Origin of the sequence: Haemophilus haemolyticus M19501 (assembly GCF_000222025.1) — a bacterium.
GTDB classification, from domain to species: Bacteria; Pseudomonadota; Gammaproteobacteria; order Enterobacterales; family Pasteurellaceae; genus Haemophilus; species Haemophilus haemolyticus_G.
On record NZ_AFQO01000002.1, the window covers coordinates 1 to 57,671 of the forward strand.

Below are 57,671 nucleotides of genomic sequence, written 5' to 3' on the forward strand. Positions count from 1 at the left end.
AATGATGGCCAGGCTGTCTCCACCCGAGACTCAGTGAAATTGAAATCGCCGTGAAGATGCGGTGTACCCGCGGCTAGACGGAAAGACCCCGTGAACCTTTACTATAGCTTGACACTGAACATTGAATTTTGATGTGTAGGATAGGTGGGAGACTTAGAAGTAGTCACGCCAGTGATTATGGAGTCGACCTTGAAATACCACCCTTTAACGTTTGATGTTCTAACGAAGATTACGAAACGTGGTCTCGGACAGTGTCTGGTGGGTAGTTTGACTGGGGCGGTCTCCTCCCAAAGCGTAACGGAGGAGCACGAAGGTTTGCTAATCACGGTCGGACATCGTGAGGTTAGTGCAATGGTATAAGCAAGCTTAACTGCGAGACAGACAAGTCGAGCAGGTACGAAAGTAGGTCATAGTGATCCGGTGGTTCTGAATGGAAGGGCCATCGCTCAACGGATAAAAGGTACTCCGGGGATAACAGGCTGATACCGCCCAAGAGTTCATATCGACGGCGGTGTTTGGCACCTCGATGTCGGCTCATCACATCCTGGGGCTGAAGTAGGTCCCAAGGGTATGGCTGTTCGCCATTTAAAGTGGTACGCGAGCTGGGTTTAGAACGTCGTGAGACAGTTCGGTCCCTATCTGCCGTGGGCGTTGGAGAATTGATTGGGGCTGCTCCTAGTACGAGAGGACCGGAGTGGACGCACCACTGGTGTTCCGGTTGTGTCGCCAGACGCATTGCCGGGTAGCTAAGTGCGGAAGAGATAAGTGCTGAAAGCATCTAAGCACGAAACTTGCCAAGAGATGAGTTCTCCCTGTCTTTAAGACAGTAAGGGTTGTTTAAGACGAAGACGTAGATAGGTCTGGTGTGTAAGTGATGTGAGTCATTGAGCTAACAGATACTAATTGCCCGAGAGGCTTAACTATACAACGCTCAAGTGTTTTTGGAAAACAGAGTGAGAGAAGAGAAATTAACTAAACTAACTATTCAGCTTGTTGCCGATAAGAACAAGAGAAACGAAAAACGAAAAAAAGTGAAGTAGTAAAAGATAAAAAACAAACAGAGCAAGTTATCAATGAATTATCCCGGCGGCGATAGTGCGGTGGAACCACCTGAGACCATACCGAACTCAGAAGTGAAACGCTGTAATGCCGATGGTAGTGTGGGGCTTCCCCATGTGAGAGTAGGGCACCGCCGGGTTACTAAATAAAAATCTAAATTACATAAAAACAGAAGAACCCCAGTTGAAGGACTGGGGTTTTTGTTTTTTTGGAAGTTTATACTTTAGCAAAATAAGTATAGATAAAGTTTGTATTTATTAGTGAGAAAATCCCCCACCAATGATACAATCCACCAAATTTTTTCAAAAGGATAACCTTAAATGGCTCGTAAGAAAAAAACGCGCAAAATTAGTGATATTATGCCAATCCGCAAAGCGGATAAAAAACCGGAAATGCCGAAATCGCGTTCGGGTAAAAAACTCACACGTTATGAATTAGATGCGAAAGCTCGTGAAGATAAGAAAAAACGTAAGCATAAAGGTTTAGCTTCAGGATCTCGTCATAGTGTGGTTGAAGAAAAAGCGAATAAACTTCAAAATGAAATTAAAGATCCAAAAATTGGTAGTAAGAAAAAGATACCGTTGGTTGTTGAATTTATTAATAAGCCTGAAAAAGGTCAATTAATTCCTGTAATAAAACAGGCGAAAAAACAAGATCCAATGAAAGAACTTGAAAATCTGGAAAATAATGAAATTCTTAATGAATTATTGGATGCTTTAGATACAGGTAAAGCTATTAGTAAAGCAGATCAACAATTTGTAGATGAATGCTTAGATAGAATTTCTGAATTAATGGAAGAACTTGGCATTAAAGACGAAGATGAAAGCGAAGATGATTTATACCGCACTTTCGAGCGTATCGATATTAATCAATTTAGGTAATCTATGATTTGGATATTTTTTGTCATTGCACTTTTCTTGGTAACTGGATTGACTCTATATGCAATCCGTTTATTAAAGCAGTTAAAAGTTCAAAAGGAATTGATTGCTAAAGCTAAGAATAATCGGGTTATACGATTAAAAGAGAGTATTGATATTATTGCTCGTGCAATGCAGTCTGGAGAATGTAATCTTTCTGAAGGCGTAATTCGTCTTACAATGCTATTAATGCCTTTTGGTAAGAATTTATCTACTTATCCTGCGATGGCCAACTTATATGAAGTTGTGCGTGATATGCCTACACATGATGATCGTAAATTGCTTGAAAAAAGAGAAAGAATGCGTCTGGATTTAGAGCGAGAAAGTGCAGAAGTACAGTTTGAAAAAGATATTAAACAAGAATTGTATATTTTATTAGAAGATATTAAATCTATTCGGATAATTTAAATATTGTAATTTAAAAAATGCGCTAACTTTTCTTAGCGCACTTTTTATGATTATTTTTAACGATTTTGTTCAAAAAATAACACGGTTGCGGCAACACGAGAATGTACATTTAATTTGCGTAATAAATTACGGATATGTACTTTTACGGTTTCTTCTGAAATAAACAGTTGTGCTGCAATTTGTTTGTTTGATAAGCCAGTTGCAATTTGACGAAGTACGCCCATTTCGCGATCTGTTAAGCTGTCTAACGGATTATCTTCGTGAGTACGTTCTAATAATAAATTTTTAATAGAATCACTCAGAATGACTTCGCCTTGTGCTATACGCTTGATTTGCTCTAGCAATGTATCTGGTTCCGTATCTTTTAACAAATAACCATCTGCACCAGCATCAATTAAAGTGTAAATATCATTTTTTGCATCAGACACTGTTAAAATTAAGATTCGTGCATCAATGCCTTCTGCGCGTAATCCTTTAAGTGTATCTAACCCAGAAAGTCCTTTCATGTTGAGATCTAAAATGATCACATCTGGTGATGTTTGTAATGCCACAGAAATCCCTTCTGTGCCGCTGCTTACGTCAGCCACCACTTCAAAGTTATCGTCTAATTCTACAAGTTGTTTAATGCCACGACGCATTAACGGATGGTCGTCAATCAATAAAACTTTTAGTTTATCTTGCATAATTTCTCCTTTAGTGGTTAGAAGTCCACTTTAAAAAGCATGACATTTTATAAAGAATTCAATTCTATGCCAATCTAGAATAGAAAAAAATTTGATTTATCTCACAAACTTACTATTTGAGGTAGGTTTATTGATGGATAAAAATAGAAAAAGTGCGGTAGAAAAATAGATAATTTTTTACCGCTCTTTTTTAAGATAAGAAATATTAAATGGTCGATTCTAATGCCCAAAGTTCCTGTAAGGTTTCTCGGCGACGAATTAGATAGGATTGATCGCCATCTACTAAAACTTCTGCAGTGCGGGGTCTTGAGTTATAGTTTGATGACATACTTGCTCCATAGGCACCAGCAGAACATTGAGCAATATAATCCCCTTCGGCAATTGAAAGCTCACGTTGTTTTCCTAAGAAATCTGATGTTTCACAAACAGGTCCTACAACATCATAAATGGCTTTTTCTCTTGCTAAAGTGCGGTCAATTTCTATGATGTTCATATAGGCTTCATACAATGCTGGGCGAATCATATCATTCATTCCTGTATCGGTAATGGCAAAATTACGGCTTTCATTGCTTTTTAAGTATTGTACTTTTGCTACTAGAATCCCTGCATTTGCAGAAATTGCTCTACCTGGTTCAAGAATAATTTCAAGTTCAGGATAATTTTTTAGTTTTTCTAATAACGCATTTGCGTAATCGCTTGGATGCGGTGGCGTTTCATCGGTATAAGTTACGCCTAAACCACCGCCCAGATCGAGATGTTTTAATTTAATGCCATCCTCTTTTAATTGTTCCATTAGGATAATTAAGCGATCTGTGGCATCTAAAAATGGTTGTAATTCAGTGAGCTGTGAGCCTATGTGGCAATCCATCCCTGTTATTTTTATGTTTGGCAGCGTTGAGGCTAATTTATACACTTCTCGGGCTTCATCTACACTTACGCCAAATTTATTTTCTTTTAATCCTGTTGAAATATAAGGGTGTGTATGTGCATCAACATCTGGATTTACACGTAAAGAAATAGGGGCAATTTTACCCATTTCTCCCGCGATTTGGTTAATGTGCTTGAGTTCAGAAACTGATTCCACATTAAAGCAACGGATTCCAACTTCTAATGCGCGCATAATTTCTTCTCGGGATTTAGCAACGCCAGAAAAGACCACTTTTGATGCATCGCCACCCGCTGCTAGTACACGCTCAAGTTCGCCTTGCGAGACAATATCGAAGCCTGAACCAAGTTTTGCCATAATATTTAACACGCCAATATTTGAGCAAGATTTCACGGCAAAACAAATTAAGTGAGAGTGCTTACCGAAAGCAGAGTCAAAAGCATGCCAATGGCGTTCAAGTGTTGCACGAGAATATACATAGAGGGGCGTACCGAATTGTTCAGCAAGTTGTTGAACTGGAATATCTTCGGCATAAAGTTTGTTGTGTTTATATTGGAAAAAATTCATGTTGTGTGCCTGTTTTAGTTATTTTTGGAATTATCATTGGATAATAGATTATTGAGTTTGTTGAGCTTGATCTTTTTCAGGAAAATATAAAGAACCTTTTACGCCACATCCTGTAGCGAATATGCAAACTGAACTAAGTACTAAAATTAATAGTAATTTTTTCATTTTTTCTTTCTCACTTATCGGTAAATCCGCCTTTCACAAGCTTGAGAAAGGCTTTATAATTTGTCGCATTCTATCAGATTTAAACAGGAAAATTTTATGAATATTGCAGAATTTCACCAAAATATAGAACAAATTTGGCAAAAAATTGAAGAAGAATTGGAAAATCAAGGCGCAGATGTAGATTGCGAAACGCAAGGTTCTGTATTTACAATCACTTTTGATAATCACACTAAAATAGTGATTAACAAACAAGAGCCACTGCTTGAGCTTTGGATTGCAAGTAAATTAGGCGGTTTCCATTTTGCGTTTAAAAATGGCGACTGGGTGTCTAATGATGGAAAACGTTTTTGGGATTGTTTCGTTGAGGCCTGTGCTGCACATGGCGAGAACGTGCAGTTCTAAAATGCAGGATTCTCCTTTACCATCAAAAACAATAGAAAAACCGACCGCACTTTCTGTTTTGAAATCGGTTTTTGGTTATCAATCTTTTCGTAAAGGGCAGGAAGAAGTCATCAATGCCGCTTTAAACGGACAAGATGCTTTGGTGGTAATGGCAACCGGGAATGGCAAATCGCTTTGTTACCAAATTCCCGCCCTTTGTTTTGAGGGTTTAACGTTAGTGATTTCTCCGCTGATTTCCTTGATGAAAGATCAAGTGGATCAGCTGCAAGCTAATGGCATTGAGGCAGATTTTCTTAATTCTAGTCAGACTTTAGAACAGCAGCAACAAGTACAAAATAAGCTTATTTCTGGACAACTTAAACTGCTTTATGTGTCGCCAGAAAAAGTGATGACGAACAGTTTCTTTCAACTTATTTCTTATAGTAAAGTCAGCTTTATTGCAATTGATGAAGCACACTGTATTTCTCAATGGGGGCATGATTTTCGTCCTGAATATACCCAGCTTGGTGGTTTAAAAGCGAGTTTCCCTGATGCTCCGATTATGGCACTTACTGCAACGGCAGATTACGCAACTCGACAAGATATTTTGAGTCATCTTAATCTGGAAAATCCGCATAAATATATTGGTAGTTTTGATCGACCAAACATTCGTTATACCTTGGAAGAAAAATATAAACCAATGGAGCAATTGACACGTTTTGTGTTGGCTCAAAAGGGCAAGAGTGGGATTATTTATTGCAACAGTCGAAACAAGGTTGAACGAATTGCGGAAAGTTTATGCAATAAAGGTGTCTCTGCCGCAGCTTATCACGCGGGAATGGAAACGGCACGGCGTGATCGTGTGCAACAGGATTTTCAGCGTGATAATGTGCAAGTAGTAGTCGCAACCATTGCTTTTGGAATGGGGATTAATAAATCCAATGTGCGATTTGTTGCTCATTTTGATTTGCCTCGTAGCATTGAATCTTATTATCAAGAAACAGGTCGGGCAGGACGTGATGATTTGCCTGCTGAGGCGGTTTTGTTTTATGAACCAGCGGATTACGCTTGGTTACAAAAAATTCTTTTAGAAAAACCAGAAACGCCACAGCGTCAGATTGAGCAGCATAAATTAGAAGCTATTGGCGAATTTGCAGAAAGCCAGACTTGTCGCCGTTTAGTTCTTCTCAATTATTTTGGCGAGCATCGACAAACAGTATGTAATAACTGTGATATATGCCTTGACCCTCCTAAAAAATATGATGGACTAGTCGATGCGCAAAAAGTAATGTCTGCTATTTATCGAGTGGGGCAATGTTTCGGTGCTCATTATGTGATAGCGGTGTTGCGTGGAATGCAAAATCAGAAAATTATTGAACGCCAACACGATAAACTTTCAGTGTATGGTATCGGAAAAGATAAAAGCAAAGAGCATTGGCAGTCTGTCATTCGTCAGCTTATTCATTTGGGTTTTGTGCAACAGGTCATCAGTGAACTAAATCCAACGTTGCAGCTTACCGAAAGTGCGAAAGTGATTTTGAAAGGCGAAGAAGAGTTAGAATTGGCAATGCCTCGTATTTCTTCAATCAGTAAAATTGTCCATAATCCACAACGTCAAGGTGTTGCAAATTATGATAAGGATTTATTTGCACGCCTGCGTTTCTTACGCAAACAAATTGCCGATAAAGAAAATATTCCGCCATACATTGTCTTTAATGATGCGACGTTGCAAGAAATGGCACAATATATGCCAACGAACAATATTGAAATGTTGCAAATTAATGGCGTGGGTTCAATTAAATTAGAACGCTTTGGGCAGCCTTTTATTAAACTTATTCAAGAACATAAGGCAATTTTGTCGAAGGGGTAGAATAATAGTGGCAAATTGTATTTGTTTATTTTATTAAGTTAAATTTATTTATCCGAGAAAAAGATAATAAACCAGATAACAACTTAAAATGACCACTTAAAAGCAAAAAGCGAGCAAACCTTTCTATCTCTATTTCAACAGATCCTCACTCTTTTTGTAAATCCACTTACTGTGTGGCTTGTCGATATATTGGAAGTATTCGTTGGTAAATGTGCCTTGAGCGCACGTGACTTTATCCCGACGAGTATTTATCATTTTAGGGTTAATTACTGTATTTAATGTTTCAGGGCCTGTCATTGCAAAAACGCCTCCGTCTATACGGCGGTTTTCGATATTCTCTACAATTAAATCTAGTGTGGCTTTCATAATTGGGTGTCCCGCTTCGCACGCAAGGAAGAAGTTGGTATATTTATCGTGGCGTTTGATCAGCACTTCTGAATCTTGCTCGGTAATAATTTGTGAGAGTGGGAAAACCAAATGTCCGTCGATGTCAATGTAAATTCCACCTTCACGCCAGAGAATAAATACACGCCAGAAATCCGCTTGCGCAGCACCGTCAGTAAGTTGGTTGTAAGCGTTAAAAACGTGTGGCTCTGCGTAGGCTTTAATGTATTCCTCACGCTCTTCTGTGCTGACATAGCGGTAATCGTAGCTCAAAGACATTAAGCGGTTAAACAAATAGTTGCAATACATTGGCAGAGTTACTTTATTTGAATAATTGGTTTGCCAAATGGTACGGTTGATTTTATCTTGGCGATTTGTACTTAACTTTGCAGAGCTGAATTCGGGGATAGTAAAACGTTTTTTGGGAAAAAGGGCGTGAAATGGATAACTCAGGATTTTTACAATGTTTCCCAGTAAACGGAAAAGACCGTTGCATAGGACAATAAAATTTTTATATTTGACTGACTGACTGACTGACTGACTGACTGACTGACTGACTGACACATTATTACCTCTGAATTTACTATCTAGTTAGAAGAAATAAAAAGTATTTCCTAAAGAAAATAGATATAATTTGTTCACACTTTCCAAATCGTATTAAATCATATCACTTTACCAAAATCTATATAGATCCTAACTTAAATTATTCAAGAACATAAGGCAATTTTGGCGAAGGGGTAAAATAATGACTAAGTGTTAAAAGTGCGGTTAAAAATGACCGCACTTTTTGTTATACTTGCGCCAATTTTTTCAGTTCTTAGAATCTAAGGTTAAACAATGCGTACAAGTCAATATTTATTCTCCACCCTTAAAGAAACGCCAAATGATGCTCAGGTCGTGAGCCACCAATTAATGTTGCGTGCAGGTATGATTCGCCCAATGGCATCAGGTTTATATAACTGGTTGCCGACGGGTATTCGCGTATTGAAAAAAGTGGAAAAGATTATTCGCGAAGAAATGAACAAAGGCGGGGCAATTGAAGTGTTAATGCCTGTGGTGCAACCTGCGGAATTATGGGAAGAGTCTGGTCGTTGGGATCAATATGGCCCAGAGCTTCTTCGTTTTGAAGATCGTGGAAACCGTAACTTTGTACTTGGGCCAACTCACGAAGAAGTGATTACAGATTTAATACGCCGTGAAGTTTCTTCATACAAACAACTTCCACTTAATTTATACCAAATTCAAACAAAATTCCGTGATGAAGTACGCCCTCGTTTTGGTGTAATGCGTTCGCGTGAATTTATTATGAAAGATGCGTACTCTTTCCATACTACCCAAGAAAGTTTGCAAGCAACCTATGATGTGATGTATCAAGTGTACAGTAACATTTTTAACCGTTTAGGCTTAGATTTCCGTGCGGTACAAGCGGATACTGGGTCTATTGGTGGTTCAGCTTCTCACGAATTCCAAGTGTTAGCTTCAAGCGGGGAAGATGATGTTGTGTTCTCAACAGAATCGGATTTTGCGGCAAATATCGAATTGGCAGAAGCAATTGCTGTAGGCGAACGCCAAGCACCAACGGCGGAAATGACATTGGTGGATACACCAAATGCGAAAACCATTGCGGAGTTAGTAGAACAATTCAATCTGCCGATTGAAAAAACCGTGAAAACCTTAATTGTGAAAGGTGCTGACGAAAATCAACCGCTTGTTGCCTTGATTATTCGCGGCGACCACGAATTAAACGAGATCAAAGCACAAAAACATCCGTTAGTGGCAGATCCCCTTGAGTTTGCGGACGAAACTGAAATTAAAGCAAAAATTGGTGCGAGCGTGGGATCATTAGGCGCGGTAAATCTTAATATTCCTGCAATTATTGACCGCACTGTGGCGTTAATGTCTGATTTTAGTTGTGGCGCGAATATCGATGGAAAACATTATTTCAATGTGAATTGGGAACGCGATGTAGCAATGCCAGAAGTATTTGATTTACGTAATGTAGTGGAAGGTGACCCAAGTCCGGATGGTAAAGGCACTCTTCAAATCAAACGTGGTATTGAAGTAGGACATATTTTCCAACTGGGTAAAAAATACTCTGAAGCAATGAAAGCGACCGTGCAAGGCGAAGATGGTAAACCTCTTGTGATGACAATGGGTTGCTACGGTATCGGCGTAACTCGCGTGGTGGCTTCAGCGATTGAACAGCATCATGACGATCGCGGTATTATTTGGCCTTCAGATGAAATTGCTCCATTCACTGTGGCGATTGTACCAATGAATATGTACAAATCTGAAACCGTGCAAAAATATGCTGAAGAACTTTACCGCACTTTACAATCACAAGGCATAGATGTGATTTTTGATGATCGTAAAGAACGCCCAGGCGTAATGTTTGCCGATATGGAACTTATCGGCGTACCGCATATGGTGGTAATTGGCGAGAAAAACCTAGACAATGGCGAAATTGAATATAAGAACCGTCGTTCTGGTGAAAAAGAAATGATTAGTAAAGATAAACTGCTCAGTGTTTTAAACGAAAAGTTAGGTAATCTCTAATAAGCATTTTATTTTGTATATTGTGATAAAAGAGCGGCTAAAAATAGCCGCTCTTTTTGTTGATCTAACATTTATATTGAACAATGTTTAATCCAAACTAAATGCTCGAATATAAGGTAGTTTTCCTTTTTCTAGCATTTCTTGAATACCGCTTTGATGGTCATTGCTGCCTAAACCTCTTAATTCTAAGGTTACGCCAATACTATTATCATAAACAATTTCATTGCTTGTTTGGTTTTGGTGGCTTGTGACATTGCGTTTTACACCAACACCTGTAGCCCAACAGCAACTGTTATATTGAACGCCTAGATATTGTTCTACAGGTTTGTTTAAAGCCAAATCTTGATAATAGCGTCCTACTACAGCCCAATTATTCGCAATTTCCCATCCTACAACCAATCCCACTTGTTGGATATCTTGTTGATAGGCATTAGCTGATTTACCCAAGTTTTGGTCAATATATTCTTGGTTCGCATATCGATAATTTAACTGAATTAAATTATTTTTTTCAGGATTATATTCCAATGATGTATTCGCTAATGATGTTGAATTGGTATGGGTATCAAATTGATAGCTGCCACGCCAATGCCATTTATTACTTATTTTCCAATTAGATTCTAATGCCCAAGCTGATGATGAAGTAGGGGTTTTATTTGCTGGATTTTCATCAATACGAGAATTACTTAAGTAATAAATTTGACCTGCAGATAAATTAAAGCGTTCTTCGCCACCAATATCATAAAAACGAGTTGTGCCACCCAAGGTAACTTGATTAGCCGATGAAATTCGGTCTAAACCACTATAACGGCGATCGCGGAATAGCGAATAGTAATCTTGCTGTACTAATGCTGAATCGTAACCAAATCCTAAATATTCATTATTAAGTGTTGAACCAATATTGCTTTGATTTCGGTAAGGACGATATAAATACTGTACGTGCGGTTCAAAGGTTTGTGTATAGTCTTTTAAGAATGTTGTATCGCGTGCTAATACGCTTTGTAAATCAACTTTAAATTGTGGAATAACTCGATTTACCGTTTTTTGCACGTCTTCTGCATTTTTTCCTGAACCTTTTTTCTGCTCGTAGCGAGTAGCATAAAGTTTAGTTTCAATATTCAAACTGCCGTATTTATTTGACATTAAAGAATTTAGGCTAGGCTCTACATGGAAACGCCATGCAGTTGGCATTAATTCACTGTCATTATCAAAACGAACAGCTTGTGAATGTAATTTGAAATTTAACCATCCATTAGCCAAATCATGTTTGTAATAATTGAAATCTAATTGTGGCATTGCACGATAAGGGCCGATGTTTACAATATCATCAAAAATTTGGAACTGACGTGCAGAAAGAGAAAAATTATAATTTGGTTGATAATAAGCTACGCGAGCATATTGGTTTGCGTAGCCGTCAGTACTTCGACCATAAACGGACTCAAAATCGCTGAAATAACGTTTATCGCTTACTCGGGTATAGTCAATATTTAAGCGCCAATTTTGTAAAAAGCTAGAATTGTGATTCCAATAGAACAAATGGCGTTTTCGATTATCACTAGAATATTCAGAGTAACGATCCTTACCTAGATATTCTCCTGCTACTTTACCTTCGCCAATAGGGGTTAAATAGCGAAATTCCCCATTTGCTTGCCAACCACGGCGAGACATATATTTCGGGGTAAAAGTAAGATCGTAATTAGGTGCGATATTCCAATAAATGGGTTGTGCATACCAAAGACCATCTCGGCTAGATGTTCCCACACTTGGAATCAATAAGCCAGAACGACGACGATCTCCAATGGGTAATTGTAAGTAAGGGGTATAAAAGACAGGAACACCATGTACTTTAAAGCGAGCATGCCACATTTCTGCATATTCTTCTTTCACGTATTGACGGATTTCTGATGCATCCACAGCCCAAGCATTGTCACCTTGCAAACATGAAGTAAAGGTGGCGTTTTTCATTACGCGATAATTATTACTTAATGTTATATCATCGGCCTTACCGCGACCTTGACGACCGACAAACTCATATTCTGAATTTGTTAAATTACCATCGTGACTATCTAAATTAAACTCTGCATCTTTACCCAACATATTGATCTGATTATCTTTATAATCAAACCCATTGCGGACATAAGCCATGCGTAAAGGCGTTGGCTGGTTTCCTGATTGTTTGACCTGCACAGATTGTGCTAACAAATGACGATTACCTTGTTTCAAATCCACATTACCTTGATAGGTCGCATCATTTGGCTGATTAATTTCTGCATTATCCGCTTCAATATATACAGGCAGAGAATTCACATCACCCGTCACGACTTCACCACTAAATTTTGGCACGCCCATTAAACATTGTTCATGCAAATCCGCCAAACTTTGTTGGCTATAAAGTGCGGTCAAAATAGCAAGTGAAATTAAAGTGTGTTTTTTATTCATCGTCTTGTTTTAATTTGTCAGAAAATTGGTCAGATTATACTGGAAAAAGCTCAAGGCTAGTAATATTTTTCAATAAACTGTTGATGGGATGTATCTAGAGTTTTCTATAATTTTGATCTGCACCCCAAAAGTTGGACTAAACAACCAACTGATTAAGGTGTAGATTTTTTATGACTAAATTCAACCAATCTTTCAAACAACGAGTGATCAATTTTTATCTTCAACATGGTAAAAATCGTTCTCTCACCAGACAGCATTTCCAACTTGCAGAACAAACATTAAATCGTTGTATTAAACAATTCAATCACAATGGAAACAATGGGTTAGAAGTCAGAGGCAAGAAACAAACGTATTCTCCTGAATTTAAACTCTCAGTTGTTCAAGCGGTTAAACAAGGAAAATGTTCTGCAGAATCTGCTTGTCTGCATTTCGGTATTGCCAATTTATGGATAATCAGTCAATGGTTGCAAGCCTTTGAAAGACAAGGTATAAACGGTTTAATGCCAAAACCTAAAGGTCGTCCTAGTATAAAACCACAATATCCCAAAATGCCACCTAAACCCAAAACTGAAGATTAAGGGAAAGGGGAAAAATAAGAGAAAAAAATACCGCACTTACCAAGGTGAAAGAGGTCGTATTGCTGATAGTTTATTAGCTCGTAACTTTACCGCAAGCCGACCAAACGAAAAGAGGGTAACAGACCTCACTGAGTTGAAATGTGCAGAAGGTAAGCTGTATTTGTCGCCTATTAAAGACTTATTTAACCATGAAATCATTGCCTATGATTTATCAAGAAGCCCGAATTTTGAGCAAATCACTCGAATGATGGCGCAAGCGGTAACAAGGCTTAATGGGGAAACGCCCATTTTACATTCAGACCAAGGATGGCAATATCAAATGAGAGGGTATCAAGCAATCCTCTTAAAATACGGTATTCAACAAAGTATGCCGAGAAAAGGAAATTGTTTAGATAATGCGGCGATGGAGAGTTTCTTTGGGCGATTAAAAACGGAATGCTTTTATGGTCGGGAATTTAACAGTAGAGAGGAAATAGTTGATGCCGTCAGGGATTATTTGGATTACTATAACCACCGACGAATTCAACTAAAATTAAAAGGACTGAGTCCGATACAATATCGAAAACAATCCTTTAAATGATAGTCTAACTTTTTGGCGTCAGATCAAAATTCACCGCACTTTTGTTGTTATTCTAATTAACTAAAAATTAATTTTTAGCTGCTGCTGCCGCTTTTACAATTACTGCAAATGCTGGGGCCTTTAATGATGCGCCACCCACTAATGCACCGTCGATGTCTGGCTGAGTAAATAATTCAGCGGCATTTGCATCATTTACAGAACCGCCGTATTGGATAATTACTTGGTCTGCCACGGCTTGAGATTTCGCAGCGATGTGACCGCGGATAAATGCATGAACTGCTTGTGCTTGTGCAGGAGTCGCAGATTTACCAGTACCGATCGCCCAGATTGGTTCGTATGCGATCACTGCACCATTGAATGCTTCTACGCCTAATGCGTTGATCACCGCATCAATTTGACGTGCACACACTTCTTCAGTTTTGCCAGCTTCATTTTCAGCTTCAGTTTCACCAATACATAATACTGGCACTAAGCCTGCTTCTTTAAGTGCAGCGAATTTTTTCGCCACAAATTCGTCGCTTTCCTTATGATAAGTGCGGCGTTCAGAGTGGCCAATAATGATATATTTTGCACCGAAATCTTTTAACATTTCGCTAGAAATATCACCAGTAAATGCACCTTTCACATTGATATCTACGTTTTGTGCACCTAATTGAACCACACTTTTACCGCCACAGCTGCAACCACAACCAGAAAGTGCTGTTTCAGCCGTACCTAAATACATAACGGGGGGAGCAATTGCTACATCACAACCTGTTACATCATGTAATTCTGCTTTTAATCCCTCGATTAATTCTTTGGTGAACGCTTTGGAACCGTTTAATTTCCAGTTACCCATAACTAAAGGACGACGTGCCATTTTTGTTTCTCCATAGTTGATAAAATTAACTCGCTTACTATACCAAAATTTCGCCACGATTCTTTGCAGAAGATCATAAAATTAAAAAAATTCTCATAGAAAGATGATTATCTTGTGCTAAAAAGCTACAATTACCTGTATGGAACCAATAAAAAATAACCAATTATGAAACTTTTCAAAGCTGAACAATGGAATATTGACGTGCTTCTTCCTCTTTTTGAAGCCTATCGCCAAGCCTATGGACAAGCAGAGAATCCAGAACGCACCTTGGCTTTTTTAACTAATCGCATGCGTTTTAATGAAAGCCTGTTTTTTATTGCGGTGGACGAAAATGAAAAGGCTATCGGCTTTGTGCAGCTTTTCCCTCGCCTTTCTTCTTTACAATTACAACGCTATTGGCAAATCACCGATATTTTTGTGTTAGAACATGCTCAACAAACGGAGATTTATGCGGCGTTGATTTCTAAAGCAAAAGACTTTGTGCATTTCACGCAATCCAATCGTTTAGTAGCAGAATTAGCGCAAAATCAATATTCAATGTTGGAATCGGAAGGGTTTAAATTGAACCCGAAAGAACGTTTATTTGAATTGAGTTTGTCATGCTAACAGCGTTAAATCGTTATTGGGATTATTTGCGGATTGAACGCCAAATGAGCCCTCACACAATCACTAATTATCAACATCAGCTTGATGCCTCCATCAAAATCTTAGCGCAACAAGATATTCACGCTTGGACACAAGTGACACCCAGCGTGGTGCGCTTTATTTTAGCGGAAAGCAAAAAACAAGGCTTAAAAGAAAAAAGCTTGGCTTTACGTTTATCCGCATTGCGGCGATTTCTCAGTTTTTTGGTGCAACAAGGCGAATTAAAAGTAAATCCCGCCACAGGCATTTCCGCACCTAAACAAGGCAAGCATTTACCGAAAAATATGGATGGCGAGCAAGTTCAACAGTTGCTTGCCAACGATAGCAAAGAGCCGATTGATATTCGTGATCGTGCGATTTTGGAATTAATGTATAGTTCGGGTTTACGTTTATCGGAATTACAAGGCTTAGATTTAAACAGCATTAATACCCGAGTGCGGGAAGTGCGTGTTATCGGGAAAGGTAACAAAGAGCGTGTAGTGCCGTTTGGGCGTTATGCTTCGCATGCCATTCAAGAATGGTTAAAAGTGCGGGCATTATTTAACCCAAAAGATGAGGCATTATTTGTTAGCCAGCTTGGAAATCGTATTTCTCATCGCGCCATTCAAAAACGTTTGGAAACTTGGGGTATTCGCCAAGGCTTAAATAGCCATCTTAATCCACATAAATTGCGTCATTCCTTTGCGACGCATATGTTGGAAGCCAGTTCTGATTTACGCGCTGTGCAAGAATTGCTTGGGCATAGCAACCTTTCCACCACACAAATTTATACTCACTTAAATTTTCAACATCTGGCGGAAGTGTACGATCAGGCTCATCCAAGAGCGAAACGTAAAAAGTAAAAATGCGGTGAAATTTCACCGCACTTTTGTAAGATGTTACCCCACCATTTTCTTTAACTGATACAAATACGCCAAGGCTTGTTTAGGGCTTAAATCATCGGGATCCAGTTTTTCGATTGCCTCTCTTAGTGCATCCGTTTCTTGTTCAAACAATAATTCACCTTGAGTGTGATTGGCTTCACGCAATGCTTGAATTTGCTGATCAGCTGAATGGTCTGATGTTTTTTCTAATTGTGTCAATTTCTGTTTTGCTAGTTTAATAACGGATTGTGGCACACCAGCCAAAGCTGCCACCGCCAAACCATAACTTTTACTTGCAGCACCATCTTGTACGGCGTGCATAAAGGCAATGGTGTTGTTATGCTCAAGAGCATCTAAATGAATATTGGCGATGCCTTCTAGCTGTTCCGGCAACACGGTTAATTCAAAATAATGGGTGGCAAATAATGTAAGCGAGCGGATTTTTTTGGCTAACCATTCTGCACAAGCCCAAGCTAAGGATAAGCCATCATAAGTGGATGTGCCGCGACCGATTTCATCAATAAGCACGAGACTTTGCGCAGTGGCTTGGTGAAGAATATTTGCCATTTCAGTCATTTCCACCATAAAGGTTGAACGCCCTGAGGCTAAATCATCAGACGCACCAATTCGAGTAAAAATACGATCAATCGGTCCAATTCGCGCGCTGTCTGCCGGCACAAAGCTGCCGATATACGCCAGCAATGTAATTAATGCGGTTTGGCGCATATAAGTACTTTTACCGCCCATATTTGGCCCGGTGATAACTAATAAATGACGATTATGATTGAGTTCCACTGGGTTGGCGATAAAAGGATCTTTCAACACTTGTTCCACAACAGGATGACGACCATTTTCAATTTTCACACTTACTTCATCACAGAATGTTGGCATCACGTAATTGAGGGTATCAGCGCGCTCGGCGAGATTGACCAATCCATCTAATTCAGAAAGTGCGAGGCTCGCCAGTTGCAATGAACCTAAGTGCGGTAATAATAAATCAAACAATTCATCGTAAAGTTGCTTTTCTAATGCTAACGCTGCGCCTTTTGATTTTAGTACTTTGTCTTCATATTCTTTGAGTTCAGGAATAATGTAACGCTCTGCATTTTTCAGGGTTTGGCGACGAACATAATGAATAGGCGCTTTATGCGCTTGCCCTTGGCTAATTTGAATGTAATAACCATGCACTGCATTAAAACCGATTTTTAAGGTGTCAATGCCCGTGCTTTCGCGCTCACGTTTTTCTAAGTTTTCCAAATATTGGGTTGCACCATCAGACAGCATACGCCATTCGTCCAACTCGGCGTGGTAACCTTCAGCAATCACGCCACCATCCCGAATTAAAAGCGGAGGTGTTTCAATCAATGCACGTTGCAATAAATCGCATTGCTCGCTGAAATCGGCAATTTGGCTGAAAAGAGCGGTTAAAAATGGCGGTGTTTTTTGTTGAACAATTGTGCGTAATTCTGGAATTTGTTCTAACGCCGTGCGCAAGCGAGTGAGATCGCGTGGACGCGCTGAACGTAGCGCCACACGCGCTAAAATACGCTCCATATCGCCGACTAATTGCAAATAAGGCTGAAGTTCATCAACCAAATCAAAATTCAGAATTTCCGCAATCGCTTGTTGGCGTTGTTTTAATTTTTCCACATCACGAATAGGCTGATGAATCCAACGTTTCAATAAGCGGCTACCCATTGGCGTGACGCATTTATCCAAGACAAACGATAGTGTATTTTCTGTGCCACCCGCAAGGTTTTGCGTCAATTCAAGATTTCTGCGAGTGGCGGCATCTAACTGAATGCAGTCTTGATTTTGAATCAAGCTAATGCTTTGAATATGGGGTAATGCAGTACGTTGGGTTTCTTTTGCATATTGCAATAAACAACCTGCTGCACTTAAGCCGAGCGGAGATTTTTCCACACCAAAGGCACGTAAATCTTTTGTGCCAAATTGATGATTTAATAACGTAATGGCTGTGCTAAGTTCAAATTCCCAAATCGGGCGACGGCGTAATCCCTTGCAATGTTCAATCGCAGCCATTTCGTTAAATTCTTCACAATACAGCAATTCCACAGGGGCAATACGTTGCAATTCCGCACGTAATGTTTCTTTATCCGCAGGTTCACAAAGCTGAAAACGGCCAGAGGTCATATCCAACGTTGCTAAGCCAAATTTTTCTTTTTCTTGATATACCGCAGCAATCAGATTGTCTTGGCGCTCTGGCAAAAGTGCTTCATCACTTACCGTACCGGGTGTAACTATTCGCACAATTTGGCGCTCCACTGGCCCTTTACTTGTGGCTGGATCACCAATTTGTTCGCAAATCGCCACAGATTCACCCAACTGAACCAATTTTGCTAAATAACCTTCCACCGCATGATAAGGCACCCCAGCCATTGGAATTGGTTGCCCTGCAGATTGACCTCGTTTCGTCAAAGAAATATCCAACAATGCCGCCGCTTTTTTCGCATCGTCATAAAACAACTCGTAAAAATCCCCCATGCGATAAAACAACAAAATATCTGGATTCTCTGCTTTGAGTTTTAGATATTGTTGCATCATTGGAGTATGTTGTTGGAAATTTTCTTCGGAAATCATCTAATTACCTGCTTTTGAAACTGAATAAAGATAGGTTTTGTTGCGGTTATTTTAGGTGCCGAAAGGGGAAAAAGCTAGATAAAAAAGAGCGGTGAAAATTTGTTGAGATTTTTCACCGCTCTTTGTTAGAAGAAGATTAACGTCTTGGGAGGTAACGTACTGGATCCACTGATTTACCTTTATAGCGAATTTCAAAGTGGAGTTTTACGGTATTTGTACCAGAGCTACCCATTTTTGCGATTTCTTGACCAGCTTTGACTTCTTGTTGATCGGTTACAAGAATTTTGTCGTTATGCGCATAAGCACTTAAGAAATCATCATTATGTTTGATGATGATTAAATTACCGTAACCACGTAAAGCATTGCCAGCATACACTACGCGACCTGATGCAGCTGCTTTTACCGCTTGTCCACGAGAGCCACTAATATCAATCCCTTTATTTCCACCATCAGTATTGGAGAAACCTTGAATGATATTACCTGAAGTCGGCCATTGCCATGCAATATTCGATGCGATTGGCGCAACAACATTGGCATTAATCGGTGTGCTATTGGTGTTCTCTACTGGTGTAGTTGGTACTGATGGTGTTGTCGCTGGGGTAACAGGAGTTGTCGCAACTGGTACCATTGCTGGTGCGCTATTTGCTACACCTGCGCCAGATTTAATTGGTCCAATGATTGTGCCATCAGATCCCATTTGCGTACCATTTGCACCTGGCGTATAGGTGACTGCTGGTTCTGCAGGTGCAGCCACAGTAGTTGTTGTCGTTGCTACCGCAGGTTGTTTTACTGGAACCGTTGTTGTCACTGTTTTTGTGCCACAATTAGAGATTTTTAAAGTTTGACCTAGGCTCAAGCTATAAGGCTCGGTCATGTTATTCAATGCGGCTAACTCTTTTACATCAATCCCCGCCAAGTAAGCGATTAAGAACATCGTATCGCCTTTGTTCACTTTATAGGTATTGCCTTTGTAAGATCCTTTTTCAATTTGGCTATAATCTGGTGCATTAGTATTTGGATTGCGTGGAACATTAATATGTTGCGAACCTACACAATCAGAAACAGTTTTAGTGATGGTTTTTGTTTGTACAGCTGGCGCAGGAGTAGCTGATTTTTGAGTAGGCTGAAATGCTGGCTGCGCAGGTTTGAATGCCGGTTGAGCAGGCGCTGCTGGCATGGCAGGCTGTTGATAGGTTGGTTGGAAATTTGGCTGTGGCGTTTGCACGCCTGTTGGTACACCGCCCATCGCTGGTACCGTGTTTTTTTGAATTTCAGGCTGCCAAGAACCGCCCGTGCTCTCGCCATTTACAGGTTGCATAATACCAGGTGAAAGGGTGTTATCTGCATTGGTAATTGGCGCAGGAGAATTAGAGGTACAAGCTGATAATACAACAATACTTAAAGGGAGTAAGAGAAACGATTTTTTCATAGTAATTCCTTATTGTTCCGTTATTATTTCACTTGCGCTGGCATCGTATTTTTTTGAATTTCTGGCATAAAGCTACCGCCAGCAACAGCGCCAGTGCCTTCTACTGGTTGCATGATGCCGTTTGGCAACGCATCTGGATCTTTGACTGGTTCTGAAGCACATCCAACTAATACGAATCCAACCATTAAAATAAGACCTAATTTATTCATTTTTTATCCTAGTTTTTCAATATAAAGTAAGCTATGACAGCCAGTGCCACCACTGACCAACCAATAATTTCAATAGATTTTCGCAATTTTGCTGCGAATTTTTCACCGCCCCATGCGGCTAATTTTGCCACTAGCAAGAAGCGCGCTAAGCGTGAAACAAATGCGGTGATAACAAAAGGGAAAAACGCCATTTGCATTACGCCAGAGCAGAGTGTGAACACCTTGTAGGGAATTGGGCTAAAACCCGCTACAAACACAACTAATACGCCCCATTGCTCAAACCAATTTATGGCTTTTGCCCAATGCGCACCATATCCCCATTGTTGCACAATGTTTTCTACCCAATCCGTTGCATAATAACCAATTGCGTAACCAATCACCCCACCGATGACAGACGCAATTGCCGTATAAAATGCAAATTTCACTGCACTTTTTGGCTTTGACATAGACATTGGGATCAACATCACATCAGGTGGAATAGGAAAAAATATCGCCTCGATAAAACTAACAAAAGAGAGCCAGAAAGTCGCAAAACGGTGCGTTGACCATTGCATAGTTTTATCGTACATCGTGCCGAAAATTTTCATATCTCTTCTTTATTTGGTAAAACGCGCCATTATTCCTGCTCTAACCAATCTTGTAAAGTCGAAAGTGAATGATGAGCAGTAAGATCTACCTGAATTGGCGTGATAGACACATAACCATTTTTCACCGCATGGAAATCTGTTCCCTCGCTTTCATCCTCAGGTAATGCTGAAGGGCCAATCCAATAAATGGTTTCATCACGAGGATCCCTTTGTTTAATAACTTCTGCAGACGACGCACGGTAACCCAAGCGACACACCTTGTAACCCTTTAATTCTTCAAAAGGCAAATCCGGCACATTAATATTAATAATTTCACGAGGATTTAATAATTGATGACGTAATTTTGGAATGAGATCACACACCACTCGCGCTGCAGTTTCATAATGTTGACGACCATCTAACGAAACCGCAATAGCAGGCAAGCCTAAATGACGTCCTTCAAGGGCTGCGGCTAATGTGCCTGAATAAATCGTATCATCGCCCATATTACAACCCGCATTAATGCCTGATACCACTAAATCTACTTGGCCAGATAAAAATCCGTTTAACGCTAAATGTACACAATCTGCAGGTGTGCCATTTACACAATAATCGCCATTATCTAAATGGCGTGGGCGCAATGGCTCCACTAATGTGAGCGAGCTTGATGCCGCACTTCGATTACGATCAGGTGCAACAACAATAACTTCTGCAATTTTTCTTAATTCTGTTGCTAAAACTTGAATGCCTTCCGCGTGAAAACCATCATCATTACTGACTAAAATTCGCATTATATTTCCTTATTCTTCTGTATAATTTACTAACTCACGAACTAATGCCGTGGCATAACTGCCTGCTGGCAAATAAAATTTTAAACGCAAGCCTTCTGGCTCAAATGCCCAAGAAAACCCTTTTGCTTTCATCAATAATGGGCGACGCGCAGCCTTCATTCTTTCTTGTTTCATTAAAGGATCGAAAACTGAATGTTGATTTACGATTTCATTTTCAATCTCACTCGCCACCAAAATATCTTCGCCAATTAAAGGGGCGGTGAGTAAAATATCTTGATTTTCTAACCGCACTTGAAAGGCAGTTAAGTCTTCTTTTTCATCCGCTTTGAACCAACTATGCGAACCTGCTAATTGCACAATATCATTTGGTAAAACTTGATTTGTTGCGCCCTTTGCAATACGCGCAGCCACAACCAGATTAAAAATTTCACTGCGTGCGGCGGAAAGATAAAAACTGCGTTTTTTGCGATCTTTTACCTTGATTTCCCCTTGAGCCCAACGCAAGGCTTGCGTGAGGTTATGACCATCCCGACCAAAACGTTGTTCCGTAAAATAATTTGGGAAACCAAAATTTGCTACAAAATCCAACCGCGCTTTAAGCTCATCAGATTCTTCTGCACCGCGTAATAAAATATCGAAATAATTTCCCTCAAGGCTACCCGTGCGAATTTTTCGGTTATGTCGAGTAACCGTTAAAATCTCTACGCCATCTAATTCAAATTGACTGAAATCGGGCGTTTCCATTCCTGGCATTTGTAAACAAAACCATTGTTCTGTCACCGCTCGACGATCTTTTAACCCCGCATATCCCATATTACGTTCAGAAACACCGGCAAATTTAGCTAATTTTTCGCCAACAAATAAGGTGTTGCAATCTGTTTTGCGTACATACAAGGCAACAAACTCACCTTCGCCTGATATTTCATAGCCTAAATGCTCTTTTACAATAAAATCCGCACATTCAGCCTTTAAAAGTGCGGTGGTTTTTGGCGGTGTTTTTAATGCCAAATAAGGGAGTTGTTCGAGCATGATTAAGGGGTCTTTTTTATAGAAAATAATTGCACGAAATTTTATGCGACTTTTGGTGATTTATCCACTAAAATAACCGCACTTTTGTTCTTGTTGAAGGATTTTATTATGTCAAAATTGGCTGAGTTACAAGCAGAAACCCGTGAAATTATCACTGATTTACTTAACGATGGTAGTGACCCGGATGCGCTTTACATTATTGAGCATCACATTGCTCATCACGATTTTGATTTGTTAGAAAAAATCGCGGTAGATGCGTTTAAAGCCGGTTATGAAGTTTCCGAAGCAGAAGAATTTGAAGATGATGATGGTAAACCAATTTTCTGCTTTGACATTATCAGTGAAGTAGAATTAAAAGCGGAAATTATTGATGCGCAACAAAAAGAAATCCTTCCGTTATTAGAAAAACATAAAGGCATTTATGATGGTTGGGGCACCTATTTTGAAGATCCGAATGCCGATGACGATGAATACGGTGATGATGGGGAATTTTTTGATGATGAGGATGAAGAAGAACCTCGTGTACATTAATCCGTAAAGCCTTGCGTGCGGAATAATTTTCGTTACAATGATACGGCTTTTTTAACCGATTTTTTTATAAGGAAAACATAATGAAAGTAGCAAAAAATGTAGTGGTGAGCATTGCTTACCAAGTTCGCACACAAGATGGCGTATTGGTAGATGAAGCGCCAGCGAATCAACCACTAGAATATTTACAAGGCCACAATAATTTAGTGATCGGTCTTGAAAAAGCGCTTGAAGGCAAAGAAGTAGGCGACAAATTTGAAGTGCGTGTACAACCAGAAGAAGGTTACGGCGCATACAGCGAAAATATGGTTCAACGTGTACCAAAAGATGTATTCCAAGGTGTTGATGAACTTGAAGTTGGCATGCGTTTCTTAGCGGATACAGACATTGGTCCAGTTCCAGTGGTGATTACTGAAATCGATGGCGACGAAGTTGTGGTTGATGGAAATCACATGTTAGCGGGTCAAGAATTACACTTCACCGTTGAAGTTGTCGCAACCCGTGAAGCAACATTAGAAGAAATTGCACACGGCCACGTTCACGGTGCGCATAGCCACCACCACGATGATGACGAAGAAGGTCACGGTTGTGGCTGTGGTGGTCATCACCACCATCACGACTATGATCACGAGCACAGCGGATGCTGCGGCGGTGGTCACGGGCACGGACATGGTCATGGCAGCTGTGGCTGCGGCGGTCATTAATTAAAAACAGCCGAAAACATTACCGCACTTTAGCAATGAAGTGCGGTATTTTTTTATGAAAAAACCGACAAAATGCGCTGAAAATATTGGATCCTAACGAACTTCTCGGTAGACTATGGCGTAATTTACTTAAAAAATTTTAGCCCCTTAAAATGAAGAAAAAATCGCTAAAACTCACCGCACTTTTTTTAGCATTAAGTTGCTTTCCCGCATTTGCTGAACAAACCGTTGATATTGAAGTTCAAGGCATCCGTGGTTTTCGTGCTGTTCGTAATACGGATCTCAATGTTCATCTGATTAACAAAGAAGAAATGGATGGGTCTGAACGCTATCAACATTTAGTCACTCAAGCTGTGGATCGTGGTTTGCGTGTGTTTGGTTATTATGAATCTTCCGTGCGTTTTGAACGAAAACAGCGTCAAGGCAAACGCGATTTGTTGATTGCTCATGTTACACCTGGCGAGCCAACAAAAATTGCGGGCACTGATGTGCAAATTGAAGGGGAAGCCGCGCAAGATGAAAATTTTGATGCGTTACGTAAAAATTTGCCGAAAGAAGGCATTTTGGTTGAACACCAAACTTACGATGATTACAAAACAGCGATCTCACGTTTAGCATTAAATCGTGGATATTTTGATGGGGAATTTAAAATTTCACGTTTAGAAATCAGCCCTGAGACCCACCAAGCATGGTGGCGAATGTTATTTGATAGCGGCGTTCGTTATCATTATGGCAATATTACTTTTAGCCATTCACAAATTCGGGATGATTACTTAAATAATATTCTTAACATCAAATCTGGCGATCCGTATTTAATGAATAACTTATCGGATTTAACCAGCGATTTTTCATCTTCAAATTGGTTTAGCTCAGTATTAGTTCAACCTAATGTTAATCATAAAAGCAAAACTGTAGATGTGGAGATTATTCTTTATCCACGTAAAAAAAATGCGATGGAACTAGGGGTGGGCTTTGCAACTGATGGTGGCCTGCACACTCAAATTGGTTGGACAAAGCCGTGGATTAATAGCCGTGGACATAGTTTCCGTACCAATCTTTATCTCTCAGCACCAAAACAAACTCTAGAGGCAACTTATCGACAGCCTTTACTTAAAAATCCATTAAATTATTACTATGATTACTCTGTCGGTTGGGAAGGTGAAAAAGAGAATGATACCAATACGAGAGCGCTTACGTTGTCCGCGTTACGTTATTGGAACAACGCGCATGGCTGGCAATATTTTGGCGGACTTCGTGCGCGATACGACAGTTTTACACAAGCCGATATAACCGATAAAACATTCTTCCTTTATCCAACGGTCGGATTTACTCGCACCCGATTACGTGGCGGTTCTTTTGCAACTTGGGGCGACGTACAAAAAATCACTTTTGATGTAGGTAACAAAGTTTGGTTATCGGAAGCGTCTTTCGTAAAAGTGCAAGCCTCTAGCGCATGGATTCGTACTTATGCAGAAAATCACCGTATCGTTGCTCGTGCTGAAGTTGGGTATTTACATACAAAAGATATTGAAAAAATTCCGCCCGCACTTCGTTTCTTTGCTGGTGGCGATCGCAGTGTGCGAGGTTATGGTTATAAAAAAATTGCGCCTAAAAATAAAAATGGAAAATTGGTTGGTGGCTCACGATTACTTGCGGGTTCTTTAGAATATCAATATCAAGTTTATCCGAATTGGTGGGCAGCGACCTTCGCAGATAGTGGATTAGCAGCCAATGATTACACGACTAAAGAATTACGTTATGGCGCAGGCGTTGGTGTCCGTTGGGCATCACCAGTGGGCGCGATTAAATTTGATATTGCCACCCCGATTCGTGATAAAGATAACAGCAAAAATATTCAATTTTACATCGGACTTGGTACAGAAATTTAAGGTGAATTTATGACAGAACAAATACAACCATCAGAAACTTCACCAAAATCACCTGAGAAACCTAATAAAAAACACTGGGTACGCAAGGCTATTTGTATCGGAAGTGCGGTCATTTTTATACCTGTTTTAGGTGTTGCTGGAGTGCTTTCTTTCGATGCGGGGCAAAGAGGTTTAATTCAACTAGTCGATAAAATGCTCGATAGTTTTTCCGTTGAGCAAATTGAAGGCGGATTACAAAATGGCTTGGTGTTAAATAATGTTCAATACCAAACTGCTGGGATTGATACTCATATTGCACAAGCACGTTTACAGCTTGATTTCGGTTGTTTGCTTTCACGTGAGGTTTGTTTACGTGATTTCACTCTAAATAAACCGACGATTGCGATTAATACTGCATTATTGCCTCCATCTACGCCTGATGATTCAAAGTCTGGCCCGATGAAGCGTATTTCCTTGCCAATTAGTATCAATGCAGAAAATTTGGTGGTGCAAGATTTATCTGTAAATATTGATCAGACTCATCTTACTCTCAGTCATTTTAAAAGTGCGGTAAGTTTAAATAATGAAAAAGGCTTAACTCTTGCGCCGACTGAAATTAACGATATTTCAGTTATTTCAAAAAAATTGCCTGAAGTTAAATCAGAGTCGAAAGCCGAACAGCCGAATAAGCCTGTAGATTGGGATGCGATTGAGCAATCTTTAACGCCTGCTTTTTTAGGCAATGTATCAGAAATAATTCTTCCTTTTGATTTACACGTCCCCGTGGTTAAAGGCAAAAACTGGCATTATCAAGCGGTGAATGAAAAAGGTGAAACACTTCAATCTATTGAAATCCCAAGCCTGATTGCACAAGCGGATACTGTCGATAACCAACTGCAATTACAAAAATTAGCGGTAGAAAGCTCGTTGGGTAATCTTTATTCACAAGGTAAATTACAACTTGATGGCGATATGCCTCTCGATTTAACTTTAAAATCCCATTTAGAGCCGTTGAAATCCGATGGAAAAGAAATTTTACCAGCGAGTGATGTCGATCTTACGCTTTTGGGATCATTGAAAAAAGCCACCGCACTTTCTTTAAAAACAAAAGGCGTATTAGATGCTGAACTGAATGGCGACGTGCAATTAGCACAAAACAAAATGCCATTAAACCTCACATTAAATGTGGCAAAAGGACAATACGCTTTTGTAAACACAATGGCACCACTCAAAATTAATAATGTGACGCTTAAGCTCACGGGGGATTTACTGAATTATCATGCTGAGCTTAAGGGTGGCGTAGATGGAATGGATTATATTCCCGCATCTAAAGTGGACCTTAATGCCGATGGCAAACTTTATGAAGTAACCGTCAATAAATTAGGGATAGCTTCGTTAGATGGTAAAAGTGAATTTGTAGGGGCTGTAAGCTGGAAAGAGGGGGCAAACTGGGATATACAAGCCGATTTAGAAAAAATGAATATCGGTTTTTATGTACCTGTCATGCCTGCAACACTATCTGGCAAATTGCATTCGCGTGGTTTTGCAGGCTCTCAAGTCTGGCAAGTGGAAGTGCCAGTAGCCGATTTAAATGGGACGCTGTCTTCAAACCCCATCAGTTTAAAAGGCTCTGCAACACTTAATCAAAATGTACTTCTAACAGTACCTGATTTGCAGGTGAGATATGGTGAAAATTATCTTAAAGCCAGTGGCGTATTAGATGATCATTCTGATTTTGCACTAGATATAAATGCACCAAATTTACGTGGTTTATGGTCTGATTTAAACGGTAATGTGAAAGGGCATGCGGCTATTTCTGGTCAGTTCACCAGTCCAAACCTTGCTCTTGATTTAGTATCGTCTAATTTACACTTGCAAGGTTTCCAATTATTTAAAGCGAGTGCGAAAGGGAATATCAAAAGCGATCCTTTAGCTAAAGGGCAATTCAATATTAAGGCGGAGCAACTTCATTATGGTGAAAGTGTTAAACTCCGTTTACTTAATCTTGCCTTATCTGGCGATGAACAAAATCATCTGTTAACGCTTAAATCCCAAGGTGAGCCTGTTGCTGCAAATTTACAAATTAACGGTCATTTTGACCGCACTTTGGAGCAGTGGAAAGGCACAATTTCACAGGTAAAATTTGAAACCCCGATTGGCGATGTAAAATCTAACCAAGCTATTACGGTGTCTTACGATCACAAACAAACACAAGCCAATATTGCTTCACATTGCTGGCAAAACATAGATCTAGAATTATGTTTCCCCCAAGCATTCAATGTAGGCAAGCAAGGGAATATTCCTTTCCAATTTAAACGTGTTAATTTGGATTTAGTGAATAAACTTATCGAACAAGATAGCCTCAAAGGCAATTTACAAGCGCAAGGTAATGTTGCTTGGTTTACGGACAAACCATTCCAATTTACCGCCAAAGTAGATGGCAATCATTTAGCCTTCTCTCAAAAATTAGATTACCGTACGTTTAAATTGGATATTCCAAAATTAACCCTTAACGCCGACATTCAAAATAACAATTTGGTTTTAAAAACAGATATCAATGTGCATAACCAAGGCAGGATTGTAGGTGATATTCATTTAAATGATCTGGCTAAAAATCGTCAACTTGGCGGAACTCTTGCAATAGAACGACTAAACTTGTCGATCGCAAATCAGCTACTTACTAGTGGTGAATCAGTGAATGGTGAGGTAGTCTCGAAGTTGAGTTTTGGCGGGAATTTAGAGAAACCATTATTAAATGGCAACTTCAATATTCGTAATATTCGTACCAAATTAAAATCCATGCCAGTCAATATTACTGATGGCGATATTGCCGTACATTTCCACGGTAATAATTCCACCTTACAGGGAAAAATTGAAACTAGCGATAGTCGTTTGAATTTAACCGGCCGAGCAAACTGGGCGAATATTGAACATTGGACGACAGAATTAAATGCTCAGGCAAATAATTTCAACGTGGATATTCCTTCTATGGCGAAACTACGTTTCAGTCCAAATATCACGGTGAAAGCGAATCCGAAAGATTTGAATTTAAGCGGAACAGTGGATATTCCTTGGGCGCGAATTAGAATTGATAGCTTACCAGACACAGCTGAGCCAGTGAGCGAAGATGAAGTTATTTTAAATGGCCCTCATAAGAGCAAAGAAGAACTGATTAAACGTGAATTTGCCGCAAAAACAAAATCAGGCATGGATATTCGCTCTGATTTACGCATCAATATTGGTAAAGACGTCAGCCTTGATGCTTATGGCTTAAAAACCAATCTTGATGGTTTACTTTCAGTGAAACAAGATAAAGGCAATTTAGGTTTATTCGGTCAAATCAATTTAACCAAAGGTCGCTATGCTTCTTTCGGGCAAGATTTACTCATTCGTAAAGGGCTTATTAGTTTTTCTGGCCAAGCGACACAACCTACGTTGAATATTGAGGCTATTCGTAATCCTGAAGCAATGGAAGACAGCAAAATTACTGCTGGCGTGAGAGTGATTGGCATAGCCGATAGCCCAGAAGTCACTATTTTCAGTGAACCAAGCAAACCACAAGATCAAGCACTTTCTTATTTATTAACAGGTCGTTCGTTAGAAAGTAGCGGTGAAGCTGGCTCCAGTGGTTCGATTGGCGCAGCATTAATTGGTTTAGGCATTTCAAAGAGCGGTAAATTAGTGGGCAGTATTGGTGAAGTTTTTGGTATTCAAGACTTAAACCTTGGTACATCTGGCGTGGGCGATAAATCCAAAGTGACGGTAAGTGGTAATATTACCAATCGCTTACAAATAAAATATGGCGTAGGTTTATTTGATGGCTTAGCAGAAGTCACATTACGTTATCGCCTAATGCCACAGCTTTATTTTCAATCCGTTTCTAGCACAAACCAAGTGTTTGATTTGCTTTATAAATTTGAATTTTAGGAATGTTATGAATGACGCTATTTTAGAACCCAAGCATCGTGGCAATGTACGTGAAATTGCCGCGATTGATCTTGGTTCAAACAGTTTCCACATGATTGTGGCACGTATTGTGAACGGCTCAATCCAAGTACTTTCTCGCTTAAAACAAAAAGTGAAACTCGCAGAGGGCTTAGATGAAAATGCGGTGCTTAATCAAGAGGCCATCACGCGTGGTGTAAATTGCTTAGCCTTATTTGCCGAACGTTTACAAGGGTTTCCTGTTGAAAATGTCAATGTAGTTGGTACTTATACCTTACGAAGAGCGATGAATAATGACGAATTTTTACGTCAAGCAGCTAAAGTTTTCCCCTATCCCATTAATATTATTAGTGGACAAACTGAAGCTAAAACTATCTACGCTGGCGTATGCCACACGCAACCAGAAAAAGGTCGTAAGCTCGTTGTGGATATTGGTGGTGGCTCGACAGAAATGATCATCGGCGATGATTTCACACCGCTTGTGGCGGAAAGTCGTCACATGGGGTGCGTGAGTTTTGCGACTCAATTTTTTACCGATGGTGTCATTTCCACAGAAAACTTTCAACGAGCGCGCCAAAGTGCGGTCAATAAAATCGAAGATTTAGGCTTTGAATATCGCAAATTAGGTTGGCAATCTGTGCTCGGCTCATCGGGGACAATTAAAACTGTGGCGCAAGTCATTGCGACTAATCTTGATCCAAATGGAACCATTACAGCCGAGCGATTAAATGCTCTAATTGAACAAACACTACAAGCCAAGCATTTTACCGAGCTAAATATTAACGGTTTAAACCAAGACCGCGTGGATGTTTTTGTACCCGGTTTAGCGATTTTAAGTGCGGTGTTTGAAGTTTTTCATATTCAACAAATGCGCTATTCTGACGGCGCATTGCGCGAAGGCGTGATTTATAGCCTAGAAAAAAACTTCCAAGTTGCAGATATTCGAGCACGCACTGCTTGGGGATTAAGCGAACAATTCAATATTGACCAAGCTCAAGCTCATCGCGTTGCGGATAGTGCTAATTTACTCAGTGCACAATATAAAGATTGGCAATCGACAGAGTTTATTGAAGAAATGCGCGAAATCCTGCTTTGGGCAGCGCGCTTGCATGAAGTTGGCATTGTAATTAATCACAAAGGTTTACAAAAACATTCGGCGTATATCTTACAAAATATGGAATTACCTGGGTTTGATCGTGAACAGCAACGTTTGCTTACCGCGTTAGTGCGTTGGCATATTGGCACGCTTAAACCTGCTGAATTTTTTAAATTTGCACGTTATAGCGAGCAAGATGTGATGGCTTTAATGCGATTGCTTCGGCTTGCAGTTATTCTCAATAAATCCCGTCAAGCAACAGAAACTGCAAAAAATTTCACCCTTGAAATGCATCACACTTTGAATGATTGGACATTGAATTTTGAAAGCGGATACTTAGACCGTAACCCGTTAATTTGGAATGAATTGCGAGCTGAAAGTAATCTTTTGAAAGAGTTTGAAAGCAGTTTAGTTTTTTATTAATTATCTTTCTGCTTAATGTTTATGAGCGAAAAATTTAGGGCAAGCTAAATACTTACCCTATTTTTATAATTTGACGGTCTGAAATAATGCTTTTATTTCATCCAATGATAATAATCTAAATGAGCCATTTTCTAATCCATTAATAGATAATGAGCCCATGCGCACTCTCACTAATCGTAAAGTGGGGAAACCAATATGCGCAGTCATTCTTCGCACTTGGCGGTTGCGCCCTTCACTAATTTTAATTTCTAACCAGCTTGTGGGAATATTTTTCCGTTCTCGGATAGGTGGATTGCGCTCCCATAAATTTGGCGCTGAAATTAACCGCACTTTAGCGGGTTTAGTCATGCCATCTTTGAGTTCTACACCTTTTCTGAGTTGTGCTAAATCGGTTTCTTCAGGGATGCCTTCCACTTGCACCCAATAGGTTTTTTCTGTTTTAAATTTGGGATCGGCCAAACGATGTTGTAATTCGCCATTATTGGTTAAAATCAGTAATCCCTCACTGTCTCTATCTAATCGACCTGCCGCATAAACATTTGGGATTGAAATAAAATCTTTTAAGGTAGCGCGTCCTTCTTCGTCGGTAAACTGAGTGAGCATATCAAAAGGTTTATTGAATAACACAACTTTGGTTTCATCCAACGACAGCATTTTAGGTTTTGATTTTGGCTTAAAAGTGCGGTGAAAATTAACCGCACTTTTTCCTTTAGCGGGCAATTTTCCTGCCGAAAAATTCTTCTTCATTGAATTAGATTTCTATTTTGAAAGATTTGCAACATCATAGCAAAACTTCAAGCTGTAGTAATGATGATTACTTTAGTTAATCTAAAAAACTAAAAAGGCTAAGCCAGTAAAACTGAGCTTAGCCCCCAACTAAATTTTTTAGAATCGATATTTAAATCGATCTTTTTAATGGAAAATTATTTACCATCCCAAGCTTGTACTGCATCTAAACGAGCTTTGATTTTGCCTTTGGTATCTTTTTTGAAGTAGCTATCAGCTAAACCACCTTCCCAGCCACCGTAGTTTGCGTTAGGTAACATGATGAAAGTTTTACCAAATTTGCCTTGGTTTTGATCAACGAATGCACGACGGTCTGCGTTTAATTTGCCATATACGGTATCACCGAAGTCATCTAAGTTATCGCCTACATAAAGTACGATTTCATAGCCTTGTTTTTCAATTTCTGCAAAACGAGCTGCTTTAGCTGATTTGTCTTTTTTCAAATAAAATGCAGATTCTTCCACACCATTGAAACCTAAGCGTTTCATATCATCGATAGTGCCTGCTTTTTCAGAGCTATCTTTGCGGTTTGTTACATAGAACATTTTACCTTTGTGGCTGTTTACGTAATTATTAAATTCTACCGCACCTGGAACTGCACGAGATTGACGCGCGTCTACCCAACGAGTCCAATCTTTACCATCGAATGGTTTATTATTTTGAACTTGCCAGCCAGCATAAGGGCTGTTATCTAACATAGTTTCATCTAAATCAACCACAACCGCTTTTTTCTTACCTTTTGCCACTTTTGCGTGGTCAAATGCAACTTTTGCCGCATTGTAGGCTTGATAAGCCAATGCTTTATATTCGCCAGAATCTTGCATCCAGTTTAAGCCAAGAACAGCTTGTTGTTGCAATTGCATTTTTGCGTGTTCTTCTGATTTCATTTGGTGTGCACCACAGCCAGCTAAGACAAGAGCAGAAAGAGCAGTAAGTGCGGTCATTTTTAACGTTGTTTTCATGTTATATTCCTTTTAACTTTAGGGTTAGTAAAAACGGAGAGAGTATAGCAAGCCTTTTTATTTTTTGGGGCGATTTCTTGGTAATTCTATTAAATTTGTGATATTTGTCACATTTTTAACGCGAGATTTAGATGTAAAACTTACCGCACTTTCTTTTTATCCTATCGCCTTTCCCCCCTTTTCACGGTAAACTAGCCGTAATTTTATTCATCACCAACATTTTTATGCGACTTCTTATTCTCATTCTTTTTGCCGTATTAGCTTTGTTCCAATATGACTTATGGTTTGGCCGTAATGGTTTCTTTGATTACCGTGAAACTGCCGCAAAAATTGTAGAAAACCAAGCGGAAAATGAAAAACTGTCTCAGCGTAACCAGCGTATTAATGCGGAGATTCAAGGGCTAACTAAAGGCTTTGAGGCTATTGAAGAACGTGCGCGAATGCAACATGGCATGGTGAAAGAAAACGAAGTGTTTTATCACATTGTGAAAGAGAATAAATAATGGCTCGTTCAATTATTGCGGTATTGCCTGCTGCTGGTGTGGGCTCGCGAATGCAAGCGGATAAACCGAAACAATATTTAACGCTACTTGGCAAAACACTGCTCGAACACACACTTGATGTCATGCTTTCTCATCCTGCCGTATCTAAAATTATTTTGGCGGTGAGCAAAGATGATCCTTATATTGCTAAGCTATCACTCGCCCCTAAAATTCAGTTAGTGGAGGGGGGCGCAACTCGAGCTGAATCCGTATTAAATGGTTTAAATGCAATTAAGGAAAAAAATGCGTGGGTGCTTGTTCATGATGCTGCTCGTCCTTGTTTGCAACACGCCGACATTGATAAATTGCTAGCCATTGAAGATGAACATGGGGCAATTTTGGCAATTCCAGCGACGGATACGATTAAACGGGCGGATAATCAGCAATGTATTGTGAAAACAGAAGATCGTCGTCAACTTTGGCAAGCGATGACACCACAGTTTTTCCCAGTAGATATATTAAGAAATGCGCTTTCCACAGGGATTCAACAAGGTGCGAATATAACGGATGAAGCATCAGCAATGGAACTGGCAGGATTTCGACCGCACTTGGTGGCTGGGCGTAGCGATAATTTAAAAGTGACTCGTCCAGAAGATTTAGCATTAGCAGAATTTTATTTAACAAGGAATAAATTATGATCAGAATTGGACACGGTTTTGATGTTCATGCGTTTGGTGAAGATCGCCCATTAATTATTGGCGGCGTAGAAGTACCTTATCATACTGGGTTTATTGCGCACTCTGATGGCGATGTGGCATTACATGCCTTAACCGATGCAATCTTGGGAGCCGCCGCTCTAGGTGATATTGGAAAGCTTTTCCCTGATACGGATATGCAATATAAAAATGCGGATAGTCGTGGGCTATTGCGTGAAGCATTTCGTCAAGTGCAAGAAAAGGGATATAAAATTGGTAATGTCGATGTCACTATCATTGCACAAGCACCTAAAATGCGTCCATATATTGATGCAATGCGTGCCAAAATCGCCGAAGATCTCCAATGCGATATTGAGCAAGTTAATGTGAAAGCAACAACAACAGAAAAACTAGGCTTTACAGGAAGACAAGAAGGAATTGCTTGCGAGGCTGTTGCTCTTTTAATCCGACAATAATTGTTTATTCTTAAAAATGCGGTGTAAATTTTTAAAAGAATTTCACCGCATTTTTATTTTTGTGATCTAGATCACAGTTTTAACCTAGGAAAAGGCATACCATATTCTTGTACAGTGAGTTTGTAGCTGATAACACAGACTATAAATGAAAAGATTTAGGCGCAAGAATGGATGTTTGTGCCATTTGGCATTGCGCTGTGCACTTTGCCTATTGGGTTTGGCGGGCTGTTGTCTGACATTCCCGATTATCCCTAATCAGTGAAATGGCAACGGTGATAATTCACCCTTGTTATTAATAAGTGGCCATTGGTGAGAGGAAACGTCCATTTATGGACGAGGGAGCAATGGAGGGCTTCAGTTCGCCTTTTTGCTCACCAACCTTGTTGTTAGGTGCTATGTTGTTAGTTGACGTTGACTAATGGAATATGTACGTTTAACGCAGATATTCCATTAGTTAAGCTATTTAGCGTGCTTAATTTTCTAAAAGTCTTAAGAATCTTATTACTAAATTAACCGTTTTTATTTATACGTTTAACCAAAACGTAACTGGGCCATCGTTTGTTAAGCTCACTTGCATATCCGCTGCAAATTGCCCTGTTGAAACAGGTAATTTCTCACCGCACTTTTGGATAAAGTATTCATATAATTCATTAGCCAATGCTGGGGGGGCACCTTTTGAAAAGCTTGGACGCAAACCTTTTTGTGTATCCGCCGCTAATGTAAATTGAGAAACAATAAGTAATTCACCTTGTACTTGTTGAACATTTAAGTTCATTTTGTCATTTTCATCACTGAAAATTCGATAATTAAGCACTTTTTCAGCAAGTTTATCCGCTTTTTCTTGATTATCTTCTTTTTCTACACCAAGCAAAACCAGCAAACCTTTGCCAATTTTCCCGATTGTTTCACCGTTTACATCAACTTTCGCTTGGGTGACACGCTGGATTAAGGCAATCATTTTAATCCCTCAATAAATCTCGGTAACCATGCTTCAGCATAGCCTTCTTGATCATCTATGTTTAAAACATCAATTTTTAAAGTCTCGCAAATTTTTACCGCACTTTTTTCTTCAAGCGCTTGTTCCACTTTATCCGCTGCATAGCAAAAAGTGTCGTAATCAGAATTACCCAATCCAACGACGGCAAAACGAACATCTGAAAAATCGCTTTGATTTTTAGCTAATTCATCAAATAGAGGTTTTAAATTATCCGGCAACTCGCCCGCACCATGAGTTGAAGTCACAACAAGCCAAATTTTTTCATTTTTGATATCGGATAGACTTGGTCCGTGAAAAAGAGTGGTGGAAAAATCTTGAGTTTTTAAAACATCGTTTAAATGTTCGGCAACATATTCTGCGCCACCTAAAGTGCTGCCAGAGAGAATGCAAATGTGCATTTGATTATCCTGTATTTATTTTTATTCCCTAACACAGGGAAAAGTAAAAAATATTTTTGAAATGATGAAAATAAAAAGGCTTAGAAAATCTAAGCCTTTTTATTACGATTAAACGTTATCGAATTTGCCAAGCAATGAACGAATATGTTCTTGCCAGTTGCGGTGTTCGTTTTTCAGTTGTTCGTTTTCAGTTTGTAAACTTTCAATATTTCTGTGAGATTCTGCGTTTTTCTCTTTTAATTCTTCAACTTCTAATTGAAGTAATTGGATAGTTTCTACCGCTTGTTTAATTTTTTCTTCAAGCTGGTTTAAAATTTCTAAAGACATAATGATTTCCTTTTAAATATGGGTAAGTTTGAGAGTATTTTACCCAGTAAATTTGCCTTTTTAAAGCGTTGGAGAAAAAATTATTATGCAAACGATTACGCAGTGATAAAATAAGGCCATTTTGCCATGTTCTAGAAAAGTAAGCAAAAGGAGAATAATGATGAATCGTGCATTGGCTATTGAATTTTCACGTGTGACTGAGGCAGCTGCGTTAGCGGCTCATATGTGGCTGGGGCGAGGGGATAAAAATGCAGCTGACGATGCGGCAGTGAAAGCCATGCGTTATATGCTGAACTTAATTCATATGGATGCTGAAATCGTGATTGGGGAAGGGGAAATTGATGAAGCACCAATGCTTTATATTGGTGAAAAAGTCGGTTCTGGTATGGGAGAATTGGTTTCTATCGCCGTTGATCCTATTGATGGCACGCGTATGACCGCAATGGGTCAGTCTAATGCTATTTCTGTCTTGGCTGCTGGTGGCAGAAATACCTTTTTAAAAGCACCAGATATGTATATGGAAAAATTGGTGGTTGGCCCCGATGTAAAAGGCATGATTGATTTAACTTTACCACTAGAACAAAATCTTCGCCGTGTCGCATCTAAGCTAGGAAAATCCCTTTCTGATCTCACCGTAATGGTATTGGCAAAACTACGCCATGATGCGGTAATTAAACAAATGCATAACTTGGGCGTGAGAGTGATGGCGATTCCTGACGGTGATGTGGCAGGTTCCGTATTGTGCTGTTTGCCTGATGCCGAAGCCGATCTTCTTTACGGAATCGGTGGCGCACCAGAAGGTGTGGCAGCTGCAGCCGCAATTCGTGCATTAGGTGGCGATATGCAAGCTCGTTTACTTCCTCGTAACGAAGTAAAAGGTGATACGGAAGAAAATAAAAAAATTGCTGCCGATGAAATTCAGCGTTGTGAAGCATTAGGCGTAAAAATCAATGAAGTGTTAAAACTTGAAGATCTTGTGCGTGATGACAATCTAGTGTTTACCGCAACGGGTATCACCAATGGCGATTTGCTTAAAGGTATCTCTAGAAAGGGCAATTTAGCCAGCACAGAAACAATTTTAATTCGTGGAAAATCCCGTACAATTCGTAAAATCCAATCCATCCATTATCTAGATCGTAAAGATTCTGAAATTTATAAGATTTTGAATATTTAGTTAGAGCAAACAAAAGCGCGGTGAATTTTCACCGCACTTTGGATTTAAAAATAAAAAAACCGACTTTGCATTCACAAAGTCGGTTTTAATTTGGTTTAATTCAGTATTAACCTGCAACTGCGATACGTTTCATATCTGTCATATAACCACGTAATTCTTGACCGATTAATTCAACAGGGTGATTACGAATTGCATCGTTTACATCACGTAAGGTAATGTTATCGACTTCCACTGTTGGAGTTGGCTCGCCCAAGTCGCCTTTTTGAAGGTTAGGGATAATTTCTTTTGCAAGAATTGGGGTTGCTACGTTAGAGAATAAGTAGTTACCATATTCTGCAGTATCTGAAATTACTACGTTCATTTCGTATAAGCGTTTACGAGCAATAGTGTTCGCAATTAATGGTAATTCATGAAGTGATTCATAGTAAGCTGATTCTTCATAAATACCACTTGCAACCATCGCATCAAAGGCTAATTCTACACCAGCTTTAACCATTGCAATCATTAATACACCGTTATCAAAGTATTCTTGTTCGCTAATTTTGCCATCATATTTTGGTGCATTTTCAAAGGCTGTTTTACCTGTTGCTTCACGCCATGCGAATAAATCTTTATCGCCATTTGCCCAGTCTGCCATCATGGTTGCAGAGAAGTGACCGCTGATGATGTCATCCATGTGTTTATAATATAAGAAACCAAGGCTTTCTTTGATTTGTTCAGCTAGTTCAAATGCACGTAATTTTGCACTGTTTGATAGGCGATCCATCATTAATGTGATACCGCCTTGTTTTAACGCTTCGGTAATGGTTTCCCAACCGTATTGAATTAATTTACCTGCATATGCTGGATCTTTACCGTCTGCCACTAATTTGTCATAACATACGATAGAACCTGCTTGTAACATACCGCAAAGGATAGTTTGCTCACCCATTAAGTCAGATTTTACTTCAGCCACGAATGAAGATTCTAAAACACCTGCTTTATGACCGCCAGTTGCCGCAGCCCAAGCTTTCGCGATCGCCAAGCCTTCGCCTTTCGGGTCATTTTCAGGGTGAACCGCAATTAATGTTGGTACACCGAAACCACGTTTGTATTCTTCACGTACTTCAGTACCTGGACATTTTGGCGCAACCATTACAACTGTAATGTCTTTACGGATTTCTTCGCCAACTTCAACAATATTGAAACCGTGTGAATAACCAAATGCAGAATCTTTTTTCATTAAAGGCATGACATCGGCAACTACTTTAGAGTGTTGTTTGTCTGGTGTTAAGTTTACGACTAAATCTGCAGTTGGAATTAATTCTTCATAAGTACCAACCTTAAAACCATTTTCGGTTGCACGTTGGAACGATGCACGTTTTTCTGCAATTGCTTCAGGGCGTAAGGCATAGCTAATATCTAAGCCAGAATCACGCATATTCAAACCTTGGTTTAAACCTTGCGCACCACAGCCTACGATAACGATTTTTTTGCCTTTTAAGAAGTTTGCTTCATCTGCAAATTCTTCGCGATCCATAAAACGACAACGACCTAATTGGTCTAATTTTTGACGTAAATTTAATGTGTTGAAATAGTTAGCCATTTTTTGTCCTTAATTGTGTAAGGTTGATAATTGTATGATGTTGTGTTTGCATATTTTTTTGTTGTGGTTTGATTATAGGATTTTTTGTTGTTGCGTAAAGTGATATTATGGGAATGTAATGTTGCGATTTGTGCAATTATTTTGGATTTTGTTTTTTTGTGAATTAGCATCGTATTTCGCTCGATGAGCGACCTACTTTCTTTTACTCGTGTAAAAGAAAGTAGGCACAGAAAATACGCCCCAATTAAATCGCTGATCTTTGCTTTGTTTCAATTTTCTTAACGGCAATTTGCTGAACTCGCTACGCTCAAAGAGACGCAAATTGCCTGAAAATTGAAAGTCGCAAAGGCGATTTATATGGGGCTCAGAATATATCAGAGCGTTATTAAAAAGTGCGGTTAGTTTTCTGGTATTTTTTTAAATACACTAAATTTTACCCGCACTTTAAATTGAAAAAAGAACAAATTAGTTCCCTTCCTTGCCGTCTGAGAAATTGGAAACTTGTAGGAAATTTTCGTCTGTTTGAGCGTAGTGAGTTCAGAAAATTTCCGTTAAGCAAGTTTTCAATTTCTCAGGAAATAAGGCAAAGCAGGGCGTGTTTTCTTTTTGCCTACTTTTGCTTTGCACGAGCAAAGAAAAAGTAGGTCGCCATCGGCGAAACCCGATATTAAATAAAATAAAAGAAGAAATTATGGAATTTAACGACCTACAAATATTTATTCACCTCAGTGACACAAAAAATTTCGCCAAAACCGCCACCCAAAACCACATGTCTCCCTCTACGCTTTCCCGTCAAATTCAACGATTGGAAGACGAGTTAGGGAAAACACTTTTTATCCGTGACAATCGTCAAGTCAAACTTACTGAATATGGTGAGAAATTTTTGCAATTTGCTAAAACAGAATGGCAAAACTGGCAACAATTTAAACAACAACTTAAAGATGAATCCGATGAACTTTGCGGTGAAATTAAACTTTTTTGCTCTGTAACAGCATCCTATAGCCATCTTCCACAGGTGCTTAAACAGTTTCGCCAGCGTTATCCTAAAGTGGAAATTCAACTGACTACAGGCGATCCAGCGTTAGCACTAGAGTTAATTCAAGCACAACAAGTCGATCTCGCACTTGCGGGCAAACCGAATAATCTGCCCTCTAGTGTAGTGTTTCATAAAATAGATGATATTAGTTTGTCCCTAATTGCCCCACGGGTGGCTTGTTTGGCGACACAATTACTGCAAGAAAAACCTATTGATTGGCAGCAAATGCCTTTTATTTTCCCTGTTGAAGGACACGCTCGGCAGCGGATTGAACAATGGCTACGAGAGAAACAAATAAAACATCCGAAAATTTATGCCACTGTTGCGGGGCATGAAGGAATTGTGCCGATGGTGGGATTAGGATTTGGATTAGCAATGTTACCTGATGCAGTAATTGACAGCAGCCCAATGAATAACCAAATTTCCAAACTCAATCTTGATAAGCCTATTGAGCCTTTTGAATTAGGTATTTGCACCCAAAAAAGAAATCTCGAACAGCCCCTAGTCCGTGCATTTTGGGCGATGTTAGAATAGAATAAATAATGGTTTAAAATAAGGATTTCTTATGTTTAAAGGTATTCTCGTTTCATTATTAGCCTCTTTTCTATTTGGCTATATGTATTATTTTTCTACGTTGCTCAAACCCTTGAGTGGCACGGATATTTTTGGTTATCGGATGATATTTACTTTTCCTTTTGTTCTGTTGTCCGTTACATTATTTAAACAAAAAACGGCTTTAATTGAACGTTTAAAACGCATTCAAAAACGACCGCACTTAGCATTGTCGTATTTACTTTGTGGATTATTAATGGGCTTTCAAATGTGGCTTTTTCTTTGGGCACCGAATAATGGCAGTTCATTAAGTGTATCTTTTGGTTATCTACTTTTACCAATTGTAATGGTAGCAGCAGGCCGCGTGTTTTTTAAAGAACGTATTTCAACATTCAAATTTATTGCAGTTATCATTGCAACATTAGGCGTAATTTCTAATATTGTGTTAAAAGGCGGTCTTTCTTGGGAAGCCATTGTTATTTGTTTAGGTTACACCGCGTATTTTTCTATCCGAAAAGCATTAAAAAATACCGATCTTGCCTCCTTTTGTTTAGAAATGCTAAGCCTTATTCCTGTCAGTATTTATTTTGCGATGCAAACAGATTTCGCAGTGGTCGAACAAAGCAATCCTAATATTTGGGGGCTGCTTGTATTACTAGGATTAATCAGCGGTACTGCGTTAATTGCCTATGTAATAGCCAGTAATATGCTTCCGATGAATTTACTCGGTCTGCTTGGTTATGTTGAAACTATTATGATGCTATGCGTATCATTTTTGATCGGAGAACAAATTGATAGCGAAAGCTACCCACTTTTTATTTGTTTAGTCATCGCGATGGTTCTTGTTATGATTGATGGCGTGTACAAACAACACGCAAAAGGAAGTTTATAAATGTCATTTAAAGAAATAACCCCACAGAAAGCTTGGGAAATGATGCAACAAGGCGCGATATTAGTCGATATTCGAGATAATATGCGCTTTGCTTATTCACATCCTAAAGGTGCTTTTCATTTAACCAACCAAAGTTTTTTGCAATTTGAAGAGTTAGCCGATTTTGACTCGCCTATTATTGTGAGTTGTTATCACGGCGTAAGCAGTAAAAATGTAGCGACCTTTCTAGTGGAACAAGGCTATGAAAATGTGTTTAGTATTATTGGTGGATTTGATGGCTGGGAGAAAGCAAATTTACCAGTAGAAAGAGAATATTAATTTAAATTGTAAAACTATATTGAATTAAGAATTTTATTCATGATTGTATTTAGTAACTTATCCTTAAAACGAGGGCAAACGGAACTTCTCGACAATGCTTCTGCTACGATTAATCCCAAGCAAAAAGTCGGTTTGGTTGAATCAAGAAACTCTGGCATTGGATATCCTAGCAATTGGTTATGTGATTCAAGGGGATCGTGAATATTGTCATTTGCAACAGGAACTTGAATAGGCAAATGAACCTAATGATGGCAACGCAATTGCGCGTATTCATGAGCAATTCGCGCAGACAATTCAATCCTGCGCAGTTTCTTTGTTGTATGGTTTAGGATTCAGCCAAGAAGAAACAACCTATACAATGAAAACTTTTTTTCAAAAACGCATTTTTGTTATTGTAAAGAAAAATTTTTACTGTAATATGTTTAAGAATTATTATCATTTATATTTTTAGGTATTAAGTATGATCAATTTTAAATTCAACTTACTTGCTTGTTCAATTGCATTGAATGTGGGTATCGCTTATGCTGCCCAACCAACCAACCAACCAACCAACCAACCAACCAACCAACCAACCAACCAACCAACCAACCAACCAACCAACCAAAATAGTAATGTTTCTGAACAACTAGAACAAATTACTGTATCTGGCTCTACCGAAAATAGTGATACTAAAACACCGCCAAAAATTGCCGAAACTGTAAAAACAGCGAAAAGCTTAGAAAAACAGCAGGCTCAAAATATCAAAGATATCGTTAAATATGAAACCGGTGTTACTGTTGTTGAAGCAGGACGTTTTGGTAACAGTGGTTTTACTATTCGTGGCGTTGATGAAAATCGAGTTTCTATTAATATTGATGGATTAGCGCAAGCTGAAACATTATCTTCTCAAGGCTTTAAAGAACTTTTTGAAGGTTATGGTAACTTTAATAACACTCGTAATGGTGCAGAAATTGAAACATTAAAAGAAGTAAATATCACCAAGGGGGCTGATTCTATTAAGAATGGTAGTGGTTCCTTAGGTGGTTCTGTAATTTATAAAACAAAAGATGCGAGAGATTATCTCCTGAACAAGGACTACTACGTAAGTTACAAAACGGGATACGCTACAGAAAATAATCAATCATTCAATACCCTTACTCTTGCTGGACGTTATAAAAAGTTCGATGCGCTAGTGGTTGCGACAAGAAGAAATGGGCATGAACTTGAAAACTATGATTATAAAAATGCGGATAGTCTCGTCCAAGGTAAACGTAGAGAAAAAGCAGACCCATACAAAATTGAGCAAGACAGTACATTATTAAAATTCTCTTTTAATCCTACTGAAAACCATCGTTTTACGGCATCAGCTGATTTATATGAACATCGTTCTCGTGGGCAAGATTTATCCTATACACTAAAATATCAACGTAGTGGTAATGAAACCCCTGAAGTTGAATCTAGACATACAAATGATAAAACTCAACGAAGTAATTTCTCATTTTCTTACGAAAATTTTTCAACCAACTTATTTTGGGATACATTAAAAATTACTTTCTCAAAACAAAAAATAAAAACGAGAGCAAGAACCGACGAATACTGTGATGGTAGTAATTGTCTTGAAACAATCAATCCACATGGAATAAAACTTCAAGATGGTAAAATTACTCGACGAGATGGAACCGATATCGAATTAAAAAATAAAGACACCTATATTGATACAGATAATTCTGAAAAAACTAACGGTTTTACTCTAAAAAGAGGAGATGAATATTGGTTTGATTGCTCCCTTTATGATTGCACGAAACCAATGACTTATTGGAAAGCTGTAGGTTGGTCTGGAGCTGTTCAAAAAATGCCTTTGATGTTAGATAAAAAATTTGAACAGAATGGAAAAACTTTCGCTAAATCATCTCAAGCGAATTATAGTTATAGTGTTGTAGTACCAAGTAAAGGCTATTTAGAACGTTTGTGGCAGGAAAGAGATCTTGATACCAATACCCAGCAAACTAACTTGGATCTAACAAAATCGTTTACAAAATTGAATACTGAGCATAATCTCCAATATGGTGTTTCGTATAATAAAACAACGAAGCAAATGGTAAATAGAGCGGGTAATGATGCTCATGATGTAAAATGGTGGGCTGAACGTACTCTAGGCCTTACAACAGACTGGTACACATTAAAAGAAACTCCAGAAACCTGTGAAGGATCATCTACCTATAATGCCTTTCTTTGCCCTCGAGTTGATCCAGAGTATTCATTCTTATTACCAGTGACAACGACAGGTAAATCAGCTTATTTCTTTGATAATATCATTATCAATGATTATTTATCATTTGATTTAGGATATCGTTATGACAACATTGGTTATAAACCACATTACATAGCTGGTTCAACGCCAAAATTACCAGACGATATAGTAAAAGGATTATATATTCCATTACCTAAAGGCGAGGAAATTTCGTGGAATCCAGGTCATTATTATGATCCAACAGAAGAGCAAATTAAACAAAATGCAATTGATAACATAAATTATATTGCAAGCCAAAAGAAAAAATATAAAGCGCATTCTTATAGTTTTGTTTCAACGATTGATCCAACAAATTATCTTCGTTTACAACTTAGATACTCTAAAGGTTTTAGAGCACCAACTTCAGATGAAATGTATTTCACTTTTAAACATCCAGATTTTACTATTCTGCCAAATACTGATTTAAAACCAGAAATAGCAAAAACAAAAGAAATCGCATTAACTTTACATCATGATGATTGGGGATTTATCTCTACAAGTATATTTAAAACTAACTATAAAAACTTTATCGACCTAATATTTAAAGGAGAAAAAGATTTTAAAGTAGGCACAGGAGGAGGTAGCTCATTACCATTTTCTCTTTATCAAAATATAAATAGAGATAATGCGTCTGTAAAAGGTATTGAAATTAATTCAAAACTATTCCTTGGTAAGATGGCAAAATTTATGAATGGGTTTAACTTAAGCTATAAATATACCTATCAAAAAGGAAGAATGAATGGCAATATTCCTATGAATGCAATTCAGCCTAAAACGATGGTGTATGGACTAGGATATGATCATCCAGATCATAAATTTGGTTTCGATTTCTATACAACACATGTAGCAAGTAAAAATCCACAAGATACTTATAATATCTATGCTAAAGAACGTGGTGAAAGTGATACAACCATAAAATGGCGTAGTAAATCTTATACAATCCTTGATTTTATTGGATATGTTCAACCAATTAAAAACTTAACCATAAGAGCTGGTGTATACAATCTTACAAATCGTAAATACATCACCTGGGAGTCTGCTCGTTCAATTCGTTCCTTCGGAACAAGTAATGTTATAGATCAATCAACAGGTCAAGGCATCAACCGCTTCTACGCCCCAGGCAGAAACTATAGAATGTCAGTTCAGTTTGAATTTTAAACCTATCTAAAACCAAAAGTGCGGTAAATTTTTACCGCACTTTTTCTTAAGGAAGGATCTATCTTTTACTCTCTCTTTCAAAACCAATGTTCAAACATCGGCATTTGTGTAAAATCTCCTTAAAAATCAATCTCTTTTTGCTATTTTTGCGATCTAGATCGAAAGATTGAAATGACTATCTCGCCAAATTTTTAGTTTCTATTTATTGATTACATATCAAAAATCAATAACTTATTAGTTATTGAAATAAGTAGATAAATAGGATAAATTATGTACGAAATTCTCTTTTACAGAGACCAAAATGACATTGAGCCAGTGAAAGAGTATCTGCTATCTCTGGCTCAAAATGAAAGCAAAGATAGTCGAGTTAAACTGAATAAAATTCGAGATTATGTAAAGTTATTAAGCGACCTCGGGACATCTGTTGGCAAACCCTATGTGAAACATTTAGACGGTGAAATTTGGGAACTTCGTCCAATTAGGGATCGCATCTTGTTTGCAAGATTAATGGATGGTCGCTTTGTCTTACTACATCAATTTATGAAGAAAACACAAAAAACGCCAAAACGAGAAATCCAAACTGCCCAACAACGCTTAAGTGAATTAAAAGAGAGATTGAAAAATGAATAAAATCAGCCCATTAGGTTCAAATTGGAATGAGTTTGAACAGCAAGTTTTCAATGAAGAAGAAATCCGAGAAAGTAATTTGCGTGTAGCCTTAATTAAAGAATTGATTACTTCTCGCCAGCAACTTGGGATTTCCCAAAAACAACTTGAAACCTTAAGCGGTGTGAAGCAACCTATGATTGCACGCATTGAAAAAGGACAAACGAATCCTCAGCTTGAAACGTTGTTAAAATTGCTCGCTCCTTTAGGGAAAACCCTGTCGATTGTGCCTCTAAGGGTAAAAAATGCCTAAGATATACCCGTTATATTGACTTGTTATACTATAAATAATTTTTATTGCGTCTTATTATACGTGGCTTTTTTGACTAGAAAATCGATAAAATCGGAATAGACTGTTCCGAGAAAAGAAAAAATATTGCAAAATAGCCTCAAATTAAGACCTATGTAGAAAAATGATTATATTTAGTAACTTATCCTTAAAACGAGGGCAAACGGAACTTCTCGAAAATGCTTCAGCTACCATTAACCCCAAGCAAAAAGTCGGCTTAGTGGGGAAAAATGGTTGTGGCAAGTCTTCACTTTTTGCCTTATTAAAAAAAGAATTAATGCCAGAGGGCGGTGAGGTGAATTATCCAGCAAATTGGCGGGTGTCTTGGGTGAATCAAGAAACGCCTGCATTGGATATTTCTGCGATTGATTATGTAATTCAAGGGGATCGTGAATATTGCCGTTTGCAACAAGAGCTTGAACGTGCAAATGAACGCAATGACGGTAACGCTATTGCACGTATTCATGGGCAATTAGAAATGTTGGATGCGTGGACAATTCAATCGCGTGCCGCTTCCTTATTGCATGGTTTAGGTTTTAACCAAGAAGAAATCGCTCAACCAGTAAAATCCTTCTCTGGGGGGTGGCGGATGCGTTTAAATTTGGCACAAGCATTACTTTGTCCGTCAGATTTATTGTTACTGGATGAGCCGACCAACCATTTGGATTTGGATGCAGTTATTTGGTTAGAACGTTGGTTAGTGCAATATCAAGGTACCTTGGTATTAATTTCTCACGACCGTGATTTTCTCGATCCAATTGTGACAAAAATCCTCCATATTGAAAATCAGAAGCTCAACGAATATACGGGCGATTATTCTTCCTTTGAAGTGCAACGAGCAACTAAACTGGCACAACAAACAGCCATGTATCGTCAGCAACAACAAAAGATTTCCCATTTACAAAAATATATTGATCGCTTTAAAGCCAAAGCCACTAAAGCCAAACAGGCACAAAGCCGTATGAAAGCCTTAGAACGCATGGAGCTGATTGCACCAGCTTATGTGGATAATCCTTTTACTTTTGAATTTCGTCCACCGCAATCCTTGCCAAATCCCTTAGTGATGATTGAGCAAGCGAGTGCGGGTTATGGCAGCGGCGAAAGTGCGGTAGAAATTTTAAGTAAAATTAAGTTGAACTTGGTGCCGGGTTCGCGAATTGGTTTACTGGGTAAAAATGGTGCGGGAAAATCAACCTTAATTAAATTATTAGCGGGAGAACTGACCGCACTTTCAGGCACGGTACAGTTGGCAAAAGGTGTACAGCTTGGCTATTTTGCCCAGCATCAATTAGATACTTTACGCGCAGATGAATCTGCTCTGTGGCATATGCAAAAACTCGCGCCTGAGCAAACGGAGCAACAAGTTCGGGATTATTTAGGCAGTTTTGCGTTTCATGGCGATAAAGTAAATCAAGCAGTGAAATCATTTTCAGGAGGAGAAAAAGCCCGCTTGGTGTTGGCTTTGATTGTTTGGCAACGACCGAATTTGCTATTACTTGATGAACCAACTAACCATTTGGATTTGGATATGCGTCAAGCATTAACGGAAGCATTGGTGGATTACGAAGGTTCTTTGGTGGTGGTGTCTCACGATCGTCATTTATTACGCAATACCGTGGAAGAATTTTATTTAGTTCACGATAAAAAAGTGGAAGAATTTAAAGGCGATTTAGAAGACTATCAAAAATGGTTGAGTGAACAAAATAGCACACCTGAAAATAAAGTTTCGGAAAAAGTTGGCGATAATGAAAATTCAGTTCAAAATCGTAAGGAACAAAAACGCCGTGAAGCAGAGTTACGCCAACAAACTGCGCCATTGCGTAAAAAAATCACGCAATTAGAAGAAAAAATGAATAAATTTTCTTCTGAGCTTGCGAGCATAGAAAATCAACTGGCCGATGCCGAATTATATAATGCCGAAAATAAAGAAAAATTGACCGCACTTTTGGCTCAACAAGTGGATGTGAAGAAAGCATTAGATGATGTAGAAACGAAATGGATGGCCGCTCAGGAAGAATTGGAAGAAATGCTACAAGCATAAGGATAGATTATGAATCAAAGCCTTTTTTATCATAGCAAACAACAGGAATATTGCCCTCAATGTGGCGCGCCTTTGCAAATTAAACAAGGCAAAAAAGGGCTGTTTTTAGGTTGCTCTGCTTATCCTGAATGTGATTATTTGCGTCCTTTACAACGAGCGGAACATAAAGTATTAAAAACACTTGATGAAATTTGTCCGAAGTGCGGTAATTTATTGCAGTTGAAACAAGGCAGTTTTGGGATGTTTATTGGTTGTAGTCATTATCCTGAATGCGATTTTGTGGTGCGGGAAGAATCTGAATCTGAGGAAAAAATTACTTGTCCTGAATGTAAAACTGGGCATTTGATTTCTCGTCGGGGTCGCCAAGGAAAAATTTTTTACGGCTGTGATAATTTCCCTAAATGTAAATTTTCTTTGCCTACCAAACCTTATTCCGTGCCTTGCCCAACCTGCCATTTTCCACTTTCCTTGTTAAAAAGCGACAATGTAGAGAAAAATGGAGAGAAACAAGTCTTCCAGTGTGCAAATAAAACTTGCCGTCATATTTTTGAGCAATAAAAGTAAAAGAGTTAAATGAATAGAGAACAAATTGCCGAGGCCCTTCGACAAAATCAAGTGGTCGCTTATCCCACTGAAGCTGTATTTGGTTTGGGCTGTAATCCGCAAAGTGAAAGTGCGGTAAAAAAATTACTTGATTTGAAACAACGTCCAGTGGAAAAAGGATTGATTTTAGTGGCACCTAGCTTGGATTTTTTCCGTCCTTTTGTTGATTTTGAACAGATTAACGATGAGCAACTTTCTCGCCTGCAAGGTAAATATGAACGTCCAACAACTTGGATCGTGCCCGCCAAATCGACCACTCCGCATTTTCTCACAGGCAAATTTGATAGCATCGCGGTACGTTTGTGCGATCACCCTTCAGTAAAAGCCTTATGTGAACTCACGGGGTTTACATTAACTTCGACTAGCGCCAATCTGACTGGTGAGTCACCTTGCCGCACCGCCGATGAAGTGCGGTTACAATTCGGTGCGGATTTTCCTGTATTGGATGAACTTGTGGGAGACGCACGCAATCCATCCGAAATTCGAGACTTGCGCACAAATCAACTTTTTAGACAGGGATAATTTATGGATCTTTATGCTGTGTGGGGGAATCCGATTGCGCAAAGTAAATCGCCATTAATTCAAAATAAGTTAGCAGCGCAAACGCATCAAACCATGGAATACATTGCAAAATTAGGTGATCTTGATGCTTTTGAACAACAGCTTTTGGCATTTTTTGAGGATGATGCGAAAGGTTGCAATATTACTTCGCCTTTTAAAGAACGAGCTTATCAGCTGGCAGACGAATATAGCCAAAGAGCAAAACTGGCAGAGGCCTGCAATACGCTAAAAAAACTCGATGATGGGAAACTTTATGCGGATAACACCGATGGGATTGGTTTGGTAACGGATTTACAACGTTTGAATTGGCTTCATCCAAATCAACGCATATTAATTCTAGGAGCAGGCGGAGCAACAAAAGGCGTATTATTGCCACTTTTACAAGCTCAACAAAATATTCTCCTTGCCAACCGCACTTTTTCCAAAGCCAAAGAATTAGCTGAAAGATTTCAGCCTTACGGCAATATTCAAGCTGCCTCAATGGATTCTATTCCACTACAAACTTATGATTTGGTGATTAATGCGACTTCAGCTGGATTAAGTGGTGGAACTGCTCCAGTTGATACTGAAATTTTAAAATTGGGCTCAGCTTTTTACGATATGCAATATGCGAAAGGCACAGATACGCCATTTATCGCATTATGCAAAAGTTTGGGTTTAACCAATGTTAGCGATGGCTTTGGAATGTTAGTCGCGCAAGCAGCACATTCTTTTCATTTATGGCGAGGCGTAATGCCAGATTTTGTGGCGGTTTATGAACAGCTTAAAAAGGAGATGTTATGATGACTCGATGCCCTTGGGTTGGCGAACAACCTATTTATATTGATTATCATGACAAGGAATGGGGTAAGCCTGAATTCGACAGCCAAAAGCTATTTGAAAAAATTTGTTTGGAAGGGCAGCAAGCGGGGCTTTCGTGGATTACAGTTTTGAAAAAACATGAATCTTACCGTGTGGCTTTTCATCAATTTGATCCGAAAAAAATCGCAAAAATGACCGCACTTGATATTGATGCTTGCATGCAAAATACAGGACTAATTCGCTATCGAGCAAAACTTGAAGCGATTGTGAAAAATGCTACAGCTTATTTGGCGATGGAAAAGTGCGGTGAAAATTTCAGTGATTTTGTTTGGTCATTTGTAAATCATAAACCGATTGTCAATGATGTGCCTGATTTGCGATCTGTGCCGGCTAAAACAGAAATATCTAAAGCACTTTCTAAAGCCTTAAAAAAACGTGGTTTCGTCTTTGTTGGCGAAACCACGTGCTATGCGTTTATGCAGTCTATGGGATTGGTAGACGATCATTTAAATGATTGTCCTTGCAAAACTCGCTCGTGTTTATGCTGATCGCGCTCCCATAAATCGGCGTATTTTACAAAGGTTGAATGCGAGGATAACACCGCTAATAAAAATCCTTGTTTGCCATCTAAAAAACCCGCTTTTAACAAATACATCTTCACAAAACAACCGAGCGCATGCGTGATTCCTTGCCAAAGTGTGGCTTTTTTTCCTTTAGCTTGGCGTTGGTCTGCCCAGGCCTTTGCATAACCCGCGGATTTCACTAGATAATGATGAATGCTTTTATAAGTGAAATGCTCTAAATCCCCTGTTAATTTTTCTACTTTTGTCCCAGCTGGAAATTCCACTTTTTCATGCACAAGTGAATCATTATATTGCGCATAGTTTGTGCGATAGAGGCGAACCACATAATCGGGATACCAGCCTGAATGGCGAATTTCACGCCCAAATACTTCACTCACTCGTGGAATTTCATAAACGGTATTTTCTCGATCATTTTTAACCGCACTTAAGATAGCCTGTTGTAACTTGGGCGTAACGCGTTCGTCAGCATCTAACCAGAGTACATAATCACTAGTTACATATTGTTGGGCTAATTGGCGTTGTTTACCAAAGCCTTGCCAGTCGCTATTTTCATAGAATTTCGCCCCATAACTGAGCGCAATTTCTTTAGTGTTATCTGTGCTACCAGAATCTAGAATGATAATCTCATCCACCCAATCTTTTACGGTGTCTAAGCAATTGGCGAGGTCTTGTGCTTCATTTTTTACAATCATCGCAACGCTAATTGTAGGCATATTTTCAATCCTTTTTTTGCTATACTAGCCGAAATTTTTTCAAGTATAACCGAATTTCATTTATGTGGCGTTTTTTTTATACCAGCTTGCTTTTAATCTGCCAGCCGTTGATATTGTGTTTTATTGGCTTGCTCAGTGTTAAATCTCCACGTTATCGTCAGCGTTTGGCTGAACGTTATGGTTTTTATGGCAATGCGTCTTGCCCACCACCACAAGGGATCTTTATCCACGCCGCCTCCGTAGGGGAAGTGATTGCTGCGACACCGCTGGTTCGTCAATTGCAACAAGATTATCCACATTTATCCATTACTTTTACGACTTTTACGCCCACAGGTTCAGAGCGCGTCAAAGCCACTTTTGGAGACAGCGTTTTTCATTATTATCTCCCCCTTGATTTACCTTTTTCGATCCATCGTTTTATTAATTTTGTACAACCTAAATTATGTATCGTGATGGAAACAGAACTTTGGCCTAATCTTATTCATCAATTATTTTTACGCAATATTCCATTTGTTATCGCTAATGCACGTTTATCTGCGCGTTCTGCACATCGTTACGGAAAAATAAAAGCGCACTTACAAACAATGTGGTCGCAAATTAGCTTGATTGCAGCACAGGATAACATTAGTGGAAAACGCTATGCCACTTTGGGCTATCCAAAGGAAAAATTGAATATCACGGGCAATATTAAATATGATCTCAATACGAATGATGAACTATTACGTAAAATTGATTCATTGCGAACGCTTTGGAAACAAGATCGCCCAATATGGATTGCTGCCAGCACGCATAATGGAGAAGATGAAATCATTTTAAAATCTCACCGCGCTTTGTTAGCAAAATACCCAAATTTATTGTTATTGCTCGTTCCGCGCCATCCAGAGCGTTTTAATGTGGTGGCTGATTTACTTAAAAAGGAAAAATTTCAATTTATTCGTCGTTCCACAAATGAATTACCAAATGAAAATACCCAAGTGATTTTGGGCGATAGTATGGGCGAACTGATGTTGATGTATGGCATTTCCGATATTGCTTTTGTGGGTGGAAGCCTTGTGAAACACGGGGGGCATAATCCACTGGAACCTCTTGCGTTTAAAATGCCTGTAATTACTGGCAAGCATACTTTCAATTTTCCCGAGATATTTCGAATGTTGGTGGAAGTGCAAGGTGTGTTGGAAGTTAATTCAACCGCAGATGCCTTAGAACGCGCCGTAGAAGCCTTATTAAACTCAAAAGAAGCCCGCGAACGTTTAGGCAATGCTGGCTATGAAGTGCTGATGGAAAACCGAGGGGCATTACAGCGTTTGTTAGATTTATTAAAACCTTATTTGGAGCGCAATGTATGACGAGCGTGATTTATCCCGGTACCTTTGATCCGATTACGAACGGTCATTTAGACATTATTGAAAGAAGTGCGGTAATTTTTCCTCGTGTTTTAGTGGCGGTGGCGAATAGCCCAAGTAAAAAGCCACTATTTTCTTTGGAGGAACGCGTAGAACTTGTTCGTCAATCTGTTGTGCATTTATCCAATGTGGAAGTGTTTGGCTTTTCTGATTTGTTGGCAAATGTGATTAAACAGCACAATATTTCTGCCATTATTCGCGGCGTACGCACAACAACAGATTTTGAATATGAACTGCAATTGGCTGCCCTTAATCGTTTACTCACAAAAGGCGTAGATAGTCTGTTTTTCCCACCAGCAGAAAAATGGGCGTTTGTTTCTTCCTCCATTGTGCGTGAAATTTATTTGCACGGCGGCGATGTGGCAGAGCTAGTGCCTGTGTCTGTGTTCAATGCGTTAAAAGCACGATGATAAAAACCTTTATTTTTTTAACCGCACTTATCGTTTTATCTGGTTGTGGTTCCGTGGTCAAACTTATCGATCCAACAGAAAAATATACCGCCTATGCAGGGGCTGCTTATGATCTTGAAATGGCGCAACAATGGGGATTGCCAATCTTAGATTTGCCTCTCTCATTTTTATTAGACACCGTATTACTGCCCTATGCGTGGGCTCAATAATTCTTATGAAACTCAATCCTCAACAACAACAAGCCGTTGAATATGTGACAGGTCCTTGTCTTGTGCTTGCTGGCGCAGGCTCTGGCAAAACTCGCGTAATCATTAATAAAATCGCCCATTTAATTGGAAAGTGCGGTTATTCTCCGAAACAAATTGCCGCAGTTACTTTTACGAATAAAGCCGCACGCGAGATGAAAGAGCGTGTGGCACATTCCATTGGCAAAGAACAATCTAAAGGCTTGCTTGTATCCACTTTTCATACGCTCGGTTTTGACATTATTAAGCGTGAATATAAAGCGTTGGGCTTTAAATCAAATATGACTTTGTTTGATGAACATGATCAATTTGCGTTGTTAAAAGAGCTAACCTCTGATGTGTTAAAAGAAGATAAGGATTTATTGCGTGAGTTAATTTCAGTGATTTCTAACTGGAAGAACGATTTGATTTCGCCAAAACAGGCGTTTGCGTTGGCGCGTGATGCAAAATATCAAACTTTCGCAAAATGTTATGAGCGTTACGCCACACAAATTCAAGCTTACAATGCCCTTGATTTTGATGATTTAATTATGTTGCCGACATTATTGTTCAAGCAAAATGAAGAAGTGCGGGCAAAATGGCAGGCAAAAATTCGTTATTTGTTGGTGGATGAATATCAAGATACCAACACCAGCCAATATGAACTGATTAAACTTTTAGTGGGGGATCGTGCTTGTTTTACTGTGGTGGGCGATGATGACCAATCTATTTATTCGTGGCGTGGCGCACGACCAGAAAATATGGTGCGTTTACGCGATGATTTCCCTCGTTTGAACGTGATTAAGCTAGAGCAAAATTATCGTTCAACCCAACGTATTTTGCATTGTGCCAATATTTTGATTGATAACAATGACCACGTGTTTGATAAGAAACTCTTTTCAACCATTGGCGAAGGGGAAAAATTGCTTGTTATCGAAGCAAAAAATGAAGAACACGAAGCAGAACGGATTGTCGCTGAGTTGATCGCCCATCGTTTTAGCCGTAAAACCAAATATAAAGATTATGCGATTTTATATCGAGGCAATCATCAATCCCGATTACTCGAAAAAGTACTGATGCAAAACCGTATTCCTTACAAAATTTCGGGCGGTACTTCTTTTTTCTCCCGTGCAGAAATCAAAGATATGATGGCGTATTTACGCTTGGTCGTAAATCAAGATGATGATGCAGCATTCCTGCGTATTGTGAATACACCGAAGCGTGAAATTGGTACTGCGACGTTACAAAAACTTGGAGAGTTGGCTCAAGAAAAACACATCAGTTTGTTTGAGGCTATTTTTGAGTTTGAGCTTATTCAACGCATCACGCCAAAAGCCTATGATTCATTGCAAAAATTTGGCCGTTGGATTGTCGAACTTAATGATGAAATTCAACGTTCTGAACCTGAACGTGCGGTACGTTCAATGTTATCCGCAATTCATTATGAAGAATATTTGTACGAATATGCAACAAGCCCTAAAGCGGCAGAAATGCAAAGTAAGAATGTCGCCACGCTATTTGATTGGGTTGCGGATATGTTAAAAGGCGATGAAACCAATGAACCGATGAACCTTAATCAAGTAGTAACCCGCCTAACATTACGGGATATGTTGGAGCGAGGCGAAGACGATGATGAGAGCGATCAAGTTCAACTGATGACATTGCACGCATCTAAAGGATTGGAATTTCCTTATGTTTATTTGATCGGTATGGAAGAGGGTATTTTGCCCCACCAAACTAGCATTGATGAAGACAACGTGGAAGAAGAACGCCGCTTGGCTTATGTTGGCATCACAAGAGCACAAAAAGAACTTACTTTTTCCTTGTGTCGAGAACGCCGTCAATATGGTGAATTAGTTCGCCCTGAACCCAGCCGATTTTTAGCTGAATTACCCCATGATGATGTGTTATGGGAACGTGATAAACCAAAACTAACTACCGAGCAAAAACAAGAAAAAACACAAAACCAACTTGATAGATTGAGGGCGATTTTGAAAAGTTAATAAAAATCGGCAGGGAAATTCTCTGCCGATTTTTTACTTTAAAAGTACGGTCATTTTTCGTTTGATTTCCACCAATTTTTTACCGCTCTTTTAATTGCCAATGTAGGGTGGGCGTAAGCCCACGCGTTTAACTAGGATTTATTCCCATCCTACGGGCTGTAGTCTTCCTTATAGTCTGGAAATAACGTGGCAGGCAAACATACTTTTAAAAATTAAAGTAAAAAGGCATAATGGCAACCCCATTTTTTATAATTATTTGTTTTAGGAGCAAAGATGAATATTTTATTATTAGACGGTGGAAAAGCGTTTGGTCATTCGCATGGTGAGTTAAACCACACACTTCACAAAAAAGCGAAAGAAGTTTTGACCGCACTTGGACACAATGTAAAAGAAACCGTGATTGATGCTGGCTATGATGTTGAAGCAGAAATCGAAAAATTCTTGTGGATGGATGCCGTGATTTGGCAAATGCCAGGCTGGTGGATGCACGAGCCTTGGACAGTGAAGAAATACATAGACGAAGTATTAACCGCTGGACACGGCAAGCTTTACCACAGTGATGGCCGTCATCGTGTCAGTCCGACAGAAGGCTACGGCACAGGTGGCTTGTTGCAAGGCAAAAAACACATGCTTTCGCTTACTTGGAATGCACCGATTGAAGCGTTCACCCGTGAAGGAGACTTCTTCGAAGGCAAAGGCGTGGATGCATTATATATGCACTTCCATAAACTCAACGAATTCATCGGCTTGACCCGTCTGCCGACATTCTTATGTAACGATGTGATTAAAAATCCACAAGTAGAACAATACTTAGCAGACTACCAAGCACACTTGGAAAAAGTGTTCGGTTAATAAAAAATCCATCTTCAATACGAAGATGGATTTTTTGTTTATTTCCTTGAGATTGTTGTTATTTAACAACTTCCCCACAAATCATATTCATCAGAATTTGTGATGGTGACTTTAATCACGTCGCCGACTTTGACATTGATTCCGCTTAAATTATCGACATAAACTAACCCATCCACTTCAGGGGCATCAGCTTTGGAGCGGCCAATAATGCCTTCTTCGTCAATTTCATCCACTAATACGTCAAGGGTTTTACCGATTTTTTGTTTTAAACGGTTTGCAGAAATTTCCTGTTGTAATTGCATGAAACGATGGAAACGTTCTTCTTTCACATCTTCTGGTACTTGGTCTGCCATATCTGTTGCAGGTGCGCCTTCAACGGGGCTGAATTTAAAACAGCCTACGCGATCAAGTTGGGCTTCTTTTAAGAAATCGAGCAGTAATTGGAAATCTTCTTCGGTTTCACCTGGGAAACCGACAATAAAGGTGGAACGCAATGTTAAATCTGGGCAAATTTCACGCCATTGTTTAATGCGTTCTAAAGTGCGGTCAATACTGCCCGGTCTTTTCATTGCTTTTAAGATTTTCGGGCTGGCGTGTTGTAATGGAATGTCTAAATACGGCAAGAGCGTACCATTAGCCATTAATGGAATTAAATCATCCACATGAGGATAGGGATACACATAATGTAAGCGAACCCAAATGCCAAGTTTGCCAAGCTGTTTACAAAGCGTCATTAAATCATTTTTAATTGGCATGCCATTCCAGAAAGCTGTTTTTACACCGCCCTCTTGGCGTTTTAAATCCATGGAATAAGCGGAAGTGTCTTGTGATACCACAAGTAATTCTTTTACGCCTGCTTCGGCTAAACGTTTTGCTTCGTCCAAAACTTGCGTAATAGAACGGCTTTCTAAATCTCCACGCATAGATGGAATAATACAGAACGTACAACGGTGATCACAGCCTTCAGAGATTTTCAAATAGGCATAATGTTTTGGTGTTAGTTTCACGCCTTGTTTTGGTACTAAGCTGGTATAAGGACTATGTGTCGGTTTTGGCACGTATTTGTGAACTTGAGCCATCACTGTTTCATAACTATGTGGGCCGCTGACTTCCAAAACTTTAGGATGCACTTCACGAATTTGGTCTTCTTTTGCCCCCAAACAGCCAGTTACAATGACGCGTCCATTTTCTTCCAATGCTTCGCCAATCGCTTCCAGTGATTCCTGCACGGCACTATCAATAAAGCCACAAGTGTTCACAATCACTAAATCGACATTTTCATAGCTTGGCACAATGTTGTAACCATCGGTGCGTAGTTCCGTTAAGATTCGTTCAGAATCTACTAAGTTTTTTGGGCAACCAAGGCTTACAAAGCCAATGCTTGGGGT

At 39.2% G+C, this 57,671-nt stretch carries 52 protein-coding genes, 2 rRNA genes and 2 pseudogenes (1 of these 56 running past the window's edge); 36 read left to right on the top strand and 20 right to left on the bottom strand.

Translation table 11 applies throughout. The features are described 5' to 3' along the window. The 4 genes from GG9_RS0108390 to GG9_RS08215 all read left to right on the top strand — a co-directional run. Nucleotides 1-924: ribosomal RNA gene (locus tag GG9_RS0108390) — 23S ribosomal RNA — on the top strand; the annotation flags it as partial. Between the two features lie 158 nt (nt 925-1,082). Next, nucleotides 1,083-1,198 (top strand): 5S ribosomal RNA (gene rrf / locus GG9_RS0108395). Between the two features lie 181 nt (nt 1,199-1,379). Next, on the top strand, nt 1,380-1,940 hold the full coding sequence (gene yihI, locus GG9_RS08220) for a Der GTPase-activating protein YihI (RefSeq protein WP_005629864.1): 561 nt from the start codon (nt 1,380-1,382) through the stop codon (nt 1,938-1,940). Between the two features lie 3 nt (nt 1,941-1,943). Further along, a complete protein-coding gene (locus GG9_RS08215; protein WP_005629867.1) occupies nt 1,944-2,384 on the top strand; it encodes a DUF2489 domain-containing protein in 441 nt (146 codons plus the stop codon). 56 nt (nt 2,385-2,440) lie between these two features. On the opposite strand, the gene GG9_RS08210 is transcribed toward GG9_RS08215, so the two are convergent. From GG9_RS08210 to lptM, 3 genes are all read right to left on the bottom strand, one after another. Beyond that, nucleotides 2,441-3,067, bottom strand: a complete 627-nt coding sequence (locus GG9_RS08210; RefSeq protein WP_005629869.1) for a response regulator — start codon at nt 3,065-3,067, stop codon at nt 2,441-2,443. 205 nt (nt 3,068-3,272) lie between these two features. Continuing rightward, nucleotides 3,273-4,520 carry a diaminopimelate decarboxylase gene (gene lysA / locus GG9_RS08205; RefSeq protein WP_005629871.1) on the bottom strand — a complete coding sequence of 416 codons (1,248 nt, stop codon included), beginning with the start codon at nt 4,518-4,520 and terminating at the stop codon, nt 3,273-3,275. Between the two features lie 48 nt (nt 4,521-4,568). Continuing rightward, nucleotides 4,569-4,685 (bottom strand): LPS translocon maturation chaperone LptM, encoded by a 117-nt coding sequence (gene lptM / locus GG9_RS09675; protein ID WP_005629873.1) that lies wholly within the window; start codon nt 4,683-4,685, stop codon nt 4,569-4,571. Nucleotides 4,686-4,781: 96 nt separating this feature from the next. Between lptM and cyaY the strand changes: the two genes are divergently transcribed. After that, nucleotides 4,782-5,087 (top strand): iron donor protein CyaY, encoded by a 306-nt coding sequence (gene cyaY, locus GG9_RS08200; protein ID WP_005629875.1) that lies wholly within the window; start codon nt 4,782-4,784, stop codon nt 5,085-5,087. Between the two features lies 1 nt (nt 5,088). Beyond that, nucleotides 5,089-6,936, top strand: a complete 1,848-nt coding sequence (recQ, locus tag GG9_RS08195; protein ID WP_005629877.1) for a DNA helicase RecQ — start codon at nt 5,089-5,091, stop codon at nt 6,934-6,936. Between the two features lie 129 nt (nt 6,937-7,065). Here recQ and GG9_RS08190 read toward each other — a convergent pair whose 3' ends face one another. Next, complete coding sequence (locus tag GG9_RS08190) at nt 7,066-7,884, bottom strand: glycosyltransferase family 32 protein (protein ID WP_005629879.1); 819 nt, start codon at nt 7,882-7,884, stop codon at nt 7,066-7,068. 273 nt (nt 7,885-8,157) lie between these two features. Here GG9_RS08190 and proS point away from each other — a divergent pair, with 273 nt between their 5' ends. Then, nucleotides 8,158-9,876 (top strand): proline--tRNA ligase, encoded by a 1,719-nt coding sequence (proS, locus tag GG9_RS08185; RefSeq protein ID WP_005629880.1) that lies wholly within the window; start codon nt 8,158-8,160, stop codon nt 9,874-9,876. Nucleotides 9,877-9,963: 87 nt separating this feature from the next. On the opposite strand, the gene lptD is transcribed toward proS, so the two are convergent. Continuing rightward, nucleotides 9,964-12,312, bottom strand: a complete 2,349-nt coding sequence (lptD, locus tag GG9_RS08180) for an LPS assembly protein LptD (RefSeq protein ID WP_005629882.1) — start codon at nt 12,310-12,312, stop codon at nt 9,964-9,966. A 170-nt stretch (nt 12,313-12,482) separates the two neighbouring features. Here lptD and GG9_RS09210 point away from each other — a divergent pair. Beyond that, a pseudogene (locus GG9_RS09210) lies at nt 12,483-13,470 on the top strand (IS3 family transposase). Between the two features lie 67 nt (nt 13,471-13,537). On the opposite strand, the gene tpiA reads toward GG9_RS09210, so the two are convergent. Further along, the gene (tpiA, locus tag GG9_RS08170) at nt 13,538-14,329 is read right to left on the bottom strand and encodes a triose-phosphate isomerase (RefSeq protein ID WP_005629888.1); all 792 of its coding nucleotides are present in this window, start codon (nt 14,327-14,329) and stop codon (nt 13,538-13,540) included. A gap of 165 nt (nt 14,330-14,494) precedes the next feature. On the opposite strand from tpiA, the gene GG9_RS08165 reads away from it, so the two are divergent. Beyond that, nucleotides 14,495-14,935, top strand: a complete 441-nt coding sequence (locus GG9_RS08165) for a GNAT family N-acetyltransferase (RefSeq protein ID WP_005629890.1) — start codon at nt 14,495-14,497, stop codon at nt 14,933-14,935. Next, nucleotides 14,929-15,816, top strand: a complete 888-nt coding sequence (gene xerC / locus GG9_RS08160) for a tyrosine recombinase XerC (RefSeq protein ID WP_005629892.1) — start codon at nt 14,929-14,931, stop codon at nt 15,814-15,816. The genes GG9_RS08165 and xerC overlap by 7 nt, the downstream gene beginning before the upstream one ends. Nucleotides 15,817-15,852: 36 nt before the next feature. On the opposite strand, the gene mutS is transcribed toward xerC, so the two are convergent. From mutS to truD, 6 genes are all read right to left on the bottom strand, one after another. Then, nucleotides 15,853-18,438 carry a DNA mismatch repair protein MutS gene (mutS, locus tag GG9_RS08155; protein WP_005629893.1) on the bottom strand — a complete coding sequence of 862 codons (2,586 nt, stop codon included), beginning with the start codon at nt 18,436-18,438 and terminating at the stop codon, nt 15,853-15,855. A 136-nt stretch (nt 18,439-18,574) separates the two neighbouring features. Then, complete coding sequence (gene nlpD / locus GG9_RS08150) at nt 18,575-19,867, bottom strand: murein hydrolase activator NlpD (protein ID WP_005629896.1); 1,293 nt, start codon at nt 19,865-19,867, stop codon at nt 18,575-18,577. A 23-nt stretch (nt 19,868-19,890) separates the two neighbouring features. Beyond that, nucleotides 19,891-20,076 carry a hypothetical protein gene (locus GG9_RS08145; protein WP_005629898.1) on the bottom strand — a complete coding sequence of 62 codons (186 nt, stop codon included), beginning with the start codon at nt 20,074-20,076 and terminating at the stop codon, nt 19,891-19,893. Between the two features lie 8 nt (nt 20,077-20,084). Beyond that, the gene (locus tag GG9_RS08140; RefSeq protein ID WP_005629900.1) at nt 20,085-20,663 is read right to left on the bottom strand and encodes a YqaA family protein; all 579 of its coding nucleotides are present in this window, start codon (nt 20,661-20,663) and stop codon (nt 20,085-20,087) included. A gap of 29 nt (nt 20,664-20,692) precedes the next feature. Next, nucleotides 20,693-21,433, bottom strand: a complete 741-nt coding sequence (gene surE / locus GG9_RS08135) for a 5'/3'-nucleotidase SurE (protein ID WP_005629902.1) — start codon at nt 21,431-21,433, stop codon at nt 20,693-20,695. Between the two features lie 9 nt (nt 21,434-21,442). Further along, nucleotides 21,443-22,462 carry a tRNA pseudouridine(13) synthase TruD gene (gene truD / locus GG9_RS08130; protein ID WP_005629904.1) on the bottom strand — a complete coding sequence of 340 codons (1,020 nt, stop codon included), beginning with the start codon at nt 22,460-22,462 and terminating at the stop codon, nt 21,443-21,445. A gap of 108 nt (nt 22,463-22,570) precedes the next feature. Between truD and rraB the strand changes: the two genes are divergently transcribed. From rraB to ppx, 5 genes are all read left to right on the top strand, one after another. Next, a complete protein-coding gene (gene rraB, locus GG9_RS08125; RefSeq protein ID WP_005629906.1) occupies nt 22,571-22,993 on the top strand; it encodes a ribonuclease E inhibitor RraB in 423 nt (140 codons plus the stop codon). A gap of 80 nt (nt 22,994-23,073) precedes the next feature. Further along, nucleotides 23,074-23,694 carry a peptidylprolyl isomerase gene (slyD, locus tag GG9_RS08120; protein WP_005629908.1) on the top strand — a complete coding sequence of 207 codons (621 nt, stop codon included), beginning with the start codon at nt 23,074-23,076 and terminating at the stop codon, nt 23,692-23,694. A gap of 152 nt (nt 23,695-23,846) precedes the next feature. Then, complete coding sequence (tamA, locus tag GG9_RS08115) at nt 23,847-25,583, top strand: autotransporter assembly complex protein TamA (RefSeq protein ID WP_005629909.1); 1,737 nt, start codon at nt 23,847-23,849, stop codon at nt 25,581-25,583. A 9-nt stretch (nt 25,584-25,592) separates the two neighbouring features. After that, nucleotides 25,593-29,489 (top strand): autotransporter assembly complex protein TamB, encoded by a 3,897-nt coding sequence (tamB, locus tag GG9_RS08110; protein WP_005629910.1) that lies wholly within the window; start codon nt 25,593-25,595, stop codon nt 29,487-29,489. A gap of 7 nt (nt 29,490-29,496) precedes the next feature. Then, a complete protein-coding gene (gene ppx, locus GG9_RS08105; RefSeq protein ID WP_005629911.1) occupies nt 29,497-31,026 on the top strand; it encodes an exopolyphosphatase in 1,530 nt (509 codons plus the stop codon). Nucleotides 31,027-31,089: 63 nt separating this feature from the next. Here ppx and GG9_RS08100 read toward each other — a convergent pair whose 3' ends face one another. Both GG9_RS08100 and hel read right to left on the bottom strand, forming a co-directional pair. Beyond that, nucleotides 31,090-31,773, bottom strand: coding sequence for an rRNA large subunit pseudouridine synthase E (locus GG9_RS08100; protein ID WP_005629912.1), 684 nt, complete (start codon nt 31,771-31,773; stop codon nt 31,090-31,092). A gap of 176 nt (nt 31,774-31,949) precedes the next feature. Then, nucleotides 31,950-32,774 (bottom strand): lipoprotein e(P4), encoded by an 825-nt coding sequence (gene hel / locus GG9_RS08095; protein ID WP_005629913.1) that lies wholly within the window; start codon nt 32,772-32,774, stop codon nt 31,950-31,952. Nucleotides 32,775-32,998: 224 nt separating this feature from the next. On the opposite strand from hel, the gene ftsB reads away from it, so the two are divergent. From ftsB to ispF, 3 genes are read left to right on the top strand one after another with little or no spacing between them, the layout of a single operon-like run. Beyond that, on the top strand, nt 32,999-33,277 hold the full coding sequence (ftsB, locus tag GG9_RS08090) for a cell division protein FtsB (protein WP_005629914.1): 279 nt from the start codon (nt 32,999-33,001) through the stop codon (nt 33,275-33,277). Beyond that, nucleotides 33,277-33,954 carry a 2-C-methyl-D-erythritol 4-phosphate cytidylyltransferase gene (gene ispD, locus GG9_RS08085; protein ID WP_005629915.1) on the top strand — a complete coding sequence of 226 codons (678 nt, stop codon included), beginning with the start codon at nt 33,277-33,279 and terminating at the stop codon, nt 33,952-33,954. Before ftsB ends, ispD begins: the two co-directional genes overlap by 1 nt. Continuing rightward, complete coding sequence (gene ispF / locus GG9_RS08080; protein WP_005629917.1) at nt 33,951-34,427, top strand: 2-C-methyl-D-erythritol 2,4-cyclodiphosphate synthase; 477 nt, start codon at nt 33,951-33,953, stop codon at nt 34,425-34,427. Before ispD ends, ispF begins: the two co-directional genes overlap by 4 nt. Before the next feature lie 523 nt (nt 34,428-34,950). On the opposite strand, the gene dtd is transcribed toward ispF, so the two are convergent. From dtd to GG9_RS08065, 3 genes are all read right to left on the bottom strand, one after another. After that, on the bottom strand, nt 34,951-35,385 hold the full coding sequence (gene dtd / locus GG9_RS08075; RefSeq protein ID WP_005629919.1) for a D-aminoacyl-tRNA deacylase: 435 nt from the start codon (nt 35,383-35,385) through the stop codon (nt 34,951-34,953). Continuing rightward, nucleotides 35,382-35,822, bottom strand: a complete 441-nt coding sequence (mioC, locus tag GG9_RS08070) for an FMN-binding protein MioC (RefSeq protein ID WP_005629921.1) — start codon at nt 35,820-35,822, stop codon at nt 35,382-35,384. Before mioC ends, dtd begins: the two co-directional genes overlap by 4 nt. Nucleotides 35,823-35,930: 108 nt before the next feature. Continuing rightward, nucleotides 35,931-36,149, bottom strand: coding sequence for a cell division protein ZapB (locus tag GG9_RS08065; RefSeq protein WP_005629924.1), 219 nt, complete (start codon nt 36,147-36,149; stop codon nt 35,931-35,933). 160 nt (nt 36,150-36,309) lie between these two features. Between GG9_RS08065 and glpX the strand changes: the two genes are divergently transcribed. Next, on the top strand, nt 36,310-37,323 hold the full coding sequence (glpX, locus tag GG9_RS08060) for a class II fructose-bisphosphatase (protein ID WP_005629928.1): 1,014 nt from the start codon (nt 36,310-36,312) through the stop codon (nt 37,321-37,323). A gap of 106 nt (nt 37,324-37,429) precedes the next feature. Here glpX and ilvC read toward each other — a convergent pair whose 3' ends face one another. Next, nucleotides 37,430-38,908, bottom strand: a complete 1,479-nt coding sequence (gene ilvC / locus GG9_RS08055) for a ketol-acid reductoisomerase (RefSeq protein ID WP_005629931.1) — start codon at nt 38,906-38,908, stop codon at nt 37,430-37,432. Between the two features lie 691 nt (nt 38,909-39,599). Here ilvC and ilvY point away from each other — a divergent pair. The 12 genes and pseudogenes from ilvY (at nt 39,600) to GG9_RS08000 (ending at nt 50,642) form a co-directional block, all read left to right on the top strand. Continuing rightward, the gene (ilvY, locus tag GG9_RS08050; protein WP_005629937.1) at nt 39,600-40,478 is read left to right on the top strand and encodes an HTH-type transcriptional activator IlvY; all 879 of its coding nucleotides are present in this window, start codon (nt 39,600-39,602) and stop codon (nt 40,476-40,478) included. 31 nt (nt 40,479-40,509) lie between these two features. Then, nucleotides 40,510-41,388: an EamA family transporter RarD gene (gene rarD, locus GG9_RS08045; RefSeq protein ID WP_005629940.1), complete on the top strand. Its 879-nt coding sequence runs from the start codon at nt 40,510-40,512 to the stop codon at nt 41,386-41,388. Beyond that, a complete protein-coding gene (gene glpE, locus GG9_RS08040; RefSeq protein WP_005629943.1) occupies nt 41,389-41,706 on the top strand; it encodes a thiosulfate sulfurtransferase GlpE in 318 nt (105 codons plus the stop codon). 39 nt (nt 41,707-41,745) lie between these two features. Next, a pseudogene (locus tag GG9_RS09220) lies at nt 41,746-42,076 on the top strand (ABC transporter ATP-binding protein); the annotation flags it as partial. 90 nt (nt 42,077-42,166) lie between these two features. After that, nucleotides 42,167-45,133: a TonB-dependent hemoglobin/transferrin/lactoferrin family receptor gene (locus tag GG9_RS08035; RefSeq protein WP_005629946.1), complete on the top strand. Its 2,967-nt coding sequence runs from the start codon at nt 42,167-42,169 to the stop codon at nt 45,131-45,133. A gap of 270 nt (nt 45,134-45,403) precedes the next feature. Then, a complete protein-coding gene (toxT, locus tag GG9_RS08030) occupies nt 45,404-45,763 on the top strand; it encodes a type II toxin-antitoxin system toxin ToxT (RefSeq protein ID WP_005629949.1) in 360 nt (119 codons plus the stop codon). After that, complete coding sequence (gene toxA / locus GG9_RS08025; protein WP_005629951.1) at nt 45,756-46,052, top strand: type II toxin-antitoxin system antitoxin ToxA; 297 nt, start codon at nt 45,756-45,758, stop codon at nt 46,050-46,052. The genes toxT and toxA overlap by 8 nt, the downstream gene beginning before the upstream one ends. Before the next feature lie 160 nt (nt 46,053-46,212). Then, nucleotides 46,213-48,129, top strand: a complete 1,917-nt coding sequence (locus tag GG9_RS08020; protein ID WP_005629954.1) for an ABC transporter ATP-binding protein — start codon at nt 46,213-46,215, stop codon at nt 48,127-48,129. Between the two features lie 9 nt (nt 48,130-48,138). Beyond that, on the top strand, nt 48,139-48,687 hold the full coding sequence (locus tag GG9_RS08015) for a DNA topoisomerase family protein (protein ID WP_005629957.1): 549 nt from the start codon (nt 48,139-48,141) through the stop codon (nt 48,685-48,687). A gap of 15 nt (nt 48,688-48,702) precedes the next feature. Then, nucleotides 48,703-49,254: an L-threonylcarbamoyladenylate synthase type 1 TsaC gene (gene tsaC, locus GG9_RS08010; protein ID WP_005629960.1), complete on the top strand. Its 552-nt coding sequence runs from the start codon at nt 48,703-48,705 to the stop codon at nt 49,252-49,254. A gap of 3 nt (nt 49,255-49,257) precedes the next feature. Then, entirely contained in the window at nt 49,258-50,076 is an 819-nt protein-coding gene (aroE, locus tag GG9_RS08005; protein ID WP_005629964.1) for a shikimate dehydrogenase, read from the top strand. Continuing rightward, nucleotides 50,073-50,642, top strand: coding sequence for a DNA-3-methyladenine glycosylase I (locus GG9_RS08000; protein ID WP_005629967.1), 570 nt, complete (start codon nt 50,073-50,075; stop codon nt 50,640-50,642). Before aroE ends, GG9_RS08000 begins: the two co-directional genes overlap by 4 nt. Here the strand turns inward: GG9_RS08000 and GG9_RS07995 are convergent. Next, nucleotides 50,597-51,391: a glycosyltransferase family 2 protein gene (locus GG9_RS07995; RefSeq protein WP_005629970.1), complete on the bottom strand. Its 795-nt coding sequence runs from the start codon at nt 51,389-51,391 to the stop codon at nt 50,597-50,599. The genes GG9_RS08000 and GG9_RS07995 overlap by 46 nt on opposite strands. A gap of 62 nt (nt 51,392-51,453) precedes the next feature. Between GG9_RS07995 and waaA the strand changes: the two genes are divergently transcribed. From waaA to GG9_RS07970, 5 genes are all read left to right on the top strand, one after another. Beyond that, nucleotides 51,454-52,737, top strand: coding sequence for a lipid IV(A) 3-deoxy-D-manno-octulosonic acid transferase (waaA, locus tag GG9_RS07990; protein ID WP_005629972.1), 1,284 nt, complete (start codon nt 51,454-51,456; stop codon nt 52,735-52,737). Next, the gene (coaD, locus tag GG9_RS07985; protein WP_005629975.1) at nt 52,734-53,204 is read left to right on the top strand and encodes a pantetheine-phosphate adenylyltransferase; all 471 of its coding nucleotides are present in this window, start codon (nt 52,734-52,736) and stop codon (nt 53,202-53,204) included. The genes waaA and coaD overlap by 4 nt, the downstream gene beginning before the upstream one ends. Beyond that, on the top strand, nt 53,201-53,413 hold the full coding sequence (locus GG9_RS07980) for a YceK/YidQ family lipoprotein (RefSeq protein ID WP_005629976.1): 213 nt from the start codon (nt 53,201-53,203) through the stop codon (nt 53,411-53,413). The genes coaD and GG9_RS07980 overlap by 4 nt, the downstream gene beginning before the upstream one ends. A 5-nt stretch (nt 53,414-53,418) precedes the next feature. Further along, nucleotides 53,419-55,431: a DNA helicase Rep gene (gene rep, locus GG9_RS07975; RefSeq protein WP_005629978.1), complete on the top strand. Its 2,013-nt coding sequence runs from the start codon at nt 53,419-53,421 to the stop codon at nt 55,429-55,431. 273 nt (nt 55,432-55,704) lie between these two features. Next, nucleotides 55,705-56,283, top strand: coding sequence for an NAD(P)H-dependent oxidoreductase (locus tag GG9_RS07970; protein ID WP_005629980.1), 579 nt, complete (start codon nt 55,705-55,707; stop codon nt 56,281-56,283). A 62-nt stretch (nt 56,284-56,345) separates the two neighbouring features. Here the strand turns inward: GG9_RS07970 and rimO are convergent, their stop codons facing one another. Next, a protein-coding gene (gene rimO, locus GG9_RS07965) for a 30S ribosomal protein S12 methylthiotransferase RimO (RefSeq protein ID WP_005629982.1) crosses the window boundary here: on the bottom strand, nt 56,346-57,671 show its 3' portion. 12 nt of this gene lie beyond the right edge of the window; the window shows 1,326 of its 1,338 coding nt (coding positions 13-1,338); the start codon falls outside the window, past its right edge; its stop codon occupies nt 56,346-56,348.

Bases quoted from the DNA above. Each gene is read 5' to 3' on its own strand.
- yihI (WP_005629864.1), top strand. From the start codon at position 1,380: ATGGCTCGTAAGAAAAAAACGCGCAAAATTAGTGATATTATGCCAATC.
- GG9_RS08215 (WP_005629867.1), top strand. From the start codon at position 1,944: ATGATTTGGATATTTTTTGTCATTGCACTTTTCTTGGTAACTGGATTG.
- GG9_RS08210 (WP_005629869.1), bottom strand. From the start codon at position 3,067: ATGCAAGATAAACTAAAAGTTTTATTGATTGACGACCATCCGTTAATG.
- lysA (WP_005629871.1), bottom strand. From the start codon at position 4,520: ATGAATTTTTTCCAATATAAACACAACAAACTTTATGCCGAAGATATT.
- lptM (WP_005629873.1), bottom strand. From the start codon at position 4,685: ATGAAAAAATTACTATTAATTTTAGTACTTAGTTCAGTTTGCATATTC.
- cyaY (WP_005629875.1), top strand. From the start codon at position 4,782: ATGAATATTGCAGAATTTCACCAAAATATAGAACAAATTTGGCAAAAA.
- recQ (WP_005629877.1), top strand. From the start codon at position 5,089: ATGCAGGATTCTCCTTTACCATCAAAAACAATAGAAAAACCGACCGCA.
- proS (WP_005629880.1), top strand. From the start codon at position 8,158: ATGCGTACAAGTCAATATTTATTCTCCACCCTTAAAGAAACGCCAAAT.
- lptD (WP_005629882.1), bottom strand. From the start codon at position 12,312: ATGAATAAAAAACACACTTTAATTTCACTTGCTATTTTGACCGCACTT.
- tpiA (WP_005629888.1), bottom strand. From the start codon at position 14,329: ATGGCACGTCGTCCTTTAGTTATGGGTAACTGGAAATTAAACGGTTCC.
- GG9_RS08165 (WP_005629890.1), top strand. From the start codon at position 14,495: ATGAAACTTTTCAAAGCTGAACAATGGAATATTGACGTGCTTCTTCCT.
- xerC (WP_005629892.1), top strand. From the start codon at position 14,929: ATGCTAACAGCGTTAAATCGTTATTGGGATTATTTGCGGATTGAACGC.
- mutS (WP_005629893.1), bottom strand. From the start codon at position 18,438: ATGATTTCCGAAGAAAATTTCCAACAACATACTCCAATGATGCAACAA.
- nlpD (WP_005629896.1), bottom strand. From the start codon at position 19,867: ATGAAAAAATCGTTTCTCTTACTCCCTTTAAGTATTGTTGTATTATCA.
- GG9_RS08145 (WP_005629898.1), bottom strand. From the start codon at position 20,076: ATGAATAAATTAGGTCTTATTTTAATGGTTGGATTCGTATTAGTTGGA.
- GG9_RS08140 (WP_005629900.1), bottom strand. From the start codon at position 20,663: ATGAAAATTTTCGGCACGATGTACGATAAAACTATGCAATGGTCAACG.
- surE (WP_005629902.1), bottom strand. From the start codon at position 21,433: ATGCGAATTTTAGTCAGTAATGATGATGGTTTTCACGCGGAAGGCATT.
- truD (WP_005629904.1), bottom strand. From the start codon at position 22,462: ATGCTCGAACAACTCCCTTATTTGGCATTAAAAACACCGCCAAAAACC.
- rraB (WP_005629906.1), top strand. From the start codon at position 22,571: ATGTCAAAATTGGCTGAGTTACAAGCAGAAACCCGTGAAATTATCACT.
- slyD (WP_005629908.1), top strand. From the start codon at position 23,074: ATGAAAGTAGCAAAAAATGTAGTGGTGAGCATTGCTTACCAAGTTCGC.
- tamA (WP_005629909.1), top strand. From the start codon at position 23,847: ATGAAGAAAAAATCGCTAAAACTCACCGCACTTTTTTTAGCATTAAGT.
- tamB (WP_005629910.1), top strand. From the start codon at position 25,593: ATGACAGAACAAATACAACCATCAGAAACTTCACCAAAATCACCTGAG.
- ppx (WP_005629911.1), top strand. From the start codon at position 29,497: ATGAATGACGCTATTTTAGAACCCAAGCATCGTGGCAATGTACGTGAA.
- GG9_RS08100 (WP_005629912.1), bottom strand. From the start codon at position 31,773: ATGAAGAAGAATTTTTCGGCAGGAAAATTGCCCGCTAAAGGAAAAAGT.
- hel (WP_005629913.1), bottom strand. From the start codon at position 32,774: ATGAAAACAACGTTAAAAATGACCGCACTTACTGCTCTTTCTGCTCTT.
- ftsB (WP_005629914.1), top strand. From the start codon at position 32,999: ATGCGACTTCTTATTCTCATTCTTTTTGCCGTATTAGCTTTGTTCCAA.
- ispD (WP_005629915.1), top strand. From the start codon at position 33,277: ATGGCTCGTTCAATTATTGCGGTATTGCCTGCTGCTGGTGTGGGCTCG.
- ispF (WP_005629917.1), top strand. From the start codon at position 33,951: ATGATCAGAATTGGACACGGTTTTGATGTTCATGCGTTTGGTGAAGAT.
- dtd (WP_005629919.1), bottom strand. From the start codon at position 35,385: ATGATTGCCTTAATCCAGCGTGTCACCCAAGCGAAAGTTGATGTAAAC.
- mioC (WP_005629921.1), bottom strand. From the start codon at position 35,822: ATGCACATTTGCATTCTCTCTGGCAGCACTTTAGGTGGCGCAGAATAT.
- GG9_RS08065 (WP_005629924.1), bottom strand. From the start codon at position 36,149: ATGTCTTTAGAAATTTTAAACCAGCTTGAAGAAAAAATTAAACAAGCG.
- glpX (WP_005629928.1), top strand. From the start codon at position 36,310: ATGAATCGTGCATTGGCTATTGAATTTTCACGTGTGACTGAGGCAGCT.
- ilvC (WP_005629931.1), bottom strand. From the start codon at position 38,908: ATGGCTAACTATTTCAACACATTAAATTTACGTCAAAAATTAGACCAA.
- ilvY (WP_005629937.1), top strand. From the start codon at position 39,600: ATGGAATTTAACGACCTACAAATATTTATTCACCTCAGTGACACAAAA.
- rarD (WP_005629940.1), top strand. From the start codon at position 40,510: ATGTTTAAAGGTATTCTCGTTTCATTATTAGCCTCTTTTCTATTTGGC.
- glpE (WP_005629943.1), top strand. From the start codon at position 41,389: ATGTCATTTAAAGAAATAACCCCACAGAAAGCTTGGGAAATGATGCAA.
- GG9_RS08035 (WP_005629946.1), top strand. From the start codon at position 42,167: ATGATCAATTTTAAATTCAACTTACTTGCTTGTTCAATTGCATTGAAT.
- toxT (WP_005629949.1), top strand. From the start codon at position 45,404: ATGTACGAAATTCTCTTTTACAGAGACCAAAATGACATTGAGCCAGTG.
- toxA (WP_005629951.1), top strand. From the start codon at position 45,756: ATGAATAAAATCAGCCCATTAGGTTCAAATTGGAATGAGTTTGAACAG.
- GG9_RS08020 (WP_005629954.1), top strand. From the start codon at position 46,213: ATGATTATATTTAGTAACTTATCCTTAAAACGAGGGCAAACGGAACTT.
- GG9_RS08015 (WP_005629957.1), top strand. From the start codon at position 48,139: ATGAATCAAAGCCTTTTTTATCATAGCAAACAACAGGAATATTGCCCT.
- tsaC (WP_005629960.1), top strand. From the start codon at position 48,703: ATGAATAGAGAACAAATTGCCGAGGCCCTTCGACAAAATCAAGTGGTC.
- aroE (WP_005629964.1), top strand. From the start codon at position 49,258: ATGGATCTTTATGCTGTGTGGGGGAATCCGATTGCGCAAAGTAAATCG.
- GG9_RS08000 (WP_005629967.1), top strand. From the start codon at position 50,073: ATGATGACTCGATGCCCTTGGGTTGGCGAACAACCTATTTATATTGAT.
- GG9_RS07995 (WP_005629970.1), bottom strand. From the start codon at position 51,391: ATGCCTACAATTAGCGTTGCGATGATTGTAAAAAATGAAGCACAAGAC.
- waaA (WP_005629972.1), top strand. From the start codon at position 51,454: ATGTGGCGTTTTTTTTATACCAGCTTGCTTTTAATCTGCCAGCCGTTG.
- coaD (WP_005629975.1), top strand. From the start codon at position 52,734: ATGACGAGCGTGATTTATCCCGGTACCTTTGATCCGATTACGAACGGT.
- GG9_RS07980 (WP_005629976.1), top strand. From the start codon at position 53,201: ATGATAAAAACCTTTATTTTTTTAACCGCACTTATCGTTTTATCTGGT.
- rep (WP_005629978.1), top strand. From the start codon at position 53,419: ATGAAACTCAATCCTCAACAACAACAAGCCGTTGAATATGTGACAGGT.
- GG9_RS07970 (WP_005629980.1), top strand. From the start codon at position 55,705: ATGAATATTTTATTATTAGACGGTGGAAAAGCGTTTGGTCATTCGCAT.